Annotated in this window: 50 protein-coding genes (2 of these 50 only partly in view); 43 read left to right on the forward strand and 7 right to left on the reverse strand. The window is 43.6% G+C overall.

Going from position 1 to position 57671, the window contains the following annotated elements:
- From LY387_RS00820 to rfaD, 4 genes are all read right to left on the reverse strand, one after another.
- Positions 1–514 carry the 5' portion of a glycosyltransferase family 2 protein gene (locus LY387_RS00820; RefSeq protein WP_234494996.1) on the reverse strand. 476 nt of this gene lie to the left of the window's left edge, so 514 of the gene's 990 nt are visible here — the first part of the coding sequence; its start codon is at positions 512–514; its stop codon lies beyond the left edge, outside the window.
- On the reverse strand, positions 507–1538 hold the full coding sequence (gene waaF, locus LY387_RS00825) for a lipopolysaccharide heptosyltransferase II (protein ID WP_234494997.1): 1032 nt from the start codon (positions 1536–1538) through the stop codon (positions 507–509). Before waaF ends, LY387_RS00820 begins: the two co-directional genes overlap by 8 nt.
- Complete coding sequence (locus LY387_RS00830) at positions 1535–3301, reverse strand: polysaccharide deacetylase family protein (RefSeq protein ID WP_234494998.1); 1767 nt, start codon at positions 3299–3301, stop codon at positions 1535–1537. The genes waaF and LY387_RS00830 overlap by 4 nt, the downstream gene beginning before the upstream one ends.
- A gap of 555 nt (positions 3302–3856) precedes the next feature.
- The gene (gene rfaD / locus LY387_RS00835; RefSeq protein WP_234494999.1) at positions 3857–4798 is read right to left on the reverse strand and encodes an ADP-glyceromanno-heptose 6-epimerase; all 942 of its coding nucleotides are present in this window, start codon (positions 4796–4798) and stop codon (positions 3857–3859) included.
- A 253-nt stretch (positions 4799–5051) separates the two neighbouring features.
- Here rfaD and LY387_RS00840 point away from each other — a divergent pair, with 253 nt between their 5' ends.
- The 27 genes from LY387_RS00840 to LY387_RS00970 all read left to right on the forward strand — a co-directional run bounded on the left by LY387_RS00840 (position 5052) and on the right by LY387_RS00970 (position 37260).
- Positions 5052–5282 (forward strand): hypothetical protein, encoded by a 231-nt coding sequence (locus LY387_RS00840; RefSeq protein ID WP_234495000.1) that lies wholly within the window; start codon positions 5052–5054, stop codon positions 5280–5282.
- A gap of 127 nt (positions 5283–5409) precedes the next feature.
- Positions 5410–6051 carry a YjbF family lipoprotein gene (locus LY387_RS00845; RefSeq protein WP_234495001.1) on the forward strand — a complete coding sequence of 214 codons (642 nt, stop codon included), beginning with the start codon at positions 5410–5412 and terminating at the stop codon, positions 6049–6051.
- A 49-nt stretch (positions 6052–6100) separates the two neighbouring features.
- Positions 6101–6865 (forward strand): capsule biosynthesis GfcC family protein, encoded by a 765-nt coding sequence (locus tag LY387_RS00850; RefSeq protein ID WP_234495002.1) that lies wholly within the window; start codon positions 6101–6103, stop codon positions 6863–6865.
- Positions 6852–9047 carry a YjbH domain-containing protein gene (locus tag LY387_RS00855; RefSeq protein WP_234495003.1) on the forward strand — a complete coding sequence of 732 codons (2196 nt, stop codon included), beginning with the start codon at positions 6852–6854 and terminating at the stop codon, positions 9045–9047. Before LY387_RS00850 ends, LY387_RS00855 begins: the two co-directional genes overlap by 14 nt.
- Before the next feature lie 279 nt (positions 9048–9326).
- The gene (locus tag LY387_RS00860; RefSeq protein ID WP_234495004.1) at positions 9327–10442 is read left to right on the forward strand and encodes a polysaccharide export protein; all 1116 of its coding nucleotides are present in this window, start codon (positions 9327–9329) and stop codon (positions 10440–10442) included.
- A gap of 49 nt (positions 10443–10491) precedes the next feature.
- Positions 10492–10932: a low molecular weight phosphotyrosine protein phosphatase gene (locus LY387_RS00865; RefSeq protein ID WP_234495005.1), complete on the forward strand. Its 441-nt coding sequence runs from the start codon at positions 10492–10494 to the stop codon at positions 10930–10932.
- 78 nt (positions 10933–11010) lie between these two features.
- Entirely contained in the window at positions 11011–13173 is a 2163-nt protein-coding gene (locus LY387_RS00870; protein ID WP_234495006.1) for a polysaccharide biosynthesis tyrosine autokinase, read from the forward strand.
- Positions 13174–13704: 531 nt separating this feature from the next.
- Positions 13705–14223 (forward strand): outer membrane beta-barrel protein, encoded by a 519-nt coding sequence (locus LY387_RS00875; protein WP_419153418.1) that lies wholly within the window; start codon positions 13705–13707, stop codon positions 14221–14223.
- Positions 14224–14263: 40 nt separating this feature from the next.
- Entirely contained in the window at positions 14264–16984 is a 2721-nt protein-coding gene (locus LY387_RS00880; RefSeq protein WP_419153419.1) for an SLBB domain-containing protein, read from the forward strand.
- A gap of 18 nt (positions 16985–17002) precedes the next feature.
- Positions 17003–17980 (forward strand): Wzz/FepE/Etk N-terminal domain-containing protein, encoded by a 978-nt coding sequence (locus LY387_RS00885; protein ID WP_234495007.1) that lies wholly within the window; start codon positions 17003–17005, stop codon positions 17978–17980.
- A gap of 189 nt (positions 17981–18169) precedes the next feature.
- Positions 18170–19294, forward strand: coding sequence for a non-hydrolyzing UDP-N-acetylglucosamine 2-epimerase (wecB, locus tag LY387_RS00890; protein WP_234495008.1), 1125 nt, complete (start codon positions 18170–18172; stop codon positions 19292–19294).
- Between the two features lie 21 nt (positions 19295–19315).
- Positions 19316–20575, forward strand: coding sequence for a UDP-N-acetyl-D-mannosamine dehydrogenase (wecC, locus tag LY387_RS00895; RefSeq protein WP_234495009.1), 1260 nt, complete (start codon positions 19316–19318; stop codon positions 20573–20575).
- Positions 20576–20592: 17 nt separating this feature from the next.
- The gene (gene pseB, locus LY387_RS00900; RefSeq protein ID WP_234495010.1) at positions 20593–21600 is read left to right on the forward strand and encodes a UDP-N-acetylglucosamine 4,6-dehydratase (inverting); all 1008 of its coding nucleotides are present in this window, start codon (positions 20593–20595) and stop codon (positions 21598–21600) included.
- On the forward strand, positions 21597–22775 hold the full coding sequence (gene pseC / locus LY387_RS00905; RefSeq protein WP_234495011.1) for a UDP-4-amino-4,6-dideoxy-N-acetyl-beta-L-altrosamine transaminase: 1179 nt from the start codon (positions 21597–21599) through the stop codon (positions 22773–22775). The genes pseB and pseC overlap by 4 nt, the downstream gene beginning before the upstream one ends.
- The gene (gene pseF / locus LY387_RS00910) at positions 22772–23461 is read left to right on the forward strand and encodes a pseudaminic acid cytidylyltransferase (RefSeq protein ID WP_234495012.1); all 690 of its coding nucleotides are present in this window, start codon (positions 22772–22774) and stop codon (positions 23459–23461) included. Before pseC ends, pseF begins: the two co-directional genes overlap by 4 nt.
- Positions 23455–24411 carry a hypothetical protein gene (locus tag LY387_RS00915; RefSeq protein WP_234495013.1) on the forward strand — a complete coding sequence of 319 codons (957 nt, stop codon included), beginning with the start codon at positions 23455–23457 and terminating at the stop codon, positions 24409–24411. Before pseF ends, LY387_RS00915 begins: the two co-directional genes overlap by 7 nt.
- A 2-nt stretch (positions 24412–24413) precedes the next feature.
- The gene (locus tag LY387_RS00920) at positions 24414–25376 is read left to right on the forward strand and encodes a hypothetical protein (protein ID WP_234495014.1); all 963 of its coding nucleotides are present in this window, start codon (positions 24414–24416) and stop codon (positions 25374–25376) included.
- Positions 25373–26488 (forward strand): ATP-grasp domain-containing protein, encoded by a 1116-nt coding sequence (locus tag LY387_RS00925; protein WP_234495015.1) that lies wholly within the window; start codon positions 25373–25375, stop codon positions 26486–26488. Before LY387_RS00920 ends, LY387_RS00925 begins: the two co-directional genes overlap by 4 nt.
- A complete protein-coding gene (gene pseI, locus LY387_RS00930) occupies positions 26479–27543 on the forward strand; it encodes a pseudaminic acid synthase (protein ID WP_234495016.1) in 1065 nt (354 codons plus the stop codon). Before LY387_RS00925 ends, pseI begins: the two co-directional genes overlap by 10 nt.
- Positions 27533–28258 (forward strand): formyltransferase family protein, encoded by a 726-nt coding sequence (locus LY387_RS00935; protein ID WP_234495017.1) that lies wholly within the window; start codon positions 27533–27535, stop codon positions 28256–28258. Before pseI ends, LY387_RS00935 begins: the two co-directional genes overlap by 11 nt.
- Before the next feature lie 84 nt (positions 28259–28342).
- On the forward strand, positions 28343–29584 hold the full coding sequence (locus tag LY387_RS00940) for a hypothetical protein (RefSeq protein WP_234495018.1): 1242 nt from the start codon (positions 28343–28345) through the stop codon (positions 29582–29584).
- On the forward strand, positions 29581–30732 hold the full coding sequence (locus LY387_RS00945; protein WP_234495019.1) for a hypothetical protein: 1152 nt from the start codon (positions 29581–29583) through the stop codon (positions 30730–30732). Before LY387_RS00940 ends, LY387_RS00945 begins: the two co-directional genes overlap by 4 nt.
- A 94-nt stretch (positions 30733–30826) precedes the next feature.
- Positions 30827–31918: a hypothetical protein gene (locus LY387_RS00950; RefSeq protein ID WP_419153420.1), complete on the forward strand. Its 1092-nt coding sequence runs from the start codon at positions 30827–30829 to the stop codon at positions 31916–31918.
- A 65-nt stretch (positions 31919–31983) separates the two neighbouring features.
- Positions 31984–32976 carry a glycosyltransferase family 4 protein gene (locus LY387_RS00955; protein ID WP_234495021.1) on the forward strand — a complete coding sequence of 331 codons (993 nt, stop codon included), beginning with the start codon at positions 31984–31986 and terminating at the stop codon, positions 32974–32976.
- Positions 32973–34679, forward strand: coding sequence for a heparinase II/III domain-containing protein (locus LY387_RS00960; protein WP_234495022.1), 1707 nt, complete (start codon positions 32973–32975; stop codon positions 34677–34679). Before LY387_RS00955 ends, LY387_RS00960 begins: the two co-directional genes overlap by 4 nt.
- A complete protein-coding gene (locus LY387_RS00965) occupies positions 34669–35391 on the forward strand; it encodes a WecB/TagA/CpsF family glycosyltransferase (RefSeq protein WP_234495023.1) in 723 nt (240 codons plus the stop codon). Before LY387_RS00960 ends, LY387_RS00965 begins: the two co-directional genes overlap by 11 nt.
- A gap of 915 nt (positions 35392–36306) precedes the next feature.
- On the forward strand, positions 36307–37260 hold the full coding sequence (locus LY387_RS00970) for a patatin-like phospholipase family protein (protein WP_234495024.1): 954 nt from the start codon (positions 36307–36309) through the stop codon (positions 37258–37260).
- A 94-nt stretch (positions 37261–37354) separates the two neighbouring features.
- On the opposite strand, the gene wecA (LY387_RS00975) is transcribed toward LY387_RS00970, so the two are convergent.
- The 3 genes from wecA (LY387_RS00975) to LY387_RS00985 form a co-directional block, all read right to left on the reverse strand.
- On the reverse strand, positions 37355–38434 hold the full coding sequence (gene wecA, locus LY387_RS00975; protein ID WP_234495025.1) for a UDP-N-acetylglucosamine--undecaprenyl-phosphate N-acetylglucosaminephosphotransferase: 1080 nt from the start codon (positions 38432–38434) through the stop codon (positions 37355–37357).
- Between the two features lie 201 nt (positions 38435–38635).
- The gene (wecA, locus tag LY387_RS00980) at positions 38636–39727 is read right to left on the reverse strand and encodes a UDP-N-acetylglucosamine--undecaprenyl-phosphate N-acetylglucosaminephosphotransferase (RefSeq protein WP_234495026.1); all 1092 of its coding nucleotides are present in this window, start codon (positions 39725–39727) and stop codon (positions 38636–38638) included.
- Between the two features lie 331 nt (positions 39728–40058).
- A complete protein-coding gene (locus tag LY387_RS00985; RefSeq protein WP_042477068.1) occupies positions 40059–40283 on the reverse strand; it encodes a hypothetical protein in 225 nt (74 codons plus the stop codon).
- A 334-nt stretch (positions 40284–40617) separates the two neighbouring features.
- Between LY387_RS00985 and LY387_RS00990 the strand changes: the two genes are divergently transcribed.
- From LY387_RS00990 to LY387_RS01065, 16 genes are all read left to right on the forward strand, one after another.
- A complete protein-coding gene (locus LY387_RS00990) occupies positions 40618–41970 on the forward strand; it encodes an MBL fold metallo-hydrolase (RefSeq protein ID WP_234495027.1) in 1353 nt (450 codons plus the stop codon).
- Between the two features lie 169 nt (positions 41971–42139).
- The gene (gene rfbB, locus LY387_RS00995; RefSeq protein ID WP_234495028.1) at positions 42140–43201 is read left to right on the forward strand and encodes a dTDP-glucose 4,6-dehydratase; all 1062 of its coding nucleotides are present in this window, start codon (positions 42140–42142) and stop codon (positions 43199–43201) included.
- Positions 43202–43283: 82 nt separating this feature from the next.
- Complete coding sequence (gene rfbA / locus LY387_RS01000; protein ID WP_234495029.1) at positions 43284–44177, forward strand: glucose-1-phosphate thymidylyltransferase RfbA; 894 nt, start codon at positions 43284–43286, stop codon at positions 44175–44177.
- A complete protein-coding gene (rfbD, locus tag LY387_RS01005; RefSeq protein WP_234495030.1) occupies positions 44177–45049 on the forward strand; it encodes a dTDP-4-dehydrorhamnose reductase in 873 nt (290 codons plus the stop codon). The genes rfbA and rfbD overlap by 1 nt, the downstream gene beginning before the upstream one ends.
- A 10-nt stretch (positions 45050–45059) precedes the next feature.
- On the forward strand, positions 45060–45608 hold the full coding sequence (gene rfbC, locus LY387_RS01010; protein WP_234495031.1) for a dTDP-4-dehydrorhamnose 3,5-epimerase: 549 nt from the start codon (positions 45060–45062) through the stop codon (positions 45606–45608).
- 29 nt (positions 45609–45637) lie between these two features.
- The gene (locus LY387_RS01015; protein ID WP_326491997.1) at positions 45638–46147 is read left to right on the forward strand and encodes a GDP-mannose mannosyl hydrolase; all 510 of its coding nucleotides are present in this window, start codon (positions 45638–45640) and stop codon (positions 46145–46147) included.
- 9 nt (positions 46148–46156) lie between these two features.
- Positions 46157–47569 carry a mannose-1-phosphate guanylyltransferase/mannose-6-phosphate isomerase gene (locus LY387_RS01020; RefSeq protein WP_234495032.1) on the forward strand — a complete coding sequence of 471 codons (1413 nt, stop codon included), beginning with the start codon at positions 46157–46159 and terminating at the stop codon, positions 47567–47569.
- An 8-nt stretch (positions 47570–47577) separates the two neighbouring features.
- Positions 47578–49008 carry a phosphomannomutase gene (locus tag LY387_RS01025; RefSeq protein WP_234495033.1) on the forward strand — a complete coding sequence of 477 codons (1431 nt, stop codon included), beginning with the start codon at positions 47578–47580 and terminating at the stop codon, positions 49006–49008.
- Between the two features lie 11 nt (positions 49009–49019).
- The gene (gene gmd / locus LY387_RS01030; protein WP_234495034.1) at positions 49020–50144 is read left to right on the forward strand and encodes a GDP-mannose 4,6-dehydratase; all 1125 of its coding nucleotides are present in this window, start codon (positions 49020–49022) and stop codon (positions 50142–50144) included.
- A gap of 4 nt (positions 50145–50148) precedes the next feature.
- Positions 50149–51075: a GDP-L-fucose synthase family protein gene (locus tag LY387_RS01035; protein WP_234495035.1), complete on the forward strand. Its 927-nt coding sequence runs from the start codon at positions 50149–50151 to the stop codon at positions 51073–51075.
- Positions 51068–52240, forward strand: a complete 1173-nt coding sequence (locus LY387_RS01040) for a DegT/DnrJ/EryC1/StrS family aminotransferase (RefSeq protein WP_234495036.1) — start codon at positions 51068–51070, stop codon at positions 52238–52240. Before LY387_RS01035 ends, LY387_RS01040 begins: the two co-directional genes overlap by 8 nt.
- A 63-nt stretch (positions 52241–52303) precedes the next feature.
- Positions 52304–53275: an FAD-binding oxidoreductase gene (locus LY387_RS01045; protein WP_234495037.1), complete on the forward strand. Its 972-nt coding sequence runs from the start codon at positions 52304–52306 to the stop codon at positions 53273–53275.
- Between the two features lie 24 nt (positions 53276–53299).
- Positions 53300–54073, forward strand: a complete 774-nt coding sequence (gene rfbF / locus LY387_RS01050; RefSeq protein ID WP_234495038.1) for a glucose-1-phosphate cytidylyltransferase — start codon at positions 53300–53302, stop codon at positions 54071–54073.
- A 3-nt stretch (positions 54074–54076) separates the two neighbouring features.
- Complete coding sequence (gene rfbG / locus LY387_RS01055) at positions 54077–55159, forward strand: CDP-glucose 4,6-dehydratase (RefSeq protein WP_234495039.1); 1083 nt, start codon at positions 54077–54079, stop codon at positions 55157–55159.
- On the forward strand, positions 55159–56472 hold the full coding sequence (gene rfbH, locus LY387_RS01060; protein ID WP_234495040.1) for a lipopolysaccharide biosynthesis protein RfbH: 1314 nt from the start codon (positions 55159–55161) through the stop codon (positions 56470–56472). Before rfbG ends, rfbH begins: the two co-directional genes overlap by 1 nt.
- 16 nt (positions 56473–56488) lie before the next feature.
- Positions 56489–57671 carry the 5' portion of a thiamine pyrophosphate-binding protein gene (locus LY387_RS01065; RefSeq protein WP_234495041.1) on the forward strand. 524 nt of this gene lie beyond the right edge of the window, so only the first 1183 of its 1707 coding nucleotides appear in the window; the start codon lies at positions 56489–56491; its stop codon lies off the right edge, out of view.

The raw sequence follows: 57671 nt of genomic DNA on the forward strand, positions 1-57671 counted from the left end.
GAATTGCTTTCACCACGCGGCGGTTGATCAATCGAAAATCACCCACGTTTTCTGGGATCTCTACTTGAGCAACGGCGTTATGAAACTTATAAAAAAGCTCTGCTGTCAGCTTTTTAGCCCAAGTATCCGTGCTGCGATCGACGCGCTTGGCTACCACCACATCAAAGCCTTTCTCCCATTCCGCAAGAAAGTCGTGAATCAGCTCTGGTGGATCTTGTAAGTCAGCATCGATTGGAATCATGACCTCGCCGCGCGCGAGATCTAAACCTGCCGTGAGTGCCGCTTCTTTTCCGAAGTTTCGAGACAGGTTGACCACGCGAATCGTCGAATACTCTTGTTGGAGCTCTTTAATCGTCGCCAGGGTATTATCTTTGCTGCCATCATTGATAAGAATGATTTCGTACGAGTAGGCTGTCGCGTCCAATACAGCACTAATGCGCTGCATGAACAGCCCGACGACTTGTTCTTCGTTATAGCATGGGCAAACGATGGAAATCGTTGGAGCGTTAGTCATTATATCTTGTCTCCAAGTGCTTAATTACTTGTTGTGATTCAAGTTGGTTCAAACAGTTCATATGACCCAGCGGGCACTCGCGCTTAAAACAAGGGCGGCATTCAATATCCGTATGTACCATGGTGAGTTTATCCGTTAATGGCGGCGTATAATCCGGCGAGCTAGAACCGTACACTGCAATCACATTACAGCCTACAGCGGCAGAGATATGCATAAGTCCAGAGTCGTTACTCACCACTGTATCGCAGGCAGCGAGCAAGTCGACCGCTTCAATCAGTGACGTGGAGCCTGCTAGGTTGTGGCAGTATTGCTGCGCTTCTTCAGTTAGGGCTGAGCGAATCTTCTCAGTCACGTCTCGGTCTTTGCCAGAACCAAATAGCCAGACTTGCTGACCGTTATCAATCGCATGCTGTGCGACTTCGGCGTAGCGTTTATCAGGCCAGCGCTTAGCAGGTCCAAACTCGGCGCCTGGGCACATGCCAATTATCTTACGAGCATTATTGAGCTCAAACTTTTCAAAGGTCGCAGCTTGAGAGTTTGTTTCCACTGTTAGCGTCGGGCGAGGGCAGTTCTCAAGTTGAACCTCTTGTTTCATTTTCTCTTTGCTACTGGCTAGCGCCACAAAACGCTCCACATAGTATTGGAATACGCGTTTGTTTGGACGCAAATCGGTCAGTAAGCCATAGCGAGATTCACCTTTCCAACCAATGCGATTAGGAATTCTTGCAAACAGTGGAATCAATGCCGACTTTGCGGAGTTCGGAAGCACATACGCATGGGTATACCCCTCAGACTTAAGACCTCGACCTATCTTCCAGCGACCTTTAAGGTCAAACGCACCGTGACCAATTGGCATCTCTATCGAGCGATTCACCTCTGGCATGCGCGCCAGAATCGGCTCACACCAAGCGGGTGCTAGTACATCGATGGTGGCAGTAGGGTGCTTCTTCTTGAGTGCTTTATAAAGGCTTTGAGACATAACCATGTCGCCAACCCAAGAAGGACCGATAACTAAAATCTTCACTGTTTTACCTTTTTGAACAGATAGTTGCCACGCACTTTGCGCCATAAACCAAAGGCGTCAGTCTTGGGGAAAATCGCGATGCGCCTGATCTGGAAGCGATCTTCATGAAACTTCAATGGACCCGAGTCAGTCGCCACCGCATAGGTGTAACCTAGGGATTTCGCGAGCTTCTTCGAGTCATCATTATGGTCGCCATAAGGGTAGGCGAATGACACTAACGGCTTACCAATAATGGCTTCAAGCTCTTGCTTGTTGGTGTCTATCTCATGTGCTTGTTGCTCAGCAGAGAGCGTGCTCAGTCTTGGGTGAGTCAACGTATGCCCACCAATCTCAACATACCCAGAGTCCGACAGCTCACGAACCTGATCGGCATTCATAATATCCAGCTCACGCTCTTTCTGCTCTGTTTCAACGTCCCAGCGATTAAAGGTTTCACCGGTCACCACGTAAACCGTTGCCTTAAAGCCGTATTTTTTCAGTACAGGCAGCATAAGCTCAAGGTTATCAACATAGCCATCATCGACAGTAATCATGATATAGCGTTTGCCAGGCTCTAAACGTCGAATCGTCCGACCATCGGCAAGATCTTCAAATGTCAAGGTTTCAAAGCCTTGTTTTTTCAGCATCGCCAAATGCTTATCGAACATATCAATATGGATATAAGGCGCAAAGACGTTCTTATCTTCATCGTTATCGATAAAGCGGTGATACATAATCACCGGCATTTCGCGTCTAAGCTTTTCTACATAGATGTCTTGGTACACGCGCTCAACCTGATCGACAATGTTCGTGAGCGTGTAGTTATCGCGAATCACCTGGCTGGTGGCATCACTGCAATGAGGCGTGCTCAAGCCTTTCTCTACCAATGCGGCGATAGTGCTAAAGTCGATATTCATCTCTTTAGCGCCGATATCACCAAAGTTACACGCCATCGCTTCAGCAACATTGGTTTCATCCACAATGCCTACACAGCTAGCTTCACCCACGGCTAACGTCGGTCTGCCGCAAAGCAAAGATTCCATCGCCACACGGCCAGCGCCAATGACAAGATCGGCTTCACTGAGCATTTTCGGCACATCATTGGTGTAGCCAACAAAGTTAACCGTTGAGGTGAACTGCTCAAATTGCTCGGTCATTTCAGAGCCAGTAACGACGCGAATATCATATGTATTCGCATCTAAACATTCATCGAGCAAGCGATAACACAAATCACCCTTAGGACCCGTTAAACGACCGACAATGGTCACAACCGGTTTGGAATTATTGGGAGCAGCAGTTTTCTGGAAGCGATCGGTTTCAATCCCATTGCGACTGACTTCCATCTGCTCAAGAGGTACATCTAGCTCGTTGTGCAGTTGGTCTCGAATGGCTTCACACACTGGAAGGGCTTTATCACCCATCGCATGAAACTTCTTACGCGAAGCATGCACAGGCTGGCGACCATGTACGGTCGTAACCATTGGCGTGCCAGTAATCTTACACGCCACATGACAACTCCAACTCGACGCACGCGAGTGAGCATGTACCAACTGAATGTTGTGCTTTTTAATCAGATAAACCAAATACCCCACATGCCAAAAACGACGAGGCACACTGCGCTTATTAAACCGCAGCGAAAAGAACTCACCGTCGTGAGGCTTAGTCAGGGTATCAGAGACATAAAACACATTATGACCCCGAGCCGTCAGTTCATTACCTACCGTAGTAGCGTAAACCTCAGCCCCAGTCACTTCGAGCTGGGACAGGGCCATAAGAATGTTCATTAATAAACTCTTTTAGATTGTTCTCTTTTATATCGTCACTTAAATGACATCGAAATCCCAACGCTATTGTAACCCAGAGATATCGTCATCCCTGCGCAGGCAGGGATCTACTCTCAGCGCGCACCAAGCCTCAACCAAGATTCCTGTCTACACAGGAATGACGAACCTAATAGCATTGCGCTTCCCAAATTTGACGTCATCCCTGCGCAGGCAGGGATCTACTCTCAGCGCGCACCAAGCCTCAACCAAGATTCCTGTCTACACAGGAATGACGAACCTAATAGCATTGCGCTTCCCAAATTTGACGTCATCCCTGCGCAGGCAGGGATCTACCACCAGCGTGCACCAGGCCTCAACCAAGATTCCTGTCTCCACAGGAATGACGACGCAGTGCGTTTATCGCCTCCCGACAGCACCGGCACTCACCAATATCGTCATCCCGCTAGCCGCGCGCCTGCGCAGGCAGGGATCTACCACCAGCGCGTACCAAGCCTCAACCAAGATTCCTGTCTTCACAGAAATGACGACGCTATATGTTTGATGACCTCAGCAACCTTACTTATTCACAATCGCCAAATACTCAGCCACACCCTCGGCAACCGTCTTAAACTCAACATCACAACCCGCAGCACGCAAGTTCGTCAAATCCGCCTGCGTGTACTCCTGATAAGCACCCTTCAAATGATCCGGGAACGGAATATTCTCAATCTCACCCTTACCATGATGCTTAATCACCGCGCTCGCCACAGCCTCAAAGCTCTCAGCATTACCCGTACCACAGTTAAAGATGCCAGATACGCCATTCTCCAAGAACCAAAGGTTCACCTTCGCCACGTCACCCACATAAACAAAATCACGAATAAAGTGCTCACTGCCCGCAAACAACTTAGGATTCTCACCCGCATTCATCTGATTGTTCAAATGGAACGCAACCGACGCCATGCTACCTTTATGCTGCTCACGAGGACCATACACATTGAAATAACGGAAACCTGTCACCTGCGACAACTTCTCACCATGTGCTTCTGCATCGGCCCATAGGCGGCGCACATAGTTATCAAACTGCTGCTTAGAATAGCCGTATACATTCAGCGCGCCTTCATACTCGCGCTCTTCCTTAAATACCGTCGTCTCACCATAAGTCGCCGCCGAAGAAGCGTACAAGAACGGAATTTCACGATCCAAACAGTAATGAAGCAATTCTTTAGAATACTCATAGTTATTGAGCATCACATACTTGCCATCCCACTCTGTCGTTGCCGAGCACGCACCTTCGTGGAATACCGCCTCAATTGGTCCAAAGTCATCACCAGCCATGATTTGCGTTAAGAAGTCATCACGGTCCATGTAATCTGTGATATCAAGGTCAACTAAGTTTTTGAACTTACGTCCATTTTTAAGATTGTCTACCACCAGAATATCATTCAAGCCTGCCTCATTAAGCGCCTTGATAATATTGCTGCCAATCATGCCAGCACCACCAGTTACAATGATCATAAAATGTTCCAATTTGAGTGGGATAATGACTTGAAGTATATAAGATTTACTTAGGGGTTCAAAGGAGTTCCTAGGCAGCGAAACATTGCCAACTCTTGTAACACTTTGTGACGAGTCGCTCAAAAAATATCTTTTGTCAGTAAAGTGTAAAAATAATCTCGTTTACAAGGCTTTATACAATGGACTAACATTGAAAGTCAGTGTGCTCAACTGAGTGCATTGAATTATCGATAATTGAGAAAAGGATATAACCATGAAAAAGATCGCATTGATCATGGCGATTGCAGCAGGTATGGCTAGCCCAGCATTTGCAGAGGCTGAAGGCGGCGCAGCAGGCGGCGCAGCAGGCGGTGCAGCAGGTGGTGCAGCAGTGACTGGCGGTGTAGTTGTTGGTACTGCAGCAGCAGTAGCAGTTGTAGCAGTAGCGTCTTCTGATGACAGTGCAGCAACGACTACGTCGGTTAGCGCAAGCGCAGCGAAGTAATCGTAATTTAAACAAAGCTCCCTCTACATAAAATGTATTGGGAGTTTTGTTTTAGTGTTTATCCTCGGAAAGCTCGATCGAAGTTTCTATGGGCCTGTTAGACCTATCTACATAGTGGGATGTTGTATTGAAGTTTAAATCCACTCTCTTAGCGTGTTCCGTACTCATTCTTGCTGGATGTTCGCAGCGCTTTCAAGACGTAAATGCCACATTGTCTGAAGCCTTCCTAGGCGCTGACGATATAGTGATGACAACAGAGCAGATAGAAAACCTTCCTTATGCGAGTGCTTATGCACGCATTAACGATGGTGCTCAGATTTTTGTGGTACTCGCTTTCGCAGAGAAAAATCCTGCAACGGGTGAAATGCAATACAAGTGGATGTCCTCCGATCGCGCCATGTTTATCTTCGAAAGTGGTCGACTGGTCAAAACCATAGGTCTGTATGGTGACAACCTTCAAGGCGCGACACACAAGCAGATCACGGATTCATCTTGGACCACCCAATATGACTGGATGCCAGACTACCGTTACGGTTACACAGGTAAGGTCACACGCACACAAGGTGTGGAAGAAGTGGTCGAGACACCCCTAAACCGCTACCAAACACAAAAATATACAGAGCAAGTTCGCTTTGACGCCATAGATCAGGCGTTCACCAACCAGTATTGGCAAAGTCAGTCTTCTGGAAGAATGGTGAAGTCCATCGAGTATATTGGTCCACAAATGACCAAAATTGAATTCACAGTATTAAAACAACCCTCAATGTAACCGCTAGGTGTTTGAGTCTTAGTAGTTTTAGACTCAATAAGGAATGATAATGTTGCACGGATGGCTTAAAAAGCACGGTTTCGCCCTTGTACTTGCTTGCCCTTTTTACGCGTTTAGCACTGAGTTATCGGTAGTGCTTGCCGAGCAATCGGTTCGACTCGATTACCCTCAAGCAGCCCGTTTGGAAACTGTATTAAAAGATACTCACGCACAAGCGTTGCTAACCAATATGCCGTTAGAGTCGCTGCAAGCACAGTTGTTCTCATCCGACAAAGTTACATCAATCGAATCTCAAGTTAGGCAAATATCTGCTCAACTCAATGCATTACAGCAGCAAGACCCAGACCTCGGTGCTGAAAACCTTTTAGAGCAAATTCAAGAATCACAATTCCTGTACCGAGAGTTCACTTCCCTTGACTACGATGTCGTGCAGTCACAGCGAGAAGGAAACCCGCTTTTATCCGGTAACTATCAACTCAACATCGGTCCAAGAAATGACACTATCGTCTTTATGGGCGCGGTCAAAAAACAAGAGTCAGTGACTCAGCGCGCCCAATGGTTTTTGACGGACTACTTTAAATCGATAGGTGAGATCAGGCTAGCCTCAGCAAGCCCAAGCACAGCATGGGTGATTCAGCCTGATGGAAAAGTGGTAGAAGCTCACTATGGAATATGGAATTTTCAGCCCCATTTTGTAGCGCCTGGTGCCATTGTTTATGTGCCATTCAAATCATTGCCATCAGAGTTTGCATCGCTCAATCAAGACATCGTTCAACTGCTGCGCCACAAGGTGAAAAATAATGAACAACAATAAAGTAGCACCTTCACTGTTAGCAGCTGCGATCACAACCGCCTTAACCGCTAGCGCAAGTGCGAGTGTATTTGAACCAGCGACGTTAACCCCATCTCAATCAGACTTTGGTGGTGTTGGCTTAATGCAAATGCCGACTGGACGCATGGCGGCGGAGGGGGAGTTCAGCCTCAATGGTGATTGGAGTGAGCATTACCATAAATACAACATCAGCCTGCAGTTAATGCCCTGGTTTGAAACTACGATTCGATACACTTTGGTGCAAGACTTGTTCTACAGCAGCAATCCTAGCTTCAGTAATGATACCAAATACACAGATAAAGGTATTGACCTTAAGTTTCGACTGTTAGAAGAAGGCGAGTACCTGCCTGAAACGTCCATCGGGCTGAGAGATTTTGGTGGCACTGGTTTATTCGATGCGGAGTTTATTGCAGCGACTAAACGTTTTGGTAACCTTGATGTTACTTTAGGTATGGGGTGGGGTTACTTAGGCACTCGCAACAATGTTACCAATCCATTCTGTGAAATGAATAATGATTTCTGTACAAGACCCTCTGATTATAAAGGTAGTGGCGGCATGGTCGATTATAATCGATGGTTTAAAGGACCTGCGGCAGTTTTTGGCGGGATAGAATACCAAAGTCCTTGGCAGCCTTTGCGTTTTAAGCTCGAGTATGATTCCAACGATTACTCGCAAGACTATCCGGTTGTGAGGGCGCATATCAATATGACTCCAGCAACTCCATGGAATGTAGGAGCTCTATACCGAGTTGGGAAGTGGGGGGACATTAGAGCCAGCTACCAAAGAGGCAACGCCGTATCTCTTGGTATTACCCTACGTACTAATTTCAACGATACAAAATCTTATTGGTTGGATGACCCGAAACCAGAACTGCGCCCAACAGATTCTGAAGTTGCTGGTGAGCAAATCGATTGGGATAAAGTAGCCGGCGAGCTCAGTAAAAACGCAGGCTATGATGATGTTGCCATCGAGCGTAATGGGTCAACAGTTACTGTCATAGGCAAACAGAAAAAATATCGAGATAGAGATGAGGCTCGCGATCGCGCAGCTCGTGTCTTAGCAAATCATCTTCCTCAGGAGATTACCTCCTATAAGATAGTAGAAACCAACTTTAATCAGCCGCAAACCGAGACCGATGTTGATGCAGAGGCATTCAAGCAAATAGCGACTAACCAACCTATTAGTCGAGACGTTACCGACGCCATGGTCGAAAGTGAAGTGAGTAAAGCTCCGTCAAACTCGACAAAGTACGATGGGTTTGAACGTTTCGATTATTCATTTAGACCGACACTTGCCCAATCTATCGGTTCGGCTGAAAATTTCTATCTCTACGAAATCGGTATCGATGGCACTGCAGAAATGTGGGCAACCAAGAACTTAAACCTGTCGGGTACGGTGCATCTTAATCTGGTCGATAACTACGATAAGTTTAATTACATTGTTCCACCAGATGGTACTGATGTTCCTCGCGTGAGAACTCTGTTCCGAGCCTATGTATCAGACAACACGCTCTGGGTGAACAACCTGCAAGCGACTTACTTTCATGAGTTTGGCAATGGCTTTTATAGTCAAGTTTACGGTGGTTACTTAGAGTCGATGTTTGCTGGTGCTGGCGGTGAGTTACTTTACCGACCTCTTAATAAAAATTGGGCGATCAGTGCTGACATAAATCTTGTCACACAGCGTGACCCCAGAAGTGCCTTTGGTCTGTTTGATGAGGAACAGCAAAATATCCCCGAGTTTGGACGTCCATTCAAAGCCGTAGTGAAAGGTACCACAGGCTTCTTGACAGGTTACTACATGCCGCAATGGTCATTCATCGACAACACACTACTCAAAGTCGGTGTGGGTCAATTCTTGGCTGGAGATGTAGGTACTAGAGTAGACTTCTCTAAGCAGTTCAAGAGCGGGGTGATAGCAGGCGCATACGCTAGCTTTACCAATCTAAGTTCAGAAGAGTTTGGTGAGGGAAGTTTCACTAAAGGCTTTTATGTCTCGATTCCGTTCGACATCATGACAGTCAAACCAAGTGCAAACAGAGCCTATTTCAACTGGCAGCCGATCACACGAGATGGTGGGCAAATGCTAGGCAGAAAATATGAACTGTTCAGTGTCACGGACGCTCGTTCTCCATGGTTGCAACGACCAAGTCGAGTAGAATGATATATTTGCTAGCCTAATTTACTGATTATTCCATCATTTCAACTTATGCATTTGGTGACTTTGGTCACAAATGCATAAGTTGAATGTTTCTGAATTCGAATCAACCTCATGTTTTCATGTGAATTAATGAAAATATCGGTATATTACGCAGCTGGTTTTAATTCAGTTTGTTTCACTACTTTTATGTGCTATTCCACTGATTGCTTTTCAGTGTAACTATGCAATGGCGGTAGCATGGGTAGTGAAAAGTGGTGAGATCTTGTGGTGGGACGATCGGGAATGAACAAGAATAATATTGCAGGCATGCTAGCGTTATTGTTTTTAGCTGGGTGCAGCTTGCCGGGAAGCCATTTACCGACCAGTGACAAAACCACGGAAGAGTCTCAAGATACCAATCTAGAACAGCAAGTTTCTATCTACCCACTCACGGCAGAAAAAGTCGTCCAATTCAAACAACAAATACCGCAGGCCACCGCTAACCCTGCGCTCGATCTAGCGATTGCAAAGTATGAATATCGAGTGGGTGTGGGCGACGTGCTCAATATTACAATCTGGGATCACCCTGAGCTGACTATTCCCGCAGGTTCTTACCGAAGCTCGGAAGAGGCGGGTAATTGGGTTCATGCCGATGGCACTATCTTTTACCCATATATAGGTAAGGTCCATGTCGTCGGAAAAAGTGTTACCGAGATCCGCGTCGATATCGCCAAACGACTCTCGAAGTTTATTGAAAGCCCGCAAGTAGATGTAAACATTGCTGCCTTTCGCTCGCAAAAGACTTATGTAACTGGTGAAGTGCAAAACCCTGGGCAGCAACCTATCACCAATATACCTCTTACGCTTCTTGACGCTATCAATCGAGCTGGTGGATTGGCAGATGATGCCGATTGGCGCAATGTGACGCTAACCAGAAATGGCGAAGAGCAAACGCTTTCCCTCTACGCACTGATGCAGCGTGGTGATTTAACTCAGAACCTACTTCTTAAACCTGGGGATATCGTTCATGTCCCTCGAAATGACGATCAAAAGGTATTCGTGCTTGGTGAGGTATCAACGCCACAAATGTTAAAGATTGATCGCGCAGGCATGAGTCTGACTGAGGCACTCAGTTCGGTAGGCGGTATTAACGAAGTCGCGGCCGATGCATCTGGTGTATTTGTTATTCGTAACTCTACCAAAGCGGACCAAGTTGCCGATATTTATCAACTCAATATCAAAGATGCCACAGCTTTAGTGATTGGAACGGAGTTTAGCTTGCAGCCATATGATGTAGTTTACGTAACAGCACAACCTATCTCTCGTTGGAATCGCTTAATGACTCAGCTTCTACCAACACTTACAGGTATTAAGAACATTGCTGATGCGGGTAATTCATACAGAGCTTGGGGTAACTAGAGCCTAACATGAAGGTACCTGCTAACGAAATGAAATCAAGAGTGTAATTATGTTCAACAATATTTTGGTTGTGTGTGTCGGTAATATTTGCCGATCACCCACAGCAGAGCGAGCTCTGCAAAAGTTAGTGCCAACAAAAAAGGTTACGTCGGCTGGTATTGCTGCAGAAAAAAGCCGTTTAGTGGGTAAGACTGCTGACACTATGGCGATCGATATTGCTAGTCGTTACCAGCTTGATGTGTCCAACCACAGCGCTAGACAGCTTACTGCTGATATGTGTCGTGACAATGACCTTATTCTGGTGATGGAAAAAGGGCACATAGACGCTGTATGCGATATCGCCCCAGCAGCAAGAGGGAAAACCATGCTGTTTGGTCAATGGGAAAATCAACAAGAAATCCCAGATCCATATCGCCAAAGCCAAGAAGCGTTTGAACATGTATTCAAGCTTATAGAGCAGTCCGCTAGCCAATGGTCGAAACGGCTTTAGCGCCTTTTTGCTTTACTATAACAACCTTGTTGCCCATAGATTTAATTTTTACTTTCGCTGCCTAGTTAACAATAAAACATGCAAACAGAATCTCAAAAATACAGTAGCAACACCGCCGATGAAATCGACTTAGGTCGTTTATTCAACACATTGCTTGAGGCGAAATGGCTCATCATCACTATCACGTTTTTGTTTGCAGTGATTGGTGTGATGTATGCGTTACTAGCAACGCCTATCTACAAAGCAGATGCACTGATTCAGGTCGAAAGCAAAAACTCAGGTGTATCTAGCCTTATCAATGAAGGGCTCGGTGACCTATTTACTCAAGAGTCATCTGCTACAACTGAAATCGAGATTATAAAATCAAGAATGGTGCTAGGTGAAACAGTTGATAAACTAAACCTAACGACTATCGCTGCACCTAAAGTAATGCCGATCATCGGTAAAGGATTAAGCCGCCTAAGCGGTGATCAGAAGTTCATTGATGTTGCGCGTTTCGAGGTGCCGAGTTATCTAGAACCTGAGGCGGTGACACTCGAGCTAATCAATGCTGACTCGGGCGAGTACCACTTATTTAATAGTGATGGCCAGAAACTACTCTCCGGCTTTGTCGGCGAGCTAGCGGAAAAAGACGATTGGAGATTGTTTGTTCGAAGCATAAAAGCGAACGGTGGTGATGAGTTCACGCTATCAAAGCGCTCTAGACTGGAATCCATCCAATGGCTACAGCAAACACTCACTATCAGCGAAAGAAGTAAACAAACGGGCATCTTACAGCTAGCGTTTGAGGGTCAAGACAAACAACAAATCAAGGCAATCCTTGATGACGTAAGCATGAATTACTTTCTGCAGAATGTTGCGCGCCAGTCAGCAGAAGCGGAAAAAAGCCTAACCTTCTTGCAGAATAACTTGCCTCAGATTAAAGCCACGCTGAATGAATCCGAAGACAAACTCAATCGCTTTAGACAACAAAATGAGTCGGTAGACTTGGGGCTTGAAGCTCAGTCAGCATTGAAAGTCATTGTTGACCTAGAGGCGCAGCTCAATGAGCTTACCTTTAAAGAGAGTGATATCAGTCAGCGTTTTACCAAAGACCATCCATCTTATAAGTCCTTGCTCGACAAACGCGATACTTTGCTACAGGAACGTGAGCGTTTAAATCGCCAGATTCAAAAACTACCAAAAACGCAGCGTGAAGTGCTACGAATGACTCGCGATGTGGAAGTCAATCAGCAGATATATGTTCAGCTACTGAATAAAGTTCAAGAGCTAAACATTATGAAGGCGAGTGCGGTGGGGAATGTGCGTATTTTAGATACCGCCCAAGTGTACGCCCACCCAGTAAAACCGAAGAAGTCACTAATTGTCGTACTTGCTACCCTACTTGGCGGTATGGCAAGCGTCGCCTTTGTATTAGTTAAAGCAGCATTCCACCAAGGTGTGACTAGCCCAGAAGAGATAGAAGCCCTTGGTGTACCGGTATACACCAGCGTACCGAAATCAGAAATGCAGTTAAGTTTCGCAGGAGTTGGCAAAACGGGTTTAACGCGTAAAAAGAAAAATGATAGTACGGGGCTACTTGCTAAAGTTAACCCAGCTGACCTCTCTATCGAAGCACTACGCGGGTTAAGAACCAGCCTGCACTTTGCCATGCTAGAGGCAAAGAACAATATTGTGATGATCTCAGGTCCCGCACCTGGGGTTGGAAAATCGTTTGTTGCCACCAACTTTGCAGCGGTCGCTGCAGTAGCAGGTCAAAAAGTACTCCTAATTGATGCTGATATGCGCAAAGGCTATTTACAACGAAGCTTTGGCTTAAAATGGGATGGTGGTCTGTCCGATGTACTAGCTGGCAAACACACAATCGAACAAGCGGTGAAATCGAGTGGTATTGACGGGTTAGATGTGATCACTCGCGGAATGATCCCGCCTAATCCTTCGGAGCTGCTGATGCATCAACGTTTCAGAGACCTACTAGATTGGGCTAGTGCCAATTACGATTTAGTTCTAGTAGATACGCCTCCAGTCCTTGCTGTGACCGATCCCAGCATTGTTGGCGCACAAGCGGGTACGACCTTGATGGTGGCGAGGTTTGGCCAAAATACTGCTAAAGAGATCGAAGTCGCCAACGATAGATTCAAAAAAGCTGGCATTGAAGTGAAGGGTGTCATTCTCAATGCTATCGAGAAAAAGGCGTCGAATAGCTACGGTTATTATCAGTATTCCTATGAAAGCCACTAATTAAACTGGTGAATAGGTGACGAAATAGCCAAAACATGACTCGAATCTATAAAGCTTTATAAAGCGAGAAAACTCCCTTGCTCAGCTATATCGAATATGGATAATAAAGCGCTGTGTCATTTTTATTAACCCGACACAGCGTTACACTTTTGTCATGGAAATGACACAGACGAAGGCTTAATCGTCTGTAAGATAGTAAGGCACAGAGCAAAGCTGGCAAATGCGCAATGTGGTTGACGCACTACCAAAGGGCGGTAGCGTGCCACAAAAGAAAAGAAAAGGAAAAGTGCACAAATAGAAAAGCACTCTATAAGGAAGGCTAGGTTGTATGCGCAGCTGCGGCTAAGGTACTGCATAGATACATGACTGTTGTGGTCTACACAACAGACAGAAAAATGATTAGCGGACAATCTCTCCGTTCTCTTTCCCGCGTAACATTCCTTCTTTAACTTCCTTTCGAGTTTTTCTGCGCGTTTGCTCTAAGCGAATCCATCCATGAACTGGACACACCCGAGCTTAGGGAATCTCACTTTGAATCAAAGAACCAAATTTTCATTGGCTGCGGCAGTCATGAGCACATCGCTGTGCTCACCACTTGCCTTTGCCAACCTGTACGCAGGTGCAGCATTTACTTATGCTGGTGCCGAATATCAGCACTCAGAAAAAACTGCTTCAGTTGATGCATCACCACTCATGCTTCAAGCTCAGCTTGGCTATTTCTTTAATGATTATTTTGCTGTAGAGGGCCGATTCGGTACCTCAATCCAGCGCTCTAATGGGTTAAATGTAGATAGTTTAGCTTCTGCTCTGCTTAAAGGTAATGTTCCTGTGACCAATCAGCTTTCTATGTACGGCTTGTTGGGTTACTCGTCGGTCACTATAGATCAGCAATCTGTGGGTTCGAGCACGCAAGGCGGGGCAAGCTTTGGTCTTGGTATGCACTATGCGCTAAGCAGTGACACGGCTGTGACCTTTGAATTTCTTAACAATCTCAATAGTGATGAGGCTCGTTTAAACGGGTTAAGTCTCGGCTTTCAGTATCGCTTTTAGACAGCAAGTGATTGAGAACAAATACAGGAATCGTTAAGAAATGACAAATAACAAGACAATACCGCGCAGTTCAAAAACGCAAACGTTTAAGTCGAGAGCTACCCGAGTGCTAACGAGCCTCAGTATTGCATTATTGTTCAGCACTCCGACATTTGCCCAAACTCCAACACCTCAGCAGATGGAAATGTTTAAAAGCCTGCCTGCTAGTCAGCAGCAAGCTCTGGCCGCGCAATATGGCGTGACCCTACCAACATCAACAGGGACGACCGAGCAGTTTCAAAATCCTCAGGTAATGAACCCTCGTGTAACGAATGAAGCTGCTATTTCCGCAGAAAGTGATTCATCAACAGCTGAGGAAAACCGTCAAACTGAAGATACTGAGCTAAAACGCTTCGGTATCGAGCTATTCGCAGCATCACCTTCTACGTTTGCGCCTATCAGCGATGTACCGGTTCCTGCGGAATATCAAGTGGGCCCTGGCGATGAGATAGTGATTCAGCTGTTTGGTAAAGAGAACCAAACACACCGTTTGCGTGTAAACCGTGAAGGCGTCATTAACTTCCCAACGCTCGGTCCGGTACAAGTCGCTGGAATGAGTTTTTCGAATGTTCGTGAATCTCTACAACAGCGCGTTCGAGAGCAAATGATTGGTGTACGCAGTGACGTAACCATGGGTGAACTGCGCACAATGCAGATTTTTGTCATGGGTGATGCTTATAAACCGGGTGCCTATACGGTGAGTGGTTTAACTACCATTTCACAAGCGATTTATTACAGCGGCGGCTTTAGTGAAAGTGGCGCACTGCGTGATATCCAGTTAAAGCGAAATGGGAAGCTCATTCGCCGACTTGATATGTACGACATGCTACTAAAAGGTGACACTCGTAACGACGTTCGTTTGATGCCTGGTGATGTCGTGTTTATCGGTCCCGTAAAAAACACTATTGAGATTGATGGTGAGGTAAACCGCCCTGCTATTTACGAGATTCAACCTGGTGAAAGCTATGCTCACATATTAAATATGGCAGCAGGCTTGACGGCAAATGCTTATGCAGACCAAGTGCAAGTGAAACGTGCTGCTAAAAATGGCATTCGTGAAGTTCTCACTTTGGCATTGAACAAAAACTCTGGCTTGAATACTAAAGCGAAAAATGGTGATCAGATCACCGTTGGCAAGCGAAGTGATGAGCTTAAAAACTTTGTCCAAATAGAAGGTGATGTGCTTCATCCGGGTTACTACCAATGGCGAAGTGGCACTAAGTTGTCCCATTTATTTTCAGGTGTAGATACGGGTTTCAATTCCACTGCCGATGTGCACTATGCTTTGGTCGTACGTGAAATTAACCCTCAAAGAGATATCCGAGTTTTCCAAGTAGATTTGGCAAACGCTATCATGGATCCAAGTAGCAAAGATAACCTCCTATTGAGTTCTCGTGACCGAGTGCTTGTCTTTAACCGCTTTAATTTAGAAGAGCTTGAAGCGCTAACGCAACCGGCAGAGCAAGAGACAACTGCCAAAACCTTTGAGCAAGCTCGGCGACAATCTTTCGAAGAAGAGCTTAAAGAGAAACAAACTCATGACATGGCATTACAGCAAGTCGACAATCAAAAAATCAAGTTGATCTATCAAGGTCAAGAAGTCGACCAAGGGCAGATTGATAAGGTTAAGCAGTCAACCAGGCAAGCACTACTAGCTCCGATTTTGATGCAACTGCGCCAACAAGCTGTTTATGGTCATCCTCCTCTTATTGCTGAAGTAGGCGGTGAGGTGAAACACCCAGGTAATTACCCGATTGCTAGTGGAACAACAGTGAAAGACCTAGTTGAAGCCGCGGGTGGTCTGACACCTGATGCCTTCATCATGAACGCAGAGCTATCAAGAAACGTATTTGATGCCCAAGAGCAACGTTCAGTACTGGATGTATCGCGCATTAACCTCGGCAATGCTTTGCTAGGTGATGTGAATGAAAATATGCAGGTAGGTCCTCGCGATAGACTAAACGTGCTTGAGCAACCATATGCAAACCTTCGCCGTACTGTGACGTTAAGAGGTGAAGTTCGCTTCCCAGGTACTTACAGTGTGCGCCAAGGTGAAACGATGAGCGAACTTATCGAACGTGCCGGTGGACTGACTAAGTTTGCCCATCCGCAAGGGGCGATATTTACTCGCGAAGCACTTCGTTTACAAGAAGAGAAACAGCTTAATGAATACGCTGCAGATATTCGTAAAGAAACAGCGAAAAAGACCTTCCGAGTAGACAATAATCTTGGCTCGACGATTACAGATCCTGAAAAGACACTTGCTTTTGTAGAAGAGGCTAGTAAGAGCAAGGCGCTTGGTCGAATGGTAGTCCAGTTGGACCAAATTACCGGCGGTAATGAGGCTGCAGATTTTATGCTGGAAGATGGTGATTTCCTATTTGTCCCAACATTCCGTAACTCAATTTCTATTATGGGTGAGGTCCAGGTTTCAATTACTTATCTGTTAGATAGTAAGCTGGATGTTAGCGACTACTTAAATAAAGCGGGCGGTATCAAGAAGCAAGCTGACGAGGACCGAATCTTTGTGGTACGCGCTGATGGTTCAGTTTATAAACCGAACTCAGGTTACTGGTTTGGTAATAACAACGAAAAGTTAATGCCAGGTGATACCATTGTTGTGCCAATTGATACTGATTACCGAGATGCGTTGGGTACTTGGACTGCAGCTACCCAAATCCTATACCAAATTGGTGTAGCGGTTAATGCGATTAATAAGTAATAGTTCGGAGTAGAAAGCATGAATCAAAACAACTACCCGAACCAACTGCCACCGCAGTTCTCGCCGCGAGGTCATAACGATGAAATTGACCTAAAAGAGTTATTTTTAGCGGTTTGGAAAGGTAAGTGGATTATTATTGCAACAACCTTTGTGTTTGCTGTTGGAGCTGTGTTATTCGCTTTGAGCCTGCCAAACACCTATAAAGCGGATACCCTTCTAGCCCCAGCAGAAAGCTCAGGACAAGGAGGGCTTTCTAAAATGGCTGGCCAAATTGGTGGTCTAGCTGCTCTTGCTGGGGTTAACCTAGGTGGTAGCGAAAGTAGTCAAACAGAGCTTGCCGTACAAGTGATGAAATCGCGTCAATTTGTTGATCACTTTATTCAAAAACATGACCTTTTAGTACCGATCATGGCGGCGAAAGAGTGGGATGCGAATAGCAACACCTTGATTCTAGACGAGGAACTGTATGACCCTTTTTCTGGTGAGTGGTTGCGAGAACCAAAAGGATTAAGAGGCGCAGAACCAACGGCACAAGAAGCGTATGAAGTGTTTATGAAAAACATATTTGGTGTGAATCAAGATAAAGAGAGCGGTCTTTATGTTGTGAGTGTAGACTACTTTTCGCCGTTTATGGCTCAGCAATGGGTGACTTGGTTAGTGGAAGACATTAATAAAGTGATGCGCGAGCGCGTGATTTCTGAAAGCAGCCAAAACTTAGATTATCTCGCTGAACAACTCAGAAAAACCTCGGTGGCGGAAATGCAGAATGCGTTTTATCAGATTGTTGAGGAGCAGACAAAAAGCTTGATGTTGGCTGAGGCTCAGGAGGAGTTCATCTTTAAAGTCGTTGATCCGGCTGTCGTACCAGAGCTGAAATCAGGACCCAAGAGAGCACTGATCTGTATTTTGGGGACTCTTTTGGGAGGCTCTTTAGGTATGGCGTTAGTACTAATGATTTTCGCGCTTCGTCGAGATAAAAGTGAGTCAACAGCGTAGCTACTTTCTACTTAATTGGTCAAGTTAGCCTAAATATTAATAAGTGTAGTTTAGGGCTTTTAGCTTCAGAAGTGTTTGCCAATTACACATAATGACCCTGAGCCAAGTAAATAAGCTTGAGCGAAGCGTTCGAATTATCAATCTAATTAACTGGGAGCACTCCCTTTTTCGACAAAAGTAGCAACTCACATGGTAAAGAAAAAAATCTTAACTGTCTTCGGTACTCGTCCAGAAGCAATAAAAATGGCTCCTCTTGTACATGCCTTAGAGGCTGATGAGCGCTTTACGGCTAAATGCTGTGTTACCGCTCAGCACAGAGAGATGTTAGACCAAGTCTTAGACTTGTTTGATATCACACCAGACTTTGATCTCAATATAATGAAAGCAGGCCAAACACTCAATGATGTGACGGCACGTATCATTCAAGGGCTAAAACCGATTCTTCAAGAATTTAAACCTGATGTTGTTTTGGTTCATGGAGATACTGCAACGACCTTTGCGGCTAGCATAGCGGCTTACTATGAACAAATTGAAGTCGGGCATGTGGAAGCAGGACTTCGTACTGGTAATATCTATTCACCATGGCCAGAAGAAGCAAACCGGCGTTTGACTGGTGTATTGACGAAGTACCACTTTGCTCCTACCAAAACGTCGAAAGAGAATCTTTTATGTGAAAACTTTATTCCAGATAATATTTACATAACAGGTAATACTGTTATTGATGCGTTGCTAATGGTGAGAGATAAAATCGAATCTAATAACGATTTGAATGCTACATTAGCCGCACAATTTTCATTTTTGGACGATAGTAAGAAACTAATTTTGGTAACTGGCCATCGTAGAGAGAGTTTTGGAGGAGGGTTTGAGCGGATTTGTGAGGCATTGGTAGTCATCGCAAAAGAACACCCTGAAACGCAAATACTCTATCCTATGCACTTAAACCCGAATGTACGTGAACCAGTGAATCGTATTTTAGCGGATATTAAGAATATTCACCTTATTGAGCCTCAACAGTATTTACCGTTCATATATCTAATGAGCCGATCTCACATTATTCTAACTGACTCAGGAGGTATACAAGAAGAAGCGCCATCGCTTGGAAAGCCTGTACTTGTCATGCGCGATACGACAGAGCGTCCAGAAGCCGTCGAGGCTGGTACTGTTAAATTGGTTGGCACGGACACGCGTGCAATCGTTGACAATATAAATGAACTACTGACGAGCGAGGATGCTTATAAGACAATGAGTTTTGCGCATAACCCATACGGGGATGGTAAAGCGTGTGAGAGAATTTTAAACGTATTAGAAGATTAAGTTTTTAAGGTTAGACTAATTATGTCATTTGAAACAATTTCAGTCATCGGTCTTGGTTATATAGGCTTACCAACAGCAGCGATGTTCGCTTCTCGTAAGAAAAAAGTAATTGGTGTGGATATAAATCAACATGCAGTCGATACTATTAATCGTGGTGAGATACATATTGTTGAACCGGATCTAGACATGTTGGTGAGTGCCGCCGTTCAGCAAGAGTACTTGAAGGCGGTGACAGTACCTGAGCCCGCAGATGCTTTCTTGATTGCGGTACCAACACCATTTAAGCCTTGTGAAGCAGGGGATATCCCAGAGCCTGATTTGTCATATATCGAATCTGCGGCAAAGGCTATCGCACCCATTTTGAAAAAAGGCGATCTCGTTATTCTTGAGTCAACATCTCCGGTAGGAGCAACCGAACAGATGGCTGCTTGGCTAGCGGATGCTCGCAAAGACTTGAGCTTTCCACAAACTTCAGGAGAGTTAGCGGATATTAATATTGCGCACTGCCCAGAAAGAGTTTTGCCCGGTAAGGTTGTAACGGAATTAGTGCAAAACGACCGAGTAATTGGCGGAATGAGTAAGCGTTGTTCTGAGCGAAGTGTTGAGCTATATAAAACGTTTGTTATGGGCGATTGCGTTATAACTAATGCACGCACAGCTGAAATGGCTAAGCTTACAGAAAACTCGTCACGTGACGTCCAAATCGCATTTGCAAATGAATTATCAATAATTTGTGATGAGTTAAATATTGATGTTTGGGAGTTGATCTCATTGGCCAATCGCCACCCAAGGGTTAATATTCTAGAACCTGGTCCAGGCGTAGGTGGGCATTGTATTGCGGTAGACCCTTGGTTTATAGTTTCAAAGACACCAGAGCAGGCGAAAATAATTCACACAGCGCGTAGAGTGAATGATTTCAAACCTGATTGGGTCATTGAAAAAATCAAAGTAGCTGTAGCCGACTTCTTAAGTGCAAATCCAAAGAAAACGATAAAAGATGTCACAATTGCTTGCTATGGTTTAGCATTTAAGCCAGATATTGATGACTTAAGGGAAAGTCCAGCATTTGATATAACAAGGTCTATAGCTAAAACTCATTTAGGCAAAGTCTTGGCAATAGAGCCCAACATTACCTCTATTGATATAGATAATGTTGAGCTAGTATCTCTGGATGAATCCCTTACTAGAACCGACATTCATGTAATGTTAGTTGATCACAAACAATTCAAAAAAATAAAATTGAATGATGCTTTCGTTATAGATACAAAAGGCATTTGGTAGCTTTAAGAGTAATTATTATGTTAAACAATAAAACGGTTCTAATCACTGGTGGTACGGGGTCATTTGGTAAGCAGTTTGTAAAAACGATCTTAGCGAGATATCCAGAAGTAAAAACGATCAGAATATACTCACGAGATGAGTTGAAGCAGTTTGAATTGAAGCAGGAATATATAGGCAATCAAAAACTGCGTTTTTTCATTGGTGACGTTCGCGATCAGAATCGCATGATTCAAGCTTGTGAAGGGGTTGACGTCATTATTCATGCAGCTGCAATTAAACAAGTAGATACCGCGGAATATAATCCTACGGAATGCATCCGCACCAACGTTGACGGTGCCGAGAATGTGATTCAAGCAGCACTTCGATGCGGTGTTAAAGATGTTGTTGCACTTTCAACAGATAAGGCTTGTGCTCCAATCAACCTTTACGGTGCTACGAAGCTCGCATCGGATAAGTTGTTTACGGCTGCGAATAACATTAAAGGTTCGAAGGATATTCGTTTTAGCGTAGTTCGTTATGGAAACGTCATGGGCTCGCGTGGTTCAGTTATCCCATTTTTCATGAAAAAGAAAGAAGAAGGCGTGCTGCCAATCACCCATGAAGAAATGACGCGTTTCAATATCTCTCTGCAAGATGGTGTCAACATGGTGATGTATGCTCTTGAAAATCACCTAGGTGGTGAGATTTTTGTACCTAAAATCCCATCTTACAAGATCTTGGATATAGCAGAAGCAATTGCTCCTGAGTGTAAAATAGAGGTGGTTGGTATCCGCCCAGGTGAGAAATTACACGAAGAAATGATCACCGATACAGATTCACTAAACACTATTGACCTAGGTAAGTACTACGCTATCTTGCCATCAGTTTCATTTACGTATACCGAAACTGAGTACCTAGCGCACCACAAAGCTGAAAAAGTACCTTTTGGTTTCAAATACAACTCAGGTACAAATACTGAGTGGGAAACCGTTGAAGGTTTGCGCGAGCTAATCAAAGAGCATATCGATCCTAAATTTACGGTGTGAGAAAGAACGTGATTCCTTACGGTAAACAAGATATTAACCAACAAGACATTGATTCAGTGCTTGAGGTTCTTAAGTCAGATTTTCTAACGCAAGGGCCAAAAGTTCCCGAGTTTGAAAAAGCAATAAGGACCCACACAGGAGCTAAGTATGCTTTAGCAATGAACAGTGCAACGTCTGCTCTGCATGTGGCTTGCTTGGCGCTCGGGCTAGGTGAGGGGGACTCGTTATGGACATCGCCAATTACGTTTGTCGCTTCAGCTAACTGCGGCTTGTACTGTGGTGCCGAGGTGGATTTTGTCGATATTGACCCTCGTACATACAATATGTGTCCTATAAAGCTTGAACAAAAACTTATTGCAGCGAAAGCAAATGGCACCTTGCCTAAGGTTGTTGTCCCTGTTCACCTTTGTGGTCAGCCTTGTGATATGAAGGCGATATCTGCTTTGGCGAAAGAGTATGGCTTTAAGGTTATCGAAGATGCTTCACATGCTATTGGTGGTCGATATCATGATGAGCCGATAGGGAATTGCGTGCATTCGGATATTACCGTTTTTAGCTTTCACCCTGTAAAAATAGTAACTACTGCCGAAGGTGGTGCGGCCGTAACTAACAACAAAATCCTAGCAGACAAAATGTCTCTGCTTCGCAGTCATGGTGTTACACGTGATAGTGAGCAAATGGTTGGAGAAAGTCATGGTGGTTGGTATTACCAACAGATTGATCTTGGTTTCAACTATCGTATGACTGAGCTGCAGGCCGCTTTGGGTGTGACGCAAATGCAGCGGCTCAGTGGATTTATCAAAGCTCGTCACCACCTTGCGAATCGCTACTATGAGAAGCTTAGCAACTTGCCTTTGCTTCTCCCTTACCAACTAGAAAATACGTATTCTGGTCTTCATTTATACGTCATCAGGCTAAAACTTGAAGAGATTGACTTGTCCCATCGAGAAGTCTTTGATGCGCTGCGCAACAATGGCATTGGTGTTAACTTGCACTATATCCCGGTACACACCCAACCCTACTATCAAGCTTTAGGGCACCGAGAAGGGGACTTTCCGGACTCTGAGCAATACTATAAGGAAGCCATATCTTTGCCTATGTTTCATGCTATGACGGATCAGCAGCAAGATGAGGTTATCCGTGTATTAACTGATATTTTGGTCAAAGTCTCATGAAAGTAGCAATTATTCCAGCGCGTGGTGGCAGTAAGAGAATCCCTCGTAAAAACATCAAAGAGTTTAACGGCAAGCCGATCATTGCCTACTCTATTGAAGCTGCAATTGCATCGGGCTGTTTTGAACGAGTGATTGTTTCTACTGACGATGAAGAAATTGCTGTGGTAGCAAGGCAATACGGAGCTGAAGTCCCGTCTTTACGTAGTTCAAAGACTTCGGATGATCATGCACCAATTGTGGACGTCGTTTTAGAAACGTTAGATATGTTAGAACGCACCGAAGAGGTCAGCCCTACCTATCTATGCTGCATCTTTGCGACGGCTCCTTTTGTTAACGGCGAACGGATAGAGAAAGCTTATCAGACAATGCTTAGTAAACAGAAAGATGGCATTTTTCCTGTTGTCGAGTTTTCGTATCCCATACAGCGTTCGTTAGAGATTAAATCTAATGGAAACGTTGGTATGGTTTGGCCTGAGCATCTTCTTAGTCGTTCTCAAGACTTACCTCCCCGTTATCATGACACTGGTCAATATTACTGGGTTAAAACAGAATCGGTTAGAAAAGAGAAAACGTTGTTTATCAAGAACTGTATGGTAGAGCCAATTTCTAACTTACAAGCTCAAGATATTGACGTGGAAGCGGACTGGCTTCTTGCTGAACTAAAATTTAAGGCTTTCGCATGCTAAAAATCTTGACGATGGGGGGAGGGAAGTATGGCTTTGGGCACTTAGGTCGTTGTATTCCCATCTACACCTCTGCTTTAAATTTAGGCCATGAAGCGCAACTTGTAGTCGCGAACGGTGCAAATGCAGCTCTTGAGTTAGAGATTGAAGTCATTGAGTTAAATTGGCTGAATGACGTCACTCTGCTTGAGCTTTCGCCTAGGGACACCGTGATCGTTGATGTTTTGGATATTTCCATTGAGACACTAGATGAGTTAGATAGTAGGGTTAAGCGCCTACATATCATTGATGACATAAATCTAGATAAATACCAGCGATATAGTCGTATTGATTGGTCTATCAAGTCCCATGTACTTTCGAGTGGCGCCTCTAAGTTGTCGTCACCAAGTCTTGTCCCCTTAAAACCATCATTTTCGGGTTTAAAAAAAAGGGTAACTCATCAAACGTTAGACGTGATTCTATTGACGCTAGGCGGGAGCGATGTGAGGTCTTTGACACCAAAGCTCATTTTGTTTTTAAGGAAGTACTTCCCTCAATGCGAATTGATGGTGCTGGTTGGCCCGGGCTTTACATGCATCAATGAAATTGAAGTTGTGGCAGATGAACGTGTCACCATACTTATGACTCCGTCGGAACGTGAAATTGCAAGTGCGATGGAAAGGTGTGATCTTGCGATTGCTACAGGTGGTCACACCATGTACGAACTAGCGTCGGCTGGTTTACCGGTGGTTCAAATTCAGATAATTGATAATCAAGAAGTCTCTAAGTATTGGGCATACTATGGTTTCAGTTATTTTGCTGGTTGGTACTGTACGGATGACTTCTACAGTCGTTTGAAGCAGGGTATTGAGTTCTTTCTTAACCCGCAACAAAGGAACAAGTCTTCAGTGTTAGGACAAAATCTCATTGATGGGTTCGGGGCGAAAAGATTGGTCAAGGAGGTTATGAGTTAATTATGTGGGTAAGTGCGAACAGAGCCTCACGAGTGCTATACAATTTCCTTTTATCGATAGAGAAGCCAGATGTCTTCCTAGTTCCTGCAAACGTTTGCCCAATCGTGCTCGCTACCTTCTTGAAGGCTAAAGTTTCTTTTCGCTTGGTGGATATTGATCAAGATTCTCTTTGTATTGATTTGATTGCAGTGAAAGATATTCTGTCTGATTCAAATACTACATTCGGGCTGATTTTTGTTAGAACTTTTGGCCATACGGGTAACTGTGAAGCTGACATCGTCTCAATGAAAAGTCAGTACTCCAATCTTAAAGTTATAATTGACGATAGATGTCTAGGTATACCAGAGCTTGATCAGACCCGTTTTTCTGAAGAAATCGATATGACTTTGTTTAGTACGGGTTACTCAAAATTTGTCGAACTAGGTTATGGCGGATTTGCATGGTTGTCGGAAAAATATCATTCCAGATACCATAGTCCGCAAATTGACTATATTGAGGATGCTCATGAAATCCTAGTTCGGAAATTCAATCACGCGATACAAGGCCGTACCCCGTTTAACTATGATATCGAGAATTGGTTGGATGATAGAGACTTACCCATTTCTTTGGAGTCCTATTTTTCCAAAATTAAGAGTGAGACTCCTGCTAGCCTTAAGCAAAAGAGTACGCTAAATGCTATCTACAGACAGGCCGTTCCACAAGAACTCTGGCTTGGAGAAGAGTTTAACTTGTGGCGATTTTCTATTCTTGTCAGTAACAAGCAAGCTGTTTTAGACAGTATTTTCTCAGCGGGTGAATTTGCAAGTTCACACTATGCATCAATGGCTGGGATTTTTGATGATACTACTGCTCCTGTTGCCGAGTCGATTCACTCGCAGATAGTAAACCTTTTTAATGATTACAGGTTCACTGAAGCCAAGGCGAAGCGTGTTGCGGGCATTGTAAAAAAAGAGGCCAAAAAGTGAGTAATTATATTGTTGTAGGGGGAAGCGACCTACAGAAAGACTTTATAGAAAAAGTCAAAGCAAATGGGTTTGTTACTCATGTCGTTGATTACGATGAAAGTTGTATTGGTAGTCAAATAGCGGATCACTTCCACTGTCTGAGTATCGATGATCTAGAAGGAGTGCTTAGACTTGCTCAGAAGCTAGATGCAGTAGGTATAAGTACTGTAGCCACAGAGCAAGGCAATATCACTGCTAACTATGTAGCAGAAAAACTCAATCTGATTGGTAATGGGTTCGATGTTTCATTAAACACCACAGATAAGTCGAGAATGAAGCAAGTGATAGCTGCGCATGGGCTTAAAAGCCCCATGGCTGAAGTTGTGTTGTCCAAAGAGCAGTTGAGCTCTTTAGAGGTATCATTTCCGGTTATCGTCAAAGCATCAGACCGTTCTGCTGGTCGAGGAGTTGCCTTAGCTAATAATCGTGAGGAGCTAGAGAACTTCTATGACGAGTCTTACTCTGTTTCATTCAATAAAAAAGTACTCGTAGAAGAATACGTAGACGGTCCTCAATATAGTTTGGAAACGATAAGCTCCAAGGGGCAGCATCAGTTAGTAGCGATTACAGAAATGGGTTTTTCAGGACCACCGCACTTTGTTGAGACAACACATCGACTGCCAGCTCCAGTTAGCCCAAAAGATGCTGAAAGACTGAAAGGATTTGCATTAGATTGTTTAAACGCTTTTGATATCCAGTATGGTGCTTGTCATATTGAAGTCCGGCTTGTTAATGGGGCTCCAACCCTGATTGAAATCGCTTCTAGAATGGGGGGATGGAGGCACTGGATGATAGAGAGTGCTTTGTCAGTAGACTACTTACAGCTTATTCTTGATAGTTCATTAGGAAAACCGGTTGTGTTTAATGCTATGGACAGTGGCAAAGTGTCTTATAGTCGACATATCTTTGGAGCTAACGATTATCAACTATATCTTGAAGCAAAAGATAGCAAGGTAGTAATGGTCGCAGATTTAGTGAAAGAGAACGCACCAACAAAAGACGCCACGAACCTTATCGAAGCTCATGGTTTTTATATTACATTAGAAGATGCTGAGACTAAACAATGCCAGTAAAAATAGATAACTTTGAAATTTCACAAAACAACAAAACATTTATCATCGCTGAGCTTTCTGCTAATCATAATCATGACCTTCAAGTTGCGCTAGATACAATAAAGGCCGCGAAAGAAGTGGGGGCGGATGCAATTAAGTTGCAAACGTACACTGCAGACACATTGACGCTAGATTGTGATAGTGACTTGTTTAAAGTCAAGCATGGTACGGTCTGGGATGGTGAGACACTACACTCTCTATATCAGAAAGCTCACACTCCTTGGGAATGGCATGAGCAGCTCATTGAATACGCTAATTCATTGGGGTTGATTTGTTTCTCATCACCTTTTGATTTCAGTGCTGTTGACTTCCTAGAACGATTAAAAACACCAGCTTATAAAATTGCGTCTCCTGAGTTAATGGATATACCTCTTATTGACTATGTGGCGCGGAAAGGAAAGCCAGTGATTATGTCGACTGGTTTAGCGACATTGGCCGATATTGAGCTTGCGGTAAATACTTGTTTAGAAGCGGGCAATAATCAGATCGTACTGTTAAAATGTACCTCAGCTTACCCAACACCATTGAATGAAGTCGATTTACTAACAATCCCTAACCTGAAAAAAACTTTTGACGTGGAGGTTGGCCTTTCAGATCACACTTTAGGTCACGTAGTTGCTGGGGCAGCGGTAGCGCTCGGCGCACGTGTTGTTGAAAAGCACTTTATCCTGGATAAATCTTTAGGTGGACCTGATTCAAGCTTTTCTCTTGACCCTGCAGAGTTCAAACTGCTAGTTGAGACGATTAGAAATACCGAACAAGCTCTCGGCAAAGTTAATTATAAGCTGACTGATAAAATGAAAAAGATTCGTGATTTTAGTCGTTCTCTTTTTGTTTGTCAGGATGTAAAAGCTGGCGATATTATCTCAAGTGAGAACGTAAGGTCAGTGCGCCCGGCACATGGCTTAGCTCCTAAGTATTATCCTGTTGTTCTTGGACGTAAGTTCATTAAAGATGTTGCATTTGGTGAGCCTTTATCGCGAGACATGATTGAGGGGGAGCTCGGTGAGCTGTAAAAAGATACTTATACTCACAGGGTATGACTACTCAGAGTGTTTTGCCGTTCTTGAAAATATGGACTATCAAGTTATTATTCCTAGAAATGAACCGCTGTTGTCGGAAGTGGCACGTTCTAATTTGAGGGTAAATGCTGGTGAAAAATTAATTGAACTAGACTACGGGGACATACAAGAGTTTTTGGAAGAAGAAAGTCCTGACATATTAATAACATTTGGTTGGCGACGAATCATTTCAGAAGATGTGATAAATTCAGCAGAACTAGCAGTAAATATACATCCAGCAATTTTGCCAGATTATAAAGGGTATCATCCGGTTCCTCATGTGCTAATAAATAATGAAAAATACCATGGAATAACAGCTCACCTTATCACATCCAAGATGGATGCTGGTGATATTGTTTATCAAGATAGATTTGAGATAAATCGTTACTCTACTCTTAATGAGATTCAAAGAAAAGTAAATGAGCTCATGCCTCAGTTCCTATTAGAACTTTGTAAAAGACTATTGACTGAGGAGTTTAATTTGACTGAAAATGACGACAGTAAAACAAAAGTCGTTGCTGGAAAACGAACGCCAGAAGACTCAGAAATACCATTGACAATGACGGTTGGTGAGGCTTACGACTATATTCGCGCGTGTGATGAGTATCGATTTCCTGCATATATAGTGGTGGATGGAAGAAAAATACAAATTAAACTAGTAAAGTCCTAGTTTCAAGAGGGGCGTATCTGAACTTGGCCTGGAGCATATTAGCTCTAGGCTTCAATTAATATAATGCATATAAGGAACTAAGAGTTGGAGCGTACTTATGTTTTGTCTTGCAGGCTAATTGTATTGATTTTTAAGTTCGCATTTACTTTTATTGCCGCTAAGATTCTAACTACATCAGATTTTAGTGAATATATTGTACTAGCATCTTTAATAGTCTTTAGTGTGTACTTTGTTGGACTTGATTTCTACTCATTTAGTAATAGAGAGTTAGTCTCAGAATCCAAAGAGAAACAAAATCATAATATAAAGAATCATGGATTTGTGATTTTTATAATGTATGTTGTCTTTGGTACTGTCGTTTTCTTCACTCCGGGGGATATTATTGGCCCAGAGGTGAAGTTATATTTTTTCATTATTTCTATTGGAGAACACTTCTCTCTTGAGGTTTCAAGAATATTGAATATAAAAGAGTGTTTTGTGAAGTCTGCGACACTGATGATACTTAAAGTTGTTCCATGGATCTTATCAATTATTGTAATGCACTACATTTTTGATGTACACCTAGAACTAACAGATATTCTTTTAGCCTGGTCACTTACATCAATACTTTTGATGTTTTTTAGTCTACTTTTTTTGAGTAAAACATACTCTTTATTAGCGATTTTTAGGGAAAAAATATCAGTTCCATTAATTATCAGAGGGTTGAAAGTTTGCTCGCTATTCTTGGTGGGCACTTTGGCGGTCAAGGGGTTGTTTACTTACGATAAGCAAATGCTTAAAATGGCTTCCACTGCAGAGTATATCGTATTGTATGGTATTATATGGAGTGCTATAAATGCTGTTGTAGCGATGATTGAATCTGGAGTAATCGTCTTTAAGTATCCTAGAATCATTGCTGCATGTAAGGCTAAAGATTTGAGAATGGTAACCTCCTATGTAAAAGAACTTGTTTGCGTGATATTATGTATATACTTCGTGTTTTATATTTTATTTTATCTTTACGGATCGAGACTTTTAGATGAGTATATTTTTTCAGGAAAACAATTAGATCTAGACAGTTTTCCTATTGTCTTTAGTATTCTATGTATCGGTTCTCTATTTAACTCTCTTTCCAATGTTCCCCATTATATTATATACGGCGTAGCCAAGTATGATAGGTTTCTATTAAATGTAAATCTCAGTGTTTTCTCGGCATTTGCAGTTGCAGCTTATTGCTTAAGAGAATACGAAAATGGAGTGGCCATATCTCTTGCATCGTCTTTCGGTGCTCTTTTTCTTATTAAGTCTTATAAAGCAGCTGTTATATGTAATGAGGATCTATCTTGAATAGAGAAGATGTTTATGCCTATTACTCCTTAACTGGAGATTTAGGTATCCAGCTTTTGGGTAAATACAAAAAGGTTATTATTTACAAGGCTTTAGCAAGTGTTGTTTTATTACCAGTTATTGTGGTTCTTGAAGTGCTCTCAACTGTCCTAGTACCCAGAAAAAGAAAAGACTGTGTATGTGCTTTAGGTCAATCCAATTACAATGAGGTTAGCCAAAAGTATGATGTAGACTATCATTTAGGGTTAGTAAGCTTCTTTAGTTTTTTTATCCGTACTATAAAGGCTGGTAATAGAGTATATTGCTATGATAAATATTGCATACTTTTTTTTATAGACATATATTTCACTAACTCTCTAACTAGAAGATTTTTATTGAACCTGTTACAAAGAAGCATGAAAAGAAGAGCTTACTCTATTCTACTTGTTGGGAATGATACAAAACCCAATGAAAAGGTTCATATAATTGTGGCTAGAATGTTGGACATAAAATCATATGTATATCAACATGGAGTTTGGACGGGGCGTTATGGGAGTCCATATGAGTTAGATGGTTGGCATGCAGATTTTCTGTATGTTTTTGATGAAAAGAATAAGCAAGTTGCAATTACTCATGGTCTTGATGAGTGCCGAATTCTAAGCGTTGGTTATCCTCGTAGGCTCTTTAACTATCAATCTAAACCGATCTGTATAAATAACCCCAAAATCTGTATTCTTGGCGCTGCAGCCCACAGGTCATCATACAGTGAAGATATAGAAGAATTAATGAGAAAACTGGTGATGAGCTTGGGGAGCAACTATGTTGTTGACTATAAACCTCATCCAGTTGAATTCAAAGATAATAGCTTTGATATTGATGAAAAACTAGTAAGTAAAGTTTTACCAAAAAGCTGTAGTATGCACGAGGTCATTGGTGCTTACGATGTTTTTATCTCTATCGGCTCAACAGCATTAATTGAGACTAGCGCAGCTGGGAAAATAGCGATTCAGATATACAGCGACCGCTACGCTTCGTTAGATATGTCTGAATCAACAGCCTGCTATCGCGTAAATGTAGATGATATACTTCGATTTATGAAAGGCATCCCAAACAATCAATCCAAAGATAGAAAAATATATATAAATCAAGGGCTAGTGTTCGATGTATAAGGGAAATATACTATGGTTCTTTGTCCTTATTTTATTAGCCACTTCCCCAATATACGACCTTTTTTCATTGCTTTCAGGGATAAGAGTTTCTGCAATGATGAGGTTGCTATTACTTGTGCTTTGTGTATTGCTGGTGGTTTTTTCTGAATATAAGACAAACAAATATCAAATATTCGCCATTGTTGTTCTTCTATTTCCAATCCTGGGGAATTCTTTATATTATGTTATCTATAATGTTGAGCCAACATTAGAATTGCTATTAACTTATACAAAGTTCTTATCAGGTTTGATATTGTATTATGCGATTGATACATATTTAGATAAAGGTTATTTTACTCAGTACGATAGAGTAATGAGCAGTTTATGTATTTGTTATCTCGTGGCAATTCCTCTCTCAATGTATGTTGGTGCACCAGACTTTAAGACATACTCTGAAGAGTCGAGCAGGTTTGGTTTTAAAGGAATAATATCCGCAGGAAATGAAGTAACTGGTGTGTTGTTTTTTATTTCAAGTTGTCTTGCATTTAAGTTACTTGTTTTCAAAAGAAAAAAAGATATGCTCCTATTTGTCCTCTGTATCATTTCATCTCCAATCTTAGGTACTAAAGGAGCAGTCTTAGGGATAATCTTTGTTATCATGGCGGTGATGCTAGAAAGATTTAACCTTTTCAAGTTCTTTGTCATTTCAAGTTTTGTATTCTCGTTGATGAGCGTAATCTGTTATTTCTTGTACTTGTACGTAGACGAGGTCACAAGCGCGGTAGATCTAACGTTAGCCTATTTTACATACCAATTCGAGAATGGGGCTGAAAACTCCATTATTACACTATTATTGAGTGGGAGAGATCAGAAACTTGAACATATTCTAGATCAAGCACTAGAGATGATTCCAATATTTCTTTTTTTTGGTGGATGGAATATTACAGATATGTATGTCGAAATGGATTATTTTGACTTAATTCTTCTTTTTGGAATTTTAGGTAGTGTGATAATCTTCATTTTTTGGAGCAAGATTCTGATTGTTAATCAATGTAAGCAGTTTATGACCTTTAGAGTTGCTACGTTCTTATCTTTTTTAGTTATTTCTGCAACAGCCGGTCACATAATTTACAGTTCATTAGTAGCCGTATTTGCGGTTTATCTTTCTCAGCTTTATAAATTTCACTCTAGGCAAGTTTCTATATGATAAAAGATAATGGAAGGGTTATAATTGTTAGCACTGATTCGAAGAGTGTATCAGGTGGTATCGCAATGGCAGTTAGTGAACAAACAAGTGTCATTGAGTCATTGGGCTACGTAGTTAGTTTTATACCTACTCATTCAAACAAATGGAGTAAACTAAGAAAGCTCTTTGCTATATTTTACTCCGGATTTTTTTTACGGCGAGAAATAGTAAAAGAAGATGTAAATTTCATCTGGTTTCATGGAGGTGAGTTCTATTCTTTAGTTAGAAAGTACCTAATTCTATCATTTGCAACATTTCTACTTAAGAAAAAGCCTAAAGTTATACTTTCTTTACACTCTCCTACTATCGAGAATATGATGAACTCTCGGATTAAAAAAGTATTTTTGAGTCACTTTATTAAGCGTTCTGATTGTACTACTGTTGTTAGTTCTTGGTGGAAGGAGTACATTGAAAGTTACCTGCCTATAAGCAACCTATTTGTTCTCAATAATGTTGTTCAAAGTGTTACTTCAGAAACAGAGAAAGTATCAAATATTGAGCGTTTTAATAGTAGAAAAGTTCTTTTTATGTCTAGGCTTGTTGAAGGGAAAGGGGCAGAAGTCGTAGTAGAAGTGGCGAAGATGCTTCCTCAGTATTCATTTTCAATTGCTGGAGACGGTCCACTACTAACTACGCTTAAAAATCGAGTAACTAGTTTGAAGTTAACCAATGTTAACTTCCTTGGTTGGATATCTGATCGAGATAAAGCAGAAGTAATAAATTCGAGCGCCATTTTTTTTCTACCTTCCAAGCGCGATTCTTTTGGGATGGGATATATAGAATGTATGGCTCACGGTGTGCCTGTTATTGGGCTCGATTACAAAGCAATTCCTTCCATTATCTCACAGGGAGGTATGTTGGTGAACCCTTTTAATTGTGTGGAGAGCTCTGCTTCTGCTATCCATGCGCTATTATCTGATTTGTCTAAATACAATTGCTACGCAAGCGCTGCTTTAGAACTTTCCGAGAAGTATAGCCCAAAAGCAATAGCACCGGCACTTAAAGAAATATTAAGATGAAAATTATTAAATGGTATGTTAGGCGCCTAGCAAAAATGTCACTAAAAGAAGTTTTCTTTCGCATCAATGAGCTAGTTCTTATTTATTTCAATAGAGTTTACTTTATAATTTTTCGTGGTCGGACTTGCAAGGAGCTAACATTTGGCGTCAATGTTTCTGAATCGGATTTTGGCAGATTCATAAACGTTAATGGTTATGACAGGGTTAGTAAATTAAACTTTCCTTACTTTGACTCTCAGGAAACTGTTTTTTTTAAAAAAATAAAGTTCCGCCCTGGTACCGTTAGCGAAGACATTCGATGTTACTGGGAGAAGAATCGATTCAATGAAGTCTATGATAGAAGTTATCATGACTTTAAAGAATATTTCATTGAGTGGTGTTCAAGAAATGAACCACTTAAAGGTCCCAACTATATCTCTGTGATGGAATGTGCGATAAGAACGATTAACCTATATCTTTTCTGCTCTAAGAATAGTAATGAAGTATCCATCGATAAGGAAATGAAGACCTTAGTTAATCAATTCTTTTGTGCTAACAGAGTTATTATAGAAAATAGGCTTTCTCTGCATAGTTCTGAAGGAAACCACACACTATATGAAATAGCGGCGTTGTACACCATAGCGCTCGCAACCAACGGATGTAGCCAAAAGTTCTTCATTAAATATGTTGATTTGTATCTGTCTCAGACATACGACGATGGAGGTAGTGTTGAGCAATCAACTGGTTATCATCTAACGAGTCTACAGTTAACTTCATTTGTACTTTTTATTTCCCAGAATAACTCTGTTGTGAATCAATTATCTTCTTATATCGATCTTCAAAAAAGATTCAGTTTGTGTGCTGAGTACTTGTCGCATTTCAAAACAGAGTCTAACGAACTATATCGACTTGGTGATTGGGACAATGGAATTTTGTTTGGTGGACGGATTTTTCTCTCTGAATATTACCAAGAAGCCTACATGGGAATTAATAGTTATGTAAAACTATACCCATCTTCCGGTTATATGATTTTAGAAGATCAAGGCGTTAAGGTTATACAAAAGTATGGAAACTTAGGAATGCCCCCTATGTATGGTCATGGGCATTATGATTCGTTGGCATTAGCATTGTTCTTTAATGGTGAGCCGTTGCTGTATGATGCAGCAACATACTCCTACAGTCTTGATGGAAAATTACGTAATGTTATTCGAAGTGAGCTTGCTCAAAATACTCCTTCAAGTGTACTAACAAGTGGTAAACAATTGAGCCCTTTTATGTGGGCTAATGATTATAACTCTTCATGTCTTGAAGTGAAAAATTTAGAAAATTGGAAAGAGTTTATTTTTCAGACCAATGCTTATGGAAATTCGGATTTCTATCGAAGGTTATACTTTAGGAATAATATATTAATTATCCTTGATGATACTAAGGGTGACGAGGATTTTGTTGTACGTTGGAAAATTAGACCGGATTTCATGCGGTTCTTCGGGTTTTTCAAGATACAGAAAACCTCGATGAATGTTTCATCATTAAGGCATACATATCACAGAATACCTTTTTCTCGTATGTATGGAGAATTAGAATATGTAGATAGCAGCGTGCTTTCTACAACCTGTGATTCTTACATAGCAACAGTTTTAATATTTTCTGATGGTCCAGTTAGTGATAGTGATCATCGTGACGCACTGGAAAGTTTCATAGAGGTTTATAAGAATGAGTACTAAAATAGACAACGTACAGATTGGTGAACTGAGTGTTCAATGCTTCGATAGTGTTGACCATGTTACGGATTATATCCTCACTGAGCGTCTTGATTCTTGCTCTATGGCTGTAGCGATTAACCCTGAAAAAATAGTTACGGCTAGCGAAGACCCAGCTGTTCTTTATTCTCTGAAAAGTGCCGACATATTGTATTTAGATGGAATTGGTGCTTCGAAGCTTGCCTCTTATCGACTGGGTAGGAAAGTTTCGAGAGTTCCTGGTTGTGAACTATGGGAGTTGCTAATGGAAAAGTCCGCAGTAACAAAGACACCTGTTTACATTTTGGGAAGTGCAAGTGAAGTTGTCCAAGCAACTGTAACGAAACTAACGGATCTTGGCGTTAATATTGTAGGGTGCAGAGATGGTTATTTTGATGATGAGGATTCTTTAATTGAAGAAATTCGTCTAAGCGAAGCAAAAATTCTATGTGTAGCAATGGGCTCACCCAAGCAAGAATTGTTTATGTTAAAGTGCCGAGAAGCAGGGCTTTCTTGCTTCATGATGGGCGTTGGTGGAACTTATGATGTTTTCGTTGGTAAAGTAAACAGAGCGCCAGCATTGTTTAGAAACTTGAATTTGGAGTGGGCATATAGACTAGTTGTTCAGCCGAGCCGTATTCTTCGCCAACGCAAGTTGCCCAAGTTTCTATATATGTTAGTCCGAAAAAAAATTTGACATGGCAATTTGTGTTATTAGATTTTCTTCCATCTAGTGTATCTAGGTTATTATGACAAGCGGGATAAAATTTGGTTTTCCCTTTGTAAGATGCTCTTTAAAATTCTAGCTAGGCTACGGTCTCTGTTGATACCTAGTAAACTCGCGCTTAGCGTAACTAAAATACTGTCACTCAAATGCCTCTTCTTAACACGGCGCACTACCAATGTAATTCAAGATATGTACTCTCTTTAATACGGTTGATGTCCCTATATCGGAAATAGTTTCGAGAATTGTTATATTTGGCTTGTCGAGCATATACGCTTAATTGGTAAATATTGCAGTCAATTAGTCTGTATTTACCATTTTATTCAATTGATACTTTTAGGCGCTGAATGTTAATTCAGCTGGTAATGAATTTTCGAGTGTTCAAGAGGTTGAACAACGCTAGATTACGCTATAAAAATCGCACTTGCTTATGAACTTTTCGCTTGGTGGTGTTGTAAAATCTAAGGCAGAAATCAATAATGCTCTCACGCTTATTAATGAGTAGGGTAAGAGCTCAACCGAGATCTATTTGTTTATGCGTAACCTTAACCAATATGTTGCCTGTTAAGTCAGTAAAGAAGAGGGTTGCAAAGGTTGTTTTGGGGTAGGCAGGTTTAAAACTCAAACACTAAATTGCTCAAAATAGTTGCTCAGATGTATGGCTCATGCGATTGAAATCCAGTTTGGGCTGATATAGCTCAATCAGGTGAATCTTTGAAGTTTACTTCTATTATGAATGCAGATCCAGAACGGTTGATGTAACACGCACGGCAAAGTTAATAACTTGCGAACTCTGTAATAGGGCGAATTTTGCGAGTGAGTCTAAGTTCCATACGCAACATATATTCTAACCTTGTCCTTATTATCTAATGTGTAAGGAGCAAGGGCATGCCATATTTATTCAAGAACCTCGTGTTTGAGGGAGGCGGCGTTAAAGGGATCGCGTATTTAGGAGCTCTTCATGTCATAGACCAAAAGGGCTTTATGGATATCATCGAGCGTGTTGGGGGTACCTCCGCCGGTGCGATTAACGCGCTATTATTGGCACTAGACTACTCCCACCAAGAAATGCACGACATCCTCTGGGAGCTAGATTTCACTAATTTCCTAGATGAAGACTGGGGCTTTGTACGTGATGCCAAGCGCTTAACCGAAGAGTTTGGCTGGTACAAAGGTGACTACTTTCGTACTTGGATCGCCAAGTTGATTGAAGCGAAGACGGGTAACCCAGAATCTACGTTTGCCGAGCTAGAGGCGATGAAGGCTCAAAAAGGCTTTCGCTCCATTTATTTGGTCGGCACTAATATCTCAACCTCGTTCTCTGAGGTTTTCTCCGCTGAGAACACTCCTAACGTCTGCATCGCGGATGCAGTGCGTATTTCTATGTCTATTCCGTTATTCTTTTCTGCTAAGCGTAGTTTGCGCGGTGATGTGTATGTGGATGGCGGGCTGTTACGCAACTATCCAATCAAGCTGTTTGATTATCAGCATTTCATTGAAGATACAGCACCTGTCGGACTGAGGGTTCTTAACAAAGAAACCTTGGGCTTTCGCTTAGATAGCAAAGAAGAGATTGATTGCTTCCGTGACCATAAAGAGCCCAAAAAGCGAGAGATTAACGATCTGTTCGATTTTACTTCTGCTGTTATCAATACGGTATTGGAAGCCCAGCAAAGTCGTCATTTAGATAGTAATGACTGGAAGCGTACTGTTTACATTGATACTAAAGGCGTGAATACCACTGATTTTGATTTGAGTGATGAGCGAAAAGCCATGCTTATCCAATCTGGTCGAGATGGTTGCGAGCATTATTTTGATTGGCTTGATAGTCAATCATCTTAAATCAGTACATTATTGGCCAGTTATATACAAAGCGCCCCAACCTTGATTAGGTTGGGGCGCTTTGTTTTTTTAATCTCAGCAGCTCTGACTATGGTTAGTTTGACTCGACGGTTTCTGGTTGAGGCTCTCGACCCAGTTTTACACGCACAAAACGCGTAATTCGCCAGATGTAGGATAGGCAAAGCGCATAACCAACAAAGCATGCAATAAAGCCGTAGAACATAATAGGTTCTGAAATCTGGGCAATCTCACCGTAGAGTCCAAAACCTGTTAGCGCTGAAGCCAGTAAGCAGATTGCGAATAGAGTTTGACGTGAGCTTAAGCCTAGGCGTTGGCAGATATGGTGTAAATGCTCGCGATCAGGCTTGAATGGCGAATCGCCGCGACGAATACGACGAATCATAATGGCTGCCATGTCCATCAAAGGTAGAGCGATTAGCCACAATGCTGTTACGGGTCTCATAATCGCACCAGACTCATCCTGACTGCCGCTCAGTAGCAGCCAAATAATGCTAAAGCCGATCATCATGCTGCCCGCATCGCCCATAAAGACTTTGCGCTTGCGACCGAGTAAACCAAGGTTCATACCAATATACGGCAGTGCCGCCGCAATAAAGATGAGGCAAAGCATGCCCAGCCCTGAATGCCCATCTTGATAGAGCAGAAAAGCTAACGCGCCAAAAGACACGATCGATAACCCACCGAGCAGTCCGTCAATGCCGTCCACCATGTTGAACGCATTGATAGCTCCAATCACGCCGAGCACGGTAATCAATACTGCAAAGCCGCCTAATTCCGTGTGTCCAAGACCAAACATATTGCCTAGCGTGTGCAGTTCTAGTTCGGCGAAGTGCATCATGGCGAGTGACAGCAGTGCTTGGCACAGCATTCGAGATTTGAAGCTTAGGTCATACTTGTCGTCTACTGCGCCTAGCACAGTGAGCGTGCAGATAGAAAAGAGGAACAAACCTGCGTGCTGAATATCAATATCAAACACAAGTACGGTGAGCGTCACCGTGATACAGATTGAAATGCCGCCGACTAGGGGAACAACGCCCTGGTGATGTTTTCTAGCATTGGGTTTGTCGACAAGACCAACGGCTTTTGCCACGCGTCTTGCAAAAAATAAGGTGATAAAGGCGGTAATCGCCACAAAGCCGAGAAGTAATATCATGTAACCCACTGATAACTGATCTGAATGTCGTTAGAATTATTTGAGTTCTTTTATGCGACTCTTGGCTTAATGGTACTGAAGATCGAGCCTTTAATGAAGTCGGAGTTCCATATATTTTTTGGTTATTACTTCTGTTCTCAAATAAAACTGACCAATATCACAGTGTGTGCAATCATGCTCACATAAAGAAGGGTGAAGAGCTCACCCCGCAGATACCTCTTGAGGTTGGCTTCTTCTTACCAAACGAATATAGGCAGTGAAGCGAAAAATCTTAGTCAAAATCCAGTAATAGCAACCGAATAGCACTAAGAATAGATAGAACATCGTCGATTCCGTTACGTTCAGCACTTCACCAATTACACCCACCGAGGCAAAGAACAGCGCAATGGCCGAGATGATGAATAGCGTCTGTTTCGAGTCAAACCCGATACGTTGGAATATGTGGTGCAGATGACCTCGGTCAGGGGTCATCGGGGATTGTCCTTTTCTGGCACGTCTTACCATGATCGCCACCATGTCCATGAGTGGCACGGCAATCAGCCAAAGCGCGGTTACTGGGCGAACCGATGTATCATCCATAGTGACGAGTGGTGTTTGCTTTTGTGTTAGGGTGAACAGTAGCCAAACCACGACAAACCCGATCATCATGCTTCCCGCATCGCCCATAAACAGTCGATACTTGTTGCCAAGTAAACCAAGATTAAACGCGAGGTAAGGCCCTATTGCGCACAGTAGCAGCATACAAAGCTGAAAATGTGTCATATCGCCCTGAAGTGCAAACAGCACACTAAGTCCAAGAAGGGTGATACTGGCTAAGCTGCCTAATAAGCCATTAATACCATCGACCATATTAAACGCATTGATGGCTCCAATGACCGCAATCACCGTCAGAGGGAGTGCGAGCCAATCGAATATGACATGACCAAACCCAAATAGATCGCCAAAGGTCACGAGTTGAACATCGGCAAGCACGGCAATCAATACGGCGATGGTTGCTTGTACTATGAGCCGGCTACGACAGCTCAAGTCATAACGGTCATCTAACACCCCAAGAACTACTAGCGCCGCGACCGACAAGATAAATAGAGTTTGGTAGGGGATAAGTTGGGGCATCAACACTAATGCGCTACAAAGGGCGAATCCTATAGCGAGACCACCAACAAGTGGTATTTGTCCTTTGTGACGTTTACGAATATCTGGGGTATCGACTAAGCCAAGTCGAGGGGCGAGTTTATGTGCGACGAGCAACGCTACAAACGTGCCCACCAACACACTGATCATTTGCCATGCCATATAGAATCCAACCGTCCGTGCTGCAATATCGCGACCAGAGTGTTTTGTTGTGCAGAAGCGTTATTTTTACGTCTTTTTCTTCGTGCGCTATTAGCAATATTCACCATGTTATTTTTTATGAATCAAGGTTCATATTGCGTCTTGTGCTGGTCGCCAATCTTGTATTTAGGTTAAGACGAACCCGAAGATTTGCAAATCAGAGCTGAGAGGGTGGTTTTGGCAGAGCGAAGCTAACTGGTTGAAAAATAATCTGATGGTGAGTGGTGAGGTCCAGAGGGCAGACCTCACTCAGTTTTATTTATTGTGATCATTATCACGAATGACTGTAAGGTTACTGCGGCATCGACCTGCGAATTTCTTCGGCGCGTCTAAAAAACCAGAAGGCGCCCACGCAAAAAAACGTGGCGATTAATGCAGGCAAAATAATGTATAGCTCACTGGCTGTGACCAACACTGTCATGGAGAGAATGGCGAGCGCTATCACCAAAGACTCAATTGTGCGTCCTTTTGTTTGGTTCTTATGTCGAAAAAAAGCATATTTTAGAGTGAGTTCCATACTCTGTGTCCTCTGTTAATTCCCTTACTATCAATAGTAGTAGAGTACGACAGGGGTCGTGCAAGAATTTAATCGTGGCGTGCAAAATGGAAGCGTGACCACAGAAAAAATGCGGTCTTGATCTCTTGTTGTACAAGGGTTTTTCATGATTGTGACAATCAAATGTCTATGGGTGCATAATTCAATATGTGAGCAGTTGTACATTGGTAATGGAGACTTGCAGATAAAGTGACATTGAAGTGAATAGTCACTCACAAACAAGAGACTTGGCGTTGGATGTCGGTATTAATCTTTAGATCCTTGCTCGTTTAAATAGAGGAAGGGGATAACTTAAATGGAATTAACAGAGGGTGTGTTTGTTACTCACCACGGCGGTAAAGATACTGTCACGGGTTCTTGTCATGAGCTCAACATCAATGGCAACTCAATTCTTATTGATTGCGGTCTGTTCCAAGGTGCAGATGCGCTGGGTTCGACGCTGGATATCGATTTCTCACTGAGGTCTGTGCGCGCGTTAGTGCTTACTCACGCCCACATAGACCACATTGGTCGCCTGCCATGGTTATTTGCCGCAGGTTTCCGAGGCCCCATTTATTGCACCCAAGCGACAGCGCATCTTGTGCCTTTGATGTTAGAAGATGGCTTGAAACTTCAGCTTAATCTGAACGCCGCAGCTAGAAGTCGCATATTGGAGCTGATCACTCGGCATTTGCGCCCCGTTCGATACCAAGAATGGATGCCGGTGAAAGATACTGGACATGGCTATTTCACTTATCTTAGGTTTCAACATGCTGGGCATATCTTAGGCAGCGCGTATGTCGAGATAAAACTGCCCAACCAAGAGGTTGTAGTGTTTTCTGGTGATCTCGGTCCTGCTCAGACTCCTTTGTTGCCAGATCCAACCCCGCCACAGCGAGCGGATTACCTATTTTTGGAATCGACCTATGGCAATAAGCGTCATGAAAACCCCGCAACTCGCAGTCAGCGTCTACGAAAGATTGTTGACCGTAGCTTAAGTGATGGTGGCGCCATTTTAATTCCAGCGTTCAGCGTCGGTAGAACTCAGGAGCTGCTTTATGATTTCGAACAGTTGCTGTTCGATAATGAAGTAAGCAATCGCTTACCGATTATTCTCGATTCTCCAATGGCAGCCAAGGTAACTAAGGCGTATCGCCAATACCGTAAGTTATGGAGTAAAGAGGCGAAGCGACATGTCCACAGCGGCCGACATCCCTTGAATTTTGAGCAATGTGTGGTTGTCGATTCTCATCGTGATCATATGCAAATTGTGAATCGCCTCGCTGTAAGCGGTGAGGCTGCGATTGTGATTGCAGCATCAGGCATGTGCCAAGGCGGGCGTATTACTAATTACCTAAAAGCACTACTAACCGATGAACGAACAGATGTTGTGTTTTGTGGATATCAAGCGAGCGGTACGTTAGGGCGGGCGATTCAAAGCGGTCAACATCATGTTGAGATTGATGGTGAAGCTGTGAGAGTAAACGCAGCCATTCATTCGATGTCAGGCTACTCCGCTCATGCAGACAAGCAAGACTTGATGTCGTTTGTAGCAGGGTGCGCTTCGGAGCTTAAACAACTACACCTGATACACGGCGAGTCAGAGAGTAAAAATGAGTTAGCGGGTCACGTTAAGCGTGTCTTTCCATCGCTCTCTGTTATCTGTTGATATGAGAACCTATACTTTTGTTCACTAAGCATTAATATTCGCGCGCTGTAGCTAAGTCAGGTACAATTCTCCCAATTTTATTTGGAGCTTTTGGCTCCAAACGATCGCTAAAATTTGCTTTTGAGGGTGTTACTCAAGGGCGGTAGCGTGCCAAAACTAAGGGAAGTATATGAAAATATTAGTGACTGGCGGTGCAGGCTTTATTGGCAGCGCAGTAATTCGTCATATCTTAAAAGATACATCTGACAGTGTCGTTAATGTGGATGTGTTGACCTACGCGGGCAATCTTGAGTCGTTACCAGGTGCAGACAAATCAGAGCGTTACGCATTTGAGCAGGTTGATATCTGTGATTTTGCTGCACTAGAAGCCGCTTTTAAAAAGCACCAACCTGATGCCGTGATGCATTTGGCTGCCGAGTCCCATGTTGACCGCTCGATTGATGGCCCTGCTGCGTTTATTCAAACCAACTTGGTCGGCACCTTTAACATGCTCGAGGTTGCTCGCCAGTATTGGAAAACACTCGACGAGAGCAAGCAGTCGGCTTTCCGCTTCCATCACATCTCTACTGATGAGGTGTATGGCGACTTAGAAGGAACCGACGATCTGTTTACCGAAGAGACCTCTTATGAGCCAAGCAGTCCTTATTCAGCAAGTAAAGCCGGCTCGGATCACTTGGTGCGTGCTTGGGGACGTACTTATGGCTTCCCAGTACTAGTGACCAACTGCTCTAACAACTATGGTCCTTACCACTTCCCTGAAAAACTGATCCCATTGATGATTCTTAATGCCCTAGAGGGCAAGCAGCTTCCTGTCTACGGTGATGGCTTGCAGATCCGTGATTGGTTATTTGTTGAGGATCATGCACGCGCACTCTACAAAGTGGTAACAGAAGGCAAAGTGGGCGAAACCTACAATATTGGTGGTCACAACGAGAAAGCCAATATCGATGTCGTGAAAACCATTTGTTCACTGTTAGAAGAGTTGGTGCCAAACAAACCACAGGGTGTGAATCACTACCAAGATTTGATTGCCTACGTAACGGATCGCCCAGGACATGACGTTCGCTATGCGATTGACGCTTCGAAAATTGAGCGTGAGCTTGGGTGGACGCCAGCGGAGACTTTTGAATCAGGTATTCGTAAAACGGTTGAATGGTATTTGAATAACCGTGAATGGTGGACGCGAGTGCTTGACGGTTCATACTCTCGTGAGCGTCTGGGTACTGAATAAAAATTACCACACACTTTCTGTGCTTAGGGGCTAGGCTTTTCTTAGCCCCTAATTCAAAAAAATAGAACTGGAACCTCCCCCTATGAAAGGTATTGTTCTCGCTGGTGGCTCTGGCACCCGTCTATACCCGCTTACTCGCGGTACCTCTAAGCAACTGCTTCCAATCTACGACAAACCTATGGTCTATTACCCGATCTCAACGTTAATGTTGGCGGGTATTCGCGACATTCTTATTATTACCACTCCAGAAGACCAAGCCGGTTTCCAGCGTTTGCTGGGTGATGGCTCTGACTATGGCATCAATCTCGAATACAAGGTTCAGCCTAGCCCTGACGGTCTAGCTCAAGCGTTTATTATTGGTGAGGAGTTCATTGGTGATGACTCAGTATGCTTAGTACTAGGTGATAATATCTATTACGGTCAATCATTTGGACAGCAATTAAAGCGAGCGAGAGAACTTACTTCTCAGGGGCTGGCAACTGTATTTGGCTATCAAGTGAAAGACCCTGAGCGCTTTGGCGTGGTTGAGTTCGATAGTGAGATGAAGGCGGTCTCTATTGAAGAGAAACCAGAAACGCCTAAATCTGACTATGCTGTTACTGGTCTCTATTTTTATGACAACCGCGTTGTCGATTGGGCAAAGCAGGTGAAACCTTCTGAGCGCGGTGAGCTAGAAATCACCACGCTGAACCAAATGTATCTTGAAGATGGCTCTTTAAATGTTGAACTGCTTGGTCGTGGTTTTGCATGGCTAGACACCGGCACTCACGAGAGCCTGCATGAGGCGTCTTCTTTCGTGCAAACCATTGAGAATGTCCAAGGTCTTAAAGTGGCGTGTCTAGAAGAAATCGCCTGGCGCAACCAATGGTTAACGGATGAGGCTTTGCTTGAGATTGCTAAGCCAATGATGAAAAACGAGTATGGGCAGTATTTAGCGCGCCTTGTGAACGACAAAACGAAGAAGGCAAACCGTTAATGAAAGTACTAATTACTGGCAGTCATGGTCAGGTAGGGCACTGCTTAGTTAATGTATTGTCAGCGAGAGACAATATTGAAGTATTTGCCTATGACCGTGAAGATTTGGATATCACCAACGAAGCGCAGGTGAACTCGGTTGTCGCTGAGCTCAAACCCGATGTGATTATAAACTGCGCTGCTCATACTGCAGTTGATAAAGCAGAGACAGACATAGAGATGAGCTACGCCATCAATCGTGATGGGCCAAGTTATTTAGCGAAAGCTGCTGAGTCACTCAGCGCGTTGATGCTACACATCTCTACCGACTATGTTTTTGACGGCGATAAGTCGTTGCCGTATGTAGAAACCGATAAACCGAATCCAAAAGGGGTTTACGGTCAAAGTAAGCTCGCAGGTGAAGAGGCGGTCATAGCAAACTGTTCTCGTTACGCGATTTTGCGTACCGCTTGGGTGTTTGGCGAACATGGCAATAACTTTGTCAAAACGATGCTACGATTGGGCAAAGATCGACCTGAACTGGGTATAATCGGTGACCAGTTTGGCGGCCCTACTTATGCGGGTGATATCGCTAAAGCGTTGGTGACGATAATGGATAACTTCGCGAGCGCAGAGCTGTCTGGTGTTTATCACTTTTCTGGAGCGCCACACGTGAGCTGGTATCAGTTTGCAAAAGCGATTTTTGAGTCGGCGGGTAAATACGGTGCGCTGTCTAAGCTACCGCTAGTAAATGAGATCACGGCAGACCAATATCCATTACCTGCACCAAGGCCAGCTAATTCTCGCTTGAACTGCGATAAAATCCACCAAGTGTTTGCAGTAGAGCCAAGTGACTGGCAGCAAGCGTTAGAGAACATTAAGAAGTATTGCTAGGTAACAGAGCATGAAAGTCATAGAAACAAGCATCCCTGATGTGAAAATTATTGAACCTCAAGTTTTTGGTGATGAGCGCGGTTTCTTTATGGAAACTTGGAGGCAGGATAAGTTTGAAGAGCTAGTGACTGGCCAACCAACGTCTTTAGTTCAGGATAATCATTCTAAATCGAGCAAAGGCATCTTACGTGGTTTGCATTATCAAACCGAGCATACTCAAGGAAAATTAGTCCGTGTTATCTCTGGTGAAGTGTTTGATGTCGCAGTCGATGTGCGTAAAAACTCTCCAACATTCGGGCAATGGGTAGGGGTATACTTATCAGCGGAAAACAAACGCCAACTTTGGGTGCCGGAAGGTTTTGCTCATGGCTTTTATGTGACCAGTGATGAAGCAGAATTTGTATACAAGTGTACTGACTATTACGATCCATCATCAGAAATATCGATCAAATGGGATGACCCTACTATCGGTGTTGAGTGGCCTCTAGACGGTGATGTTTTATCGCTGTCTGCGAAAGACATGGCGGGCATTAGTTTTCACGACGCCCCAAAAATGTAGCTGAATTTTGCCACGATTATTGTTTTTGAATGAGTGAATGTAAGCAAACTATGCTGCCAGAAAGTGTGTTTAAAACTGTCATTGAATCAACGCCACTAATCTCTATCGATCTTATTGTCCGCAACGACGCGGGTAAGATACTGCTCGGAAAGCGCTTGAACCGCCCAGCTCAGGGTTACTGGTTTGTTCCCGGTGGACGTGTTCTTAAGGATGAAACCATCGAAAACGCATTTGCGCGCTTGGTTAAGCAGGAGTTAGGGTGTGAGTCTCTAACATCGACATTTAAAGGTGTCTATGAGCACTTTTACGATGATAACTTTTACGGAGAGGCGTTCTCAACGCACTACATTGTTTTAGCGTATGAGGTGACTTTTAATGACGACTTACACACACTTCCTTTAGAACAGCACTCAAAATATAAGTGGTTTACACCAGGAGAGCTTTTAGAGAGCGAGATGACCCACGCACATAGTAAGTGGTATTTTCAAAAGAACACACAAGCTGATTGTCATGTGACGCGCTCTTTGAATCAGCACTAGGAATTAAAAATGATTACTCCCGTTATTATGGCCGGGGGCACCGGCTCTCGCTTGTGGCCTCTGTCTCGCGAACTCTATCCAAAGCAGTTTTTGAATGTAACTGGCGATATGTCCATGCTTCAGCAGACTGTGTCGAGACTGTCTAGCATAGAACATGTTTCACCTATCCTAATTTGTAATGAAGAACATCGCTTCATTGCGGCTGAGCAAATGCGCCTTGGTGGATTCAAACACAGCGGTATTATTTTAGAGCCCGTTGCAAGAAATACAGCACCGGCGATTGCACTCGCGGCGCTTCAAGCAATCAATAATGCGAATGAAGGTGAAGAACCGCTATTGTTGGTGTTGGCAGCTGATCATGTGATTGACGACGAGCTTAGCTTTGTATCGTCAATCCAAAAAGCTAAGGCGCCTGCAACGAGCGGCAAGTTAGTGACGTTTGGTATTGTGCCAAATGCCCCAGAGACTGGGTATGGCTATATTAAGTCTGGCTCGGAATTAGGCGATGCTTACGCCGTAAGTGAGTTCGTAGAAAAACCGGATTTAGAAACGGCTAAAAAGTATGTAGCGAGCAAGGAATACTATTGGAACAGTGGTATGTTCCTCTTCAAAGCGAGTCGATACCTTGAAGAGTTGGCTAAGTATGAACCAGAGATCTTAGATATCTGTCAGCAAGCCATTGCTGCACCTTCGCAAGACGTAGAGTTCATTCGTGTTGATGCTGAGGTGTTTGAAACTTGTCCGGATAAGTCGGTTGACTACGCCGTGATGGAGAAAACGGAGTCAGCGGTTGTGGTACCTATGGATGCAGGCTGGAATGACGTTGGGTCTTTTTCTGCGCTGTGGCAAGTGTCTGAAAAAGACAGCAACGATAACGTAATTAAGGGCGATGTAGTCGCGGTCGATTCTACCAACAACTATATTTATGCTGGCAGCAAACTTGTCTCGACGGTGGGAGTTGATAACCTCGTTGTGATCGAAACCAAAGACGCGATTTTGGTTGCGGCTAAAGATAAAGTCCAGAACGTGAAAAGTGTTGTTAGCCAACTAAAAGCGGCGGAGCGTACGGAGTATAAGCTGCATCGCGAGGTCTATCGTCCTTGGGGTAAATACGACTCTATCGATAACGGTGCGAGAGACCAGGTGAAACGCATCACGGTAAAGCCGGGTGAGAGATTGTCCGTTCAGAAACACTTCCATCGCTCAGAGCATTGGATCGTTGTGTCCGGCACAGCGAGCGTGTTGGTCGGCGATAAAACCATTATCGTGACAGAGAATGAGTCGACCTATATCCCATTAGGTACGGTTCACGCACTTGAAAACCCAGGAAAAATACCATTGGAAATGATAGAGGTCCAAACAGGTAGTTACCTTGGCGAAGATGATATTGTGCGCTTCGAAGACCGATACGGAAGAAGTTAGGAGTCACCATGCCAAATCAATTAATAAGCTCTGCAGTTATAAAACAGAGTGGCATTGCGTTCGGAACCAGTGGTGCTAGAGGGCTGGTGACTCAGTTTACTTCGGATGTGTGTGCTGCGTTTACGGCAGCGTTTATCGCAGCCCTTAAGCCTAACTTTACCGTTAAAAAAGTAGCGATAGCGATCGACAACAGACCAAGCAGCTACGCGATGGCACAAGCGTGTACCTCTTTGTTATCACAAATGGGGATCGAGGCCGTGTACTACGGCGTTGTGCCGACCCCAGCATTGGCTTATCTGTCGAAAGAAAACAGCATTCCAGCGATTATGGTCACAGGGAGTCATATCCCATTTGATAGAAATGGTCTTAAGTTTTATCGCCCTGACGGGGAAATAAGCAAGGCGGACGAGCAATTAATACTCAACGAGGCAGTGGCGTATACAGCAATTGAAGAGTTACCTGAGTTGGTCATCGATACTCAAGCTGCTGATGATTATATTGCTCGTTACACGTCGCTATTTGATACGCAATGGTTGGCAGGTAAGCGCATTGGTATCTATGAGCATTCAAGTGCGGGTCGTGATCTTTATTATCAGATATTTGAGGCTCTGGGTGCTGAAGTTATTCAACTAGAGCGTAGCGATCACTTTGTACCTATTGATACAGAGGCCGTTTCGGAAGAAGACATTCGCAAAGCAGTACAATGGTCGAAAGAGTACGACCTTGATATTGTTTTTTCGACCGATGGTGATGGTGATCGTCCGCTGGTTTCGGATGAAAATGGCAATTGGTTGCGTGGTGATATTCTTGGTTTATTAGCCTCAGATGCACTTAACATTGAGGCAGTTGCTGTTCCCGTGAGTTGTAATACGGCAATCGACCTCTGTGGGCGATTCTCTGCTGTGGAACGCACTAAAATTGGCTCTCCGTATGTCATTGCAGAGCTTGATAAACTGGCTCAAACCTATGGTTCAGTGGCCGGCTTTGAGGCGAACGGTGGTTATCTTTTAGGAAGCGATGTTGCCATTAATGGGCGCATGCTAAAGGCGCTCCCAACTAGAGACGCTGTGCTCCCAGCGATTATGTTGCTAATGCTAGCTCAGAGCACACCAATTTCGGAGTTAGTAAAAGCATTACCACAACGCTATACCCATAGTGATAGACTACAAAACTTTGCAACGGAGAAAAGCCACACCCTGGTGGCCATGGGAATGCAATCTCCTAGCGAATTACTGAAACAGTTGGGGCTATCACATTTGCAGGTTGACAGTGTTAATGACACGGATGGTCTACGTTTAACGTTAAGCGACGGCAGCATCATTCATTTGCGTCCTTCTGGTAATGCCCCGGAACTGCGTTGTTACGCAGAGGCAGACGAGTTTAAGTTAGCTTACGATTATGTTCTAGGCAGTCTGAACCAAATCAAAGAAATTAAGTGAGAGATCAACAAATGAAAAAAAACAAAGTCGCACTCATTACTGGTGTCACCGGTCAAGATGGTTCATATCTAGCAGAGTTTCTTCTTGAAAAGGGCTATGAAGTCCACGGTATTAAACGACGTGCATCTTCTTTTAATACTGATCGCGTTGACCACATCTACCAAGACAATCATGAAGAAGATCAGAGATTCTTTTTGCACTACGGTGATTTGACGGATTCATCAAACCTGACGCGCATCTTAAAAGAGGTCCAGCCTGATGAGGTTTACAACCTAGCAGCACAATCTCACGTCGCTGTATCATTCGAATGTCCAGAGTATACGGCGGACGTAGATGCGATCGGTACACTGCGCTTGCTAGAGGCTATTCGCTTTCTGAATATGGAGAAAACGACTAAGTTTTATCAAGCTTCGACGTCTGAGTTGTTTGGCGAGGTTCAAGAGATCCCTCAAAAAGAAACAACACCATTCCACCCTCGTTCTCCTTACGCTGTAGCGAAAATGTACGCATACTGGATTGTGGTTAACTATCGCGAGTCTTATGGTATGTACGCATGTAACGGCATCTTGTTTAACCATGAATCCCCTCGTCGTGGCGAGACCTTTGTGACGCGTAAGATCACTCGTGGTATTGCTAACATCGCTCAAGGTCTAGAATCTTGCTTATACCTGGGTAACATGGATGCACTCCGTGACTGGGGTCATGCAAAAGATTACGTTCGAATGCAATGGATGATGCTTCAGCAGGAACAGCCGGATGATTTTGTTATTGCAACAGGTAAACAGATCAGCGTACGTGAGTTTGTTACTCTTTCAGCAAAAGAGGCCGGCATTGAACTTGAATTCTCGGGTGAAGGTGTTGATGAGATTGCAACGGTTAAGTCTATTACCGGTGACAACGCACCAGCGCTGAAAGTGGGCGATGTGATTGTGAAAGTTGATCCTCGTTATTTCCGACCAGCGGAAGTAGAGACACTACTTGGTGACCCAACAAAAGCAAAAGAGAAACTAGGTTGGGTTCCTCAAATTTCGGTTGAAGAAATGTGTTCAGAGATGGTCGCGAGTGATCTGGACATTGCTAAGCAACACGCAATTCTAAAAAACCATGGCTTTGGCAAGTCAGTAACTGTTGAGTAGAGTAATGAAGATATTACTAACTGGTGCAAATGGTATGGTGGGTCGCAATATACTCGCCGTTGCACCTAATTACGACCATGAAATGTTGGCGCCAACAAGCCGTGAGTTAAACCTATTGGATGCAGGTGCTGTGCGCCAGTATCTAGAGCAGCACCAACCCGATATGATTATCCATGCTGCGGGTATTGTTGGCGGTATTCAAGCTAACATCGCACAGCCGGTTAAGTTCTTAGTTGAGAACATGCAAATGGGTCTCAATATTCTGACCGCAGCCAATGAAGTAGGCGTTGCTAAATTCCTGAATTTAAGTAGCTCGTGTATGTATCCACGTGATGCCATCAATCCACTATCTGAAGAGTTGATCCTCAAAGGTGAGCTAGAGCCGACTAACGAAGGTTATGCGCTTGCGAAAGTGACGAGCACTCGTCTATGTGAATATATCTGCTCAGAAAATCCAGACAGATTCTACAAAACGATTATCCCGTGCAACTTGTATGGGCGTTTTGACAAGTTCGACCCGAATCATTCACATATGATCCCGGCAGTTATACGTAAGATTGATGAAGCGAAGAAGGCACAAAAACAAGAGATCGATATCTGGGGTGACGGCGAAGCACGTCGTGAGTTCATGTATGCCGAAGATCTTGCTGATTTTATTTTCTACGCACTGGACAACTTCGCAGAAATGCCTCAAAACCTTAATGTGGGCCTTGGTACTGATTATACGATCAATGAGTATTACCAAACCGTTGCCGAGGTAGTGGGTTACGCAGGTAAGTTCACCCATGACCTAAGTAAGCCTGTTGGTATGAAGCAAAAGCTGATTGATGATACCAAGCTCAAAAGTTTCGGGTGGCGTTACAAAACCAGCCTACATGATGGCATCAAGAAGACCTATGAATTTTATTTAAGTGAGTATTGTAATGAGTAACTATTCTTTGGCGAGTAGCACGTGGGACGAAAACGAATTTGGCGCGATTCAACGTGTTATTGACTCTGACATGTTTACTATGGGTAAAGAAGTCGCTCAGTATGAGAAAGACTTCGCAGAGTTCTTCGGCTCCGAGTATGCCGTGATGGTGAGCTCTGGCTCGACTGCAAACTTGCTAATGATCGCATCGCTGTTTTTCACAAAAAATGAGTCGTTGAAGCTTAAGCGCGGCGACGAAATTATTGTACCAGCGGTCTCTTGGTCGACGACTTATTTCCCACTTCAGCAATATGGTTTGAAGGTTAAGTTTGTTGATATAGACATCGATACGCTCAATATGGACCTCGACAAGCTAGAAGCAGCGATCACCGAAGATACTCGCGCTATCCTGTCGGTTAACTTGCTCGGTAATCCGAATGATTTCACTCGCATGCAAGAGATCATTGCCGGTCGAGATATTTTCATTCTAGAAGACAACTGTGAGTCGATGGGTGCAACTCTAGAAGGAAAGCAGGCGGGTACGTTTGGTGTAATGGGTACTTACAGCTCCTTCTTCTCACACCATATAGCGACTATGGAAGGCGGTTGCATCGTCACTGATGATGAAGAGCTTTACCACATTTTGCTGTGTATCCGCGCACATGGTTGGACTCGTAACCTGCCTAAATTCAATAAGGTAACTGGTGAGAAAAGTGACGACCCATTTGAGGAGTCGTTTAAGTTTATTCTACCTGGTTACAATGCTCGCCCATTGGAGATGAGCGGCGCAATCGGTATTGAACAGCTTAAGAAGTTGCCGAGCTTTATAGAAACACGCAGAGAGAATGCCGCGCTATTTCAGAGCCTTTTTGCTGACCATCCTTACTTGCGTATTCAAAAAGAAACCGGCAACAGCAGTTGGTTTGGCTTCTCTTTAATCATCAAAGAGAATGCACCATATAACCGCGCTGAGCTGGTGAAGTTACTTGCTGAAAACCAAGTTGAGTGCCGACCTATTGTGACTGGCAACTTCCTGAAGAATAAAGAAGTGCTCGAGCATTTCGATTATGAAGTGGCTGGAACACTAGAGGCGGCTGAATATCTTGACGAGCACGGTCTGTTTGTGGGCAATCACCAGAATGAAATCGAACGTGAGATTAAGTTGCTTGCTGAGCTTTTATGTTAATCAGCCCTCCTTGTTGATAACGAAAGGCAATGATCGAGTACTCAGGCGAAAAGTTAGATTTAAATGAAATATACAATTAGTGTTCAACCTGCAGGCGTAGGCTTTCAGAGTGAAGAAAATTTATTGGACGATGCGATTTCTCAGCATGTCCCATTAGAGCATAGTTGCCGCACTGGTGATTGCGGTGTGTGTTCTGCCGAGGTCATCTCAGGTAGTGTAGAAAACGAAAATGGGGAAGTGGTCAACCGTGGTAAGGTACTTACTTGCCAATCGAAACCGCTGTCTGACCTAGTTCTTCAAGCTAACTATTACCCGGAACTTGTGAACATCGAGGTGAAAACTGTTCCTTGTAAAGTGAACAGTTTCACTTTGGCGACGGATGACATTATCGTGATCAAGCTTCGAATGCCTCCTACTGCTAACTTTGATTACCTTCCGGGTCAATACATAGACCTGAGTTTCAAAGGCGTGAAGCGCAGCTATTCGATAGCGAATGCGAAAGAAAATGGAGACGAGCTCGAGCTTCATATTCGTAAAGTTGAGAATGGCGCCATGTCGGACATCCTGTTCAATCAGTTAAAAACTAATCAACTGATGCGTTTAGAAGGGCCGAAGGGCACCTTTTTCGTTAGGGAAGATGAGAACCCTATCATCTTTATGGCAACAGGGACGGGTATCGCTCCGGTTAAGGCAATGGTTGAAAAACTCATTGCTGACGGTGATAAACGGAAAGTAGATATTTACTGGGGAATGCAGTATTTAAAAGAAATCTACACTTCTGAGTTCAAAGCCTTGATTGCCCAACATGACAACATCAGTCTCACTCCGGTACTATCTCGTGAGAGCTCGACTTCAGATGAATACTACAAAGGTTATGTTCAGCACGCTGTTGTTGATCACTTTGAAACCTTGACCAATGTTACGGTATACGCTTGTGGCTCTTTGAATATGATCGAAGATGCCAAGAATCTGCTGACAAGCCGTGGCTTACCTGAAGAATCATTTCACTCTGATGCATTTACCCCTGCAAAGTAAAAAGAATAAATCTGGAGACTTCCTATGAAAGCAGTCATCCTAGCTGGTGGCCTTGGTACACGGCTAAGCGAAGAGACATCAATTAAACCAAAACCAATGGTTGAAGTTGGTGGTAAGCCGATTCTTTGGCACATAATGAAGCAGTACTCAGCTCACGGAGTGAATGACTTTATCATTTGCTGTGGCTATAAAGGCTACGTGATTAAAGAGTATTTCGCGAATTACTTCTTGCATATGTCGGACGTCACGTTTGATATGCAAAACAACAAAATGGAAGTGCACAGGAACCACGCTGAACCATGGACTGTCACTCTTGTTGATACTGGTGATCACTCCATGACTGGTGGAAGACTTCTTCGAGTTGCCGACTATGTCAAAGAAGATGAAGCTTTCTGCTTTACTTATGGCGATGGTGTGACCGATCTCGATATCTCAAGTACTATCAAATTTCACCGTGAGCATGGTAAGAAAGCCACACTGACTGCTACTTTCCCACCAGGACGATTTGGCGCACTCGATATTCAACAAGGTCGCGTGAACAGCTTTAAAGAGAAGCCGAAAGGTGACGGTGCTATGATTAATGGAGGCTTCTTCGTATTGTCTCCAGAGGTTCTTGAATACATAGACGGCGACGAATGTGTATGGGAACAGCTACCGCTAAATCAACTTGCGGATGAAGGCGAGTTAATGGCCTACGAGCATCACGGTTTCTGGCAGCCTATGGATACGCTCCGCGATAAAGTATACCTAGAAGAACTTTGGCGACAGAAAAAAGCACCTTGGAAGATTTGGGAGTAAGGCATGAATCCGCAGTTTTGGAATGGTAAGAGAGTATTTATCACCGGACATACCGGCTTCAAAGGAAGTTGGCTCTCTCTATGGCTTCAGGAGATGGGTGCGAAAGTACAAGGCTACTCTCTTTCTGCTCCAACGCAACCAAATATGTTTGAAGAAGCCAAGGTTTGGGCCGGTATGAAAACCGAAGAAGGGGATGTACGAGACTTTACTCACTTGCGTCAAGTGATGTCTGAGTTCAAACCTGAGATTGTTTTTCATATGGCAGCTCAACCGCTCGTAAGACTCTCTTATGATGAACCGATGGAAACCTATTCGACTAACGTCATGGGTACGGTGTACCTCTTCGAGGCTGTGAAGCAGGTTGGTGGCGTTAAAGCGGTTATCAATATTACCTCCGATAAGTGCTACGAAAACAAAGAGTGGCCATGGGGCTATCGTGAAGATGAGCCGATGGGAGGCTATGACCCGTACAGTAATAGTAAAGGCTGTTCTGAGTTAGTCACATCTTCCTATCGACAGTCCTTCTTCAATAAGGATAAATACGCCGAGCATGGTTGCGCAATTGCATCGGTGCGCGCGGGTAACGTAATCGGCGGAGGAGATTGGGCAGATGATCGCCTCATCCCTGATATGCTGAAAGCCTTCTCTAAAGAAGAGAGTGTAGAGATTCGTAATCCTCACGCTATTCGACCTTGGCAACACGTACTTGAGCCATTGTCGGGTTATATAACGGTTGCCGAACATTTGTTCGAGCATGGTCCTGAGTTCTCAGAGGGGTGGAATTTCGGCCCAAGAGAAGATGATGCTCAACCTGTCGAGTGGATTGTTAATCGTCTGTCTGAGCTATGGGGAGAAGGGGCGTCTTGGTATTTGAGTGAGGGAGAGCACCCTCATGAGGCGCATTACCTAAAACTAGATTGCTCAAAAGCTCGAATGAAACTAAATTGGCAACCCGTGTGGGGACTCGATGAGACGTTGAGTCGCATCGTTAAGTGGCAGAAAGCCTGGCTTGAGAAACAAGATATCAAGCAAATCACTATTCAAGAAATTAATGACTACATGGCCGCAAAGGCAGGATTGAAGTAATGTCAAAAGAAAAGTTGAGAGCTCAAATTGCAGAGCTCGTTGAACAATATGCTGAGTTAGAATATGCACCTAAAACTTTCGTAGGTGGGGAATCTGTCGTTCCACCATCGGGCAAAGTATTGGGCGCAAACGAACTGAAAATGATGGTCGATGCTTCTCTTGATGGCTGGCTTACGACTGGCCGCTTCAATGATGCGTTTGAAAAAAAACTGGGTGAATATCTGGGTGTTCCTTACGTACTGACGACAACTTCAGGCTCATCGGCAAACCTACTCGCACTGACAGCACTGACATCGCCTAAGTTGGGTGAGCGTCAGTTGAAGCCTGGTGATGAAGTCATTACCGTCGCTGCTGGATTCCCAACGACAGTCAACCCAACGATTCAAAACGGCCTAGTTCCTGTTTTTGTGGATGTTGATATCCCAACATACCAAATCAAGCCTGAGATGATTGAAGCTGCTATCTCGGATAAGACCAAAGCGATCATGGTGGCACACACCTTGGGCAATGTTTTTGATCTTACTGAAGCAAGAAGAGTCGCAGACAAGTACAACCTATGGTTGATTGAAGATTGTTGTGATGCGCTTGGCTCGACATATAACGGTCAAATGGTCGGTACGTTTGGCGATGTAGCCACACTGAGTTTCTACCCTGCACACCATATCACTATGGGTGAAGGTGGTGCGGTGTTCACCAAAGATAAAGAGCTGCGCAAGTTAATTGAATCATTCCGTGACTGGGGCCGTGATTGTTACTGTCCACCGGGCTGCGACAATACATGTGGCAAGCGCTTTGATCAGCAACTTGGCACATTACCTGACGGTTATGACCATAAGTACACGTACTCTCACTTAGGCTACAACCTAAAAATCACCGACATGCAAGCCGCTTGTGGTTTAGCTCAGATGGACCGTGTTGATGAGTTTGTACAAGCACGTAAAGCCAACTTTAAATACTTGAAAGATGGTCTAATGTCGTGTGAAGAATTTTTGATTTTGCCAGAAGCCACAGAGAACTCAGACCCATCTTGGTTTGGTTTCCCAATTACTCTGAGAGAAGATTCGGGCATCGATCGTGTAGACCTTCTAAAGTTCATGGATCAGTTCAAAATAGGTACACGTTTGCTGTTTGCGGGTAACTTGACTCGTCAACCGTACTTTGAAGGTGTCGAATACCGCGTTGTTGGTGACTTAACAAACACAGATTTGATCATGAACAACACTGTTTGGATTGGTGTGTATCCTGGCCTGTCCACTGAACACTTGGATTTCGTCATCGAGAAATTTGAAGAGTTCTTTGGTGTAAGTTTCTAAGAGAGTTGGGTTATACATGAAAGCTTCAGACGCTGTAGCGCACTTACTGTCACTTAATAATGTGACCGTAGGTTTTGAACTTATCGGTGGAATGATTGCTCACCTCGTTGACAGTATCAATGAGGTCGGGAAGACGAAACTCATTTCACTCCATCATGAGCAAGCTGCAGCGTTTGCAGCTGGTGGCGTAGCGAGAGCGACGAATAACCAGCAACTCGGCTTAGCCTTAGGTACGAGTGGACCTGGTGCCACAAACTTAATTACCGGGATTGCGGATTGTTGGTTAGATAACTACCCGTGCGTATTTATCACCGGCCAAGTTAATACTTATGAGCTGAAAGGTGATCGCCCTATCCGCCAACAGGGCTTCCAAGAGCTAGATATTGTTAGCTTGGTTGGGACCATCACAAAGTACAGTGTTCAAGTGTCCGCCGTCGAGCAGCTTTTGTTCGAGATTCAAAAATCCATCAATATTGCCAGAAGCGGACGTCCCGGGCCTGTGCTTATTGATGTTCCGATGAATCTTCAACGTGAAGATTTAGAAATAACATTGGATGAGATTGAAGCCATAGCTCGAAGTACTGATTTCCTTGAAACGAACACTGAAAAGTATGACTTCTCATTGGTAGACCAGGCATTGCAGCAGGCGGAAAAACCGTTATTTATCATTGGTGGCGGAGCGTGCTCTGAGCCTGACTTTGATGCTTGGCAGAAGAAAGTGTCAGCGATGGGTATCCCGCATGTTTCGAGCTTGAAAGGGAGCGAGAAAACATCAAATTACCCAGGTTATTTGGGTATGTTAGGTGCTTATGGGACGCGTGCTGCGAATTACGCAGTTCAGAATGCAGATGTCGTCATTGTGTTAGGTAGTCGACTCGATGTTCGACAAACGGGTGCTAACACCGGAGACTTTGCTCGCAGTGCGAAGCAGATCATTCAAATTGATATTGATGAAGCTCAAATCAATAACCGTATTGAGTCTACTCACGGCGTTATCGCGCCCTGCAATGACTTCTTTAGCCATTACTTGCTAGCAGACTACGACGTGAGTTGCTGCGATTGGCGCAACGAAGTGCAATCGATTTTTCAAGAAAAGTTCGTCGACGAATATCATGAGTATGATTTGACGCCGTTCCAGTTGATTCAGGTGTTGAGTGACAGCTTTAGTGGAAAAACCGTCCACTATGTACCTGATGTTG

Origin of the sequence: Vibrio maritimus (genome assembly GCF_021441885.1) — a bacterium.
In the GTDB taxonomy this organism is placed as follows: Bacteria; Pseudomonadota; Gammaproteobacteria; order Enterobacterales; family Vibrionaceae; genus Vibrio; species Vibrio maritimus_B.

Coding starts and splice junctions, on each gene's coding strand:
- LY387_RS00830 (WP_234494998.1), bottom strand. CDS start 3,301: ATGAACATTCTTATGGCCCTGTCCCAGCTCGAAGTGACTGGGGCTGAG.
- rfaD (WP_234494999.1), bottom strand. CDS start 4,798: ATGATCATTGTAACTGGTGGTGCTGGCATGATTGGCAGCAATATTATC.
- LY387_RS00840 (WP_234495000.1), top strand. CDS start 5,052: ATGAAAAAGATCGCATTGATCATGGCGATTGCAGCAGGTATGGCTAGC.
- LY387_RS00850 (WP_234495002.1), top strand. CDS start 6,101: ATGTTGCACGGATGGCTTAAAAAGCACGGTTTCGCCCTTGTACTTGCT.
- LY387_RS00855 (WP_234495003.1), top strand. CDS start 6,852: ATGAACAACAATAAAGTAGCACCTTCACTGTTAGCAGCTGCGATCACA.
- LY387_RS00860 (WP_234495004.1), top strand. CDS start 9,327: ATGAACAAGAATAATATTGCAGGCATGCTAGCGTTATTGTTTTTAGCT.
- LY387_RS00865 (WP_234495005.1), top strand. CDS start 10,492: ATGTTCAACAATATTTTGGTTGTGTGTGTCGGTAATATTTGCCGATCA.
- LY387_RS00870 (WP_234495006.1), top strand. CDS start 11,011: ATGCAAACAGAATCTCAAAAATACAGTAGCAACACCGCCGATGAAATC.
- LY387_RS00880 (WP_419153419.1), top strand. CDS start 14,264: ATGACAAATAACAAGACAATACCGCGCAGTTCAAAAACGCAAACGTTT.
- LY387_RS00885 (WP_234495007.1), top strand. CDS start 17,003: ATGAATCAAAACAACTACCCGAACCAACTGCCACCGCAGTTCTCGCCG.
- wecB (WP_234495008.1), top strand. CDS start 18,170: ATGGTAAAGAAAAAAATCTTAACTGTCTTCGGTACTCGTCCAGAAGCA.
- wecC (WP_234495009.1), top strand. CDS start 19,316: ATGTCATTTGAAACAATTTCAGTCATCGGTCTTGGTTATATAGGCTTA.
- pseB (WP_234495010.1), top strand. CDS start 20,593: ATGTTAAACAATAAAACGGTTCTAATCACTGGTGGTACGGGGTCATTT.
- pseF (WP_234495012.1), top strand. CDS start 22,772: ATGAAAGTAGCAATTATTCCAGCGCGTGGTGGCAGTAAGAGAATCCCT.
- LY387_RS00915 (WP_234495013.1), top strand. CDS start 23,455: ATGCTAAAAATCTTGACGATGGGGGGAGGGAAGTATGGCTTTGGGCAC.
- LY387_RS00920 (WP_234495014.1), top strand. CDS start 24,414: ATGTGGGTAAGTGCGAACAGAGCCTCACGAGTGCTATACAATTTCCTT.
- pseI (WP_234495016.1), top strand. CDS start 26,479: ATGCCAGTAAAAATAGATAACTTTGAAATTTCACAAAACAACAAAACA.
- LY387_RS00950 (WP_419153420.1), top strand. CDS start 30,827: ATGATGAGGTTGCTATTACTTGTGCTTTGTGTATTGCTGGTGGTTTTT.
- LY387_RS00955 (WP_234495021.1), top strand. CDS start 31,984: ATGGCAGTTAGTGAACAAACAAGTGTCATTGAGTCATTGGGCTACGTA.
- LY387_RS00960 (WP_234495022.1), top strand. CDS start 32,973: ATGAAAATTATTAAATGGTATGTTAGGCGCCTAGCAAAAATGTCACTA.
- LY387_RS00965 (WP_234495023.1), top strand. CDS start 34,669: ATGAGTACTAAAATAGACAACGTACAGATTGGTGAACTGAGTGTTCAA.
- LY387_RS00970 (WP_234495024.1), top strand. CDS start 36,307: ATGCCATATTTATTCAAGAACCTCGTGTTTGAGGGAGGCGGCGTTAAA.
- wecA (WP_234495025.1), bottom strand. CDS start 38,434: ATGATATTACTTCTCGGCTTTGTGGCGATTACCGCCTTTATCACCTTA.
- wecA (WP_234495026.1), bottom strand. CDS start 39,727: ATGGCATGGCAAATGATCAGTGTGTTGGTGGGCACGTTTGTAGCGTTG.
- LY387_RS00985 (WP_042477068.1), bottom strand. CDS start 40,283: ATGGAACTCACTCTAAAATATGCTTTTTTTCGACATAAGAACCAAACA.
- LY387_RS00990 (WP_234495027.1), top strand. CDS start 40,618: ATGGAATTAACAGAGGGTGTGTTTGTTACTCACCACGGCGGTAAAGAT.
- rfbB (WP_234495028.1), top strand. CDS start 42,140: ATGAAAATATTAGTGACTGGCGGTGCAGGCTTTATTGGCAGCGCAGTA.
- rfbA (WP_234495029.1), top strand. CDS start 43,284: ATGAAAGGTATTGTTCTCGCTGGTGGCTCTGGCACCCGTCTATACCCG.
- rfbD (WP_234495030.1), top strand. CDS start 44,177: ATGAAAGTACTAATTACTGGCAGTCATGGTCAGGTAGGGCACTGCTTA.
- rfbC (WP_234495031.1), top strand. CDS start 45,060: ATGAAAGTCATAGAAACAAGCATCCCTGATGTGAAAATTATTGAACCT.
- LY387_RS01015 (WP_326491997.1), top strand. CDS start 45,638: ATGAGTGAATGTAAGCAAACTATGCTGCCAGAAAGTGTGTTTAAAACT.
- LY387_RS01020 (WP_234495032.1), top strand. CDS start 46,157: ATGATTACTCCCGTTATTATGGCCGGGGGCACCGGCTCTCGCTTGTGG.
- LY387_RS01025 (WP_234495033.1), top strand. CDS start 47,578: ATGCCAAATCAATTAATAAGCTCTGCAGTTATAAAACAGAGTGGCATT.
- gmd (WP_234495034.1), top strand. CDS start 49,020: ATGAAAAAAAACAAAGTCGCACTCATTACTGGTGTCACCGGTCAAGAT.
- LY387_RS01035 (WP_234495035.1), top strand. CDS start 50,149: ATGAAGATATTACTAACTGGTGCAAATGGTATGGTGGGTCGCAATATA.
- LY387_RS01040 (WP_234495036.1), top strand. CDS start 51,068: ATGAGTAACTATTCTTTGGCGAGTAGCACGTGGGACGAAAACGAATTT.
- LY387_RS01045 (WP_234495037.1), top strand. CDS start 52,304: ATGAAATATACAATTAGTGTTCAACCTGCAGGCGTAGGCTTTCAGAGT.
- rfbF (WP_234495038.1), top strand. CDS start 53,300: ATGAAAGCAGTCATCCTAGCTGGTGGCCTTGGTACACGGCTAAGCGAA.
- rfbG (WP_234495039.1), top strand. CDS start 54,077: ATGAATCCGCAGTTTTGGAATGGTAAGAGAGTATTTATCACCGGACAT.
- rfbH (WP_234495040.1), top strand. CDS start 55,159: ATGTCAAAAGAAAAGTTGAGAGCTCAAATTGCAGAGCTCGTTGAACAA.